38 protein-coding genes and 8 pseudogenes (2 of these 46 cut by a window edge) are annotated in these 57,671 nt (G+C 48.9%); 17 read left to right on the forward strand and 29 right to left on the reverse strand.

The features are described 5' to 3' along the window. A protein-coding gene (locus tag ATN88_RS07650) for a LysR family transcriptional regulator (RefSeq protein ID WP_067413704.1) crosses the window boundary here: on the forward strand, positions 1 to 455 show its final stretch. The gene continues 472 nt to the left of window position 1, outside the view; only the last 455 of its 927 coding nucleotides appear in the window; its start codon lies off the left edge, out of view; its stop codon occupies positions 453 to 455. A gap of 36 nt (positions 456 to 491) precedes the next feature. Here ATN88_RS07650 and ATN88_RS07655 read toward each other — a convergent pair. Then, positions 492 to 1,399: pseudogene (locus tag ATN88_RS07655) on the reverse strand (DMT family transporter). 118 nt (positions 1,400 to 1,517) lie between these two features. Here ATN88_RS07655 and ATN88_RS07660 point away from each other — a divergent pair. Then, a complete protein-coding gene (locus ATN88_RS07660) occupies positions 1,518 to 2,411 on the forward strand; it encodes a LysR substrate-binding domain-containing protein (RefSeq protein ID WP_067413708.1) in 894 nt (297 codons plus the stop codon). Here ATN88_RS07660 and ATN88_RS07665 read toward each other — a convergent pair. Continuing rightward, positions 2,412 to 3,520 (reverse strand): annotated as a pseudogene (locus tag ATN88_RS07665) (agmatine deiminase family protein). 254 nt (positions 3,521 to 3,774) lie between these two features. On the opposite strand from ATN88_RS07665, the gene ATN88_RS07670 reads away from it, so the two are divergent. The 3 genes from ATN88_RS07670 to ATN88_RS26980 are packed head-to-tail and all read left to right on the forward strand — an operon-like array spanning position 3,775 to position 7,260. Then, the gene (locus ATN88_RS07670; protein ID WP_067413711.1) at positions 3,775 to 4,413 is read left to right on the forward strand and encodes a hypothetical protein; all 639 of its coding nucleotides are present in this window, start codon (positions 3,775 to 3,777) and stop codon (positions 4,411 to 4,413) included. After that, positions 4,406 to 6,202 (forward strand): HAMP domain-containing protein, encoded by a 1,797-nt coding sequence (locus tag ATN88_RS26975; RefSeq protein WP_232312937.1) that lies wholly within the window; start codon positions 4,406 to 4,408, stop codon positions 6,200 to 6,202. Before ATN88_RS07670 ends, ATN88_RS26975 begins: the two co-directional genes overlap by 8 nt. A gap of 2 nt (positions 6,203 to 6,204) precedes the next feature. Beyond that, on the forward strand, positions 6,205 to 7,260 hold the full coding sequence (locus ATN88_RS26980) for a methyl-accepting chemotaxis protein (protein ID WP_232312939.1): 1,056 nt from the start codon (positions 6,205 to 6,207) through the stop codon (positions 7,258 to 7,260). 77 nt (positions 7,261 to 7,337) lie between these two features. On the opposite strand, the gene ATN88_RS28840 is transcribed toward ATN88_RS26980, so the two are convergent. The 4 genes and pseudogenes from ATN88_RS28840 to ATN88_RS07690 form a co-directional block, all read right to left on the reverse strand. Then, positions 7,338 to 7,976, reverse strand: coding sequence for a methyl-accepting chemotaxis protein (locus ATN88_RS28840; protein ID WP_232312986.1), 639 nt, complete (start codon positions 7,974 to 7,976; stop codon positions 7,338 to 7,340). Between the two features lie 270 nt (positions 7,977 to 8,246). Further along, positions 8,247 to 9,770 (reverse strand): annotated as a pseudogene (locus ATN88_RS28845) (PAS domain-containing protein); the annotation flags it as partial. 149 nt (positions 9,771 to 9,919) lie between these two features. Continuing rightward, a complete protein-coding gene (locus tag ATN88_RS07685; protein ID WP_067413720.1) occupies positions 9,920 to 10,711 on the reverse strand; it encodes an alpha/beta fold hydrolase in 792 nt (263 codons plus the stop codon). A gap of 39 nt (positions 10,712 to 10,750) precedes the next feature. Continuing rightward, complete coding sequence (locus ATN88_RS07690; RefSeq protein ID WP_067414085.1) at positions 10,751 to 11,317, reverse strand: GNAT family N-acetyltransferase; 567 nt, start codon at positions 11,315 to 11,317, stop codon at positions 10,751 to 10,753. A 259-nt stretch (positions 11,318 to 11,576) separates the two neighbouring features. Between ATN88_RS07690 and ATN88_RS07695 the strand changes: the two genes are divergently transcribed. Then, positions 11,577 to 11,990, forward strand: a complete 414-nt coding sequence (locus ATN88_RS07695; RefSeq protein WP_067414091.1) for a globin family protein — start codon at positions 11,577 to 11,579, stop codon at positions 11,988 to 11,990. A gap of 44 nt (positions 11,991 to 12,034) precedes the next feature. Here ATN88_RS07695 and ATN88_RS07700 read toward each other — a convergent pair whose 3' ends face one another. The 5 genes and pseudogenes from ATN88_RS07700 to ATN88_RS28850 form a co-directional block, all read right to left on the reverse strand. Next, entirely contained in the window at positions 12,035 to 12,724 is a 690-nt protein-coding gene (locus tag ATN88_RS07700) for an SOS response-associated peptidase family protein (protein ID WP_067413724.1), read from the reverse strand. Between the two features lie 108 nt (positions 12,725 to 12,832). After that, positions 12,833 to 15,309, reverse strand: a pseudogene (gene torA, locus ATN88_RS07705) (trimethylamine-N-oxide reductase TorA). 13 nt (positions 15,310 to 15,322) lie between these two features. Beyond that, positions 15,323 to 16,501: a pentaheme c-type cytochrome TorC gene (gene torC / locus ATN88_RS07710; RefSeq protein ID WP_067413727.1), complete on the reverse strand. Its 1,179-nt coding sequence runs from the start codon at positions 16,499 to 16,501 to the stop codon at positions 15,323 to 15,325. A gap of 39 nt (positions 16,502 to 16,540) precedes the next feature. Beyond that, on the reverse strand, positions 16,541 to 16,720 hold the full coding sequence (locus tag ATN88_RS07715; RefSeq protein ID WP_067413730.1) for a periplasmic nitrate reductase, NapE protein: 180 nt from the start codon (positions 16,718 to 16,720) through the stop codon (positions 16,541 to 16,543). Positions 16,721 to 16,930: 210 nt separating this feature from the next. Then, positions 16,931 to 18,645: pseudogene (locus ATN88_RS28850) on the reverse strand (PAS domain S-box protein). A 274-nt stretch (positions 18,646 to 18,919) separates the two neighbouring features. Between ATN88_RS28850 and ATN88_RS07725 the strand changes: the two are divergent. Beyond that, on the forward strand, positions 18,920 to 20,536 hold the full coding sequence (locus tag ATN88_RS07725) for an alpha-amylase family glycosyl hydrolase (protein WP_067413733.1): 1,617 nt from the start codon (positions 18,920 to 18,922) through the stop codon (positions 20,534 to 20,536). Between the two features lie 120 nt (positions 20,537 to 20,656). Continuing rightward, entirely contained in the window at positions 20,657 to 22,195 is a 1,539-nt protein-coding gene (locus tag ATN88_RS07730) for a glutamate synthase-related protein (protein ID WP_067413736.1), read from the forward strand. A 78-nt stretch (positions 22,196 to 22,273) separates the two neighbouring features. Here ATN88_RS07730 and ATN88_RS07735 read toward each other — a convergent pair whose 3' ends face one another. The 7 genes from ATN88_RS07735 to ATN88_RS07765 form a co-directional block, all read right to left on the reverse strand. Next, on the reverse strand, positions 22,274 to 23,404 hold the full coding sequence (locus tag ATN88_RS07735; RefSeq protein ID WP_067413741.1) for an ABC transporter ATP-binding protein: 1,131 nt from the start codon (positions 23,402 to 23,404) through the stop codon (positions 22,274 to 22,276). Between the two features lie 9 nt (positions 23,405 to 23,413). Next, on the reverse strand, positions 23,414 to 25,045 hold the full coding sequence (locus ATN88_RS07740; protein WP_067414094.1) for an alpha-glucosidase: 1,632 nt from the start codon (positions 25,043 to 25,045) through the stop codon (positions 23,414 to 23,416). Positions 25,046 to 25,053: 8 nt separating this feature from the next. Continuing rightward, positions 25,054 to 25,884: a carbohydrate ABC transporter permease gene (locus ATN88_RS07745; protein ID WP_067413745.1), complete on the reverse strand. Its 831-nt coding sequence runs from the start codon at positions 25,882 to 25,884 to the stop codon at positions 25,054 to 25,056. Between the two features lies 1 nt (position 25,885). Continuing rightward, positions 25,886 to 26,806, reverse strand: coding sequence for a carbohydrate ABC transporter permease (locus tag ATN88_RS07750; RefSeq protein ID WP_067413748.1), 921 nt, complete (start codon positions 26,804 to 26,806; stop codon positions 25,886 to 25,888). Between the two features lie 60 nt (positions 26,807 to 26,866). Further along, entirely contained in the window at positions 26,867 to 28,129 is a 1,263-nt protein-coding gene (locus ATN88_RS07755) for an ABC transporter substrate-binding protein (RefSeq protein WP_067413751.1), read from the reverse strand. A 38-nt stretch (positions 28,130 to 28,167) separates the two neighbouring features. Continuing rightward, positions 28,168 to 28,509, reverse strand: a complete 342-nt coding sequence (locus ATN88_RS07760; RefSeq protein ID WP_067413754.1) for a glyoxalase superfamily protein — start codon at positions 28,507 to 28,509, stop codon at positions 28,168 to 28,170. 400 nt (positions 28,510 to 28,909) lie between these two features. Further along, the gene (locus tag ATN88_RS07765) at positions 28,910 to 30,892 is read right to left on the reverse strand and encodes a replication initiator protein RctB domain-containing protein (RefSeq protein ID WP_067413757.1); all 1,983 of its coding nucleotides are present in this window, start codon (positions 30,890 to 30,892) and stop codon (positions 28,910 to 28,912) included. A gap of 1,332 nt (positions 30,893 to 32,224) precedes the next feature. Here ATN88_RS07765 and ATN88_RS07770 point away from each other — a divergent pair. The 6 genes and pseudogenes from ATN88_RS07770 (at position 32,225) to ATN88_RS07795 (ending at position 39,791) form a co-directional block, all read left to right on the forward strand. After that, positions 32,225 to 33,433 carry an AAA family ATPase gene (locus tag ATN88_RS07770; protein ID WP_067413761.1) on the forward strand — a complete coding sequence of 403 codons (1,209 nt, stop codon included), beginning with the start codon at positions 32,225 to 32,227 and terminating at the stop codon, positions 33,431 to 33,433. 3 nt (positions 33,434 to 33,436) lie between these two features. Next, positions 33,437 to 34,404: pseudogene (locus ATN88_RS07775) on the forward strand (ParB/RepB/Spo0J family partition protein). A gap of 117 nt (positions 34,405 to 34,521) precedes the next feature. Then, on the forward strand, positions 34,522 to 36,429 hold the full coding sequence (locus ATN88_RS07780; protein ID WP_232312942.1) for a GNAT family N-acetyltransferase: 1,908 nt from the start codon (positions 34,522 to 34,524) through the stop codon (positions 36,427 to 36,429). Positions 36,430 to 36,558: 129 nt separating this feature from the next. Next, complete coding sequence (locus ATN88_RS07785) at positions 36,559 to 37,305, forward strand: phosphatase (protein WP_067414097.1); 747 nt, start codon at positions 36,559 to 36,561, stop codon at positions 37,303 to 37,305. Between the two features lie 136 nt (positions 37,306 to 37,441). Beyond that, positions 37,442 to 37,837, forward strand: coding sequence for a hypothetical protein (locus tag ATN88_RS07790; RefSeq protein WP_067413766.1), 396 nt, complete (start codon positions 37,442 to 37,444; stop codon positions 37,835 to 37,837). A 292-nt stretch (positions 37,838 to 38,129) separates the two neighbouring features. Beyond that, on the forward strand, positions 38,130 to 39,791 hold the full coding sequence (locus ATN88_RS07795; RefSeq protein ID WP_067413770.1) for a DUF342 domain-containing protein: 1,662 nt from the start codon (positions 38,130 to 38,132) through the stop codon (positions 39,789 to 39,791). Positions 39,792 to 39,877: 86 nt separating this feature from the next. Here the strand turns inward: ATN88_RS07795 and ATN88_RS07800 are convergent, their stop codons facing one another. The 8 genes and pseudogenes from ATN88_RS07800 to ATN88_RS07835 all read right to left on the reverse strand — a co-directional run bounded on the left by ATN88_RS07800 (position 39,878) and on the right by ATN88_RS07835 (position 51,264). Then, a complete protein-coding gene (locus ATN88_RS07800; protein WP_067413774.1) occupies positions 39,878 to 41,995 on the reverse strand; it encodes a type I secretion system permease/ATPase in 2,118 nt (705 codons plus the stop codon). Continuing rightward, positions 41,988 to 43,922 carry a bifunctional diguanylate cyclase/phosphodiesterase gene (locus tag ATN88_RS07805; RefSeq protein WP_067414107.1) on the reverse strand — a complete coding sequence of 645 codons (1,935 nt, stop codon included), beginning with the start codon at positions 43,920 to 43,922 and terminating at the stop codon, positions 41,988 to 41,990. Before ATN88_RS07805 ends, ATN88_RS07800 begins: the two co-directional genes overlap by 8 nt. Before the next feature lie 6 nt (positions 43,923 to 43,928). After that, the gene (locus tag ATN88_RS07810) at positions 43,929 to 44,597 is read right to left on the reverse strand and encodes a transglutaminase-like cysteine peptidase (RefSeq protein ID WP_067413778.1); all 669 of its coding nucleotides are present in this window, start codon (positions 44,595 to 44,597) and stop codon (positions 43,929 to 43,931) included. A 16-nt stretch (positions 44,598 to 44,613) separates the two neighbouring features. Next, positions 44,614 to 45,207: an OmpA family protein gene (locus tag ATN88_RS07815; protein WP_067413781.1), complete on the reverse strand. Its 594-nt coding sequence runs from the start codon at positions 45,205 to 45,207 to the stop codon at positions 44,614 to 44,616. 4 nt (positions 45,208 to 45,211) lie between these two features. Beyond that, positions 45,212 to 46,530 (reverse strand): annotated as a pseudogene (locus tag ATN88_RS07820) (TolC family outer membrane protein). A 49-nt stretch (positions 46,531 to 46,579) separates the two neighbouring features. Beyond that, positions 46,580 to 47,971, reverse strand: a complete 1,392-nt coding sequence (locus tag ATN88_RS07825; RefSeq protein ID WP_067414109.1) for an HlyD family type I secretion periplasmic adaptor subunit — start codon at positions 47,969 to 47,971, stop codon at positions 46,580 to 46,582. Positions 47,972 to 48,152: 181 nt separating this feature from the next. Continuing rightward, entirely contained in the window at positions 48,153 to 49,460 is a 1,308-nt protein-coding gene (locus ATN88_RS07830; protein WP_067413784.1) for a sigma-54-dependent transcriptional regulator, read from the reverse strand. Continuing rightward, the gene (locus ATN88_RS07835; RefSeq protein WP_067413787.1) at positions 49,435 to 51,264 is read right to left on the reverse strand and encodes a sensor histidine kinase; all 1,830 of its coding nucleotides are present in this window, start codon (positions 51,262 to 51,264) and stop codon (positions 49,435 to 49,437) included. Before ATN88_RS07835 ends, ATN88_RS07830 begins: the two co-directional genes overlap by 26 nt. Positions 51,265 to 51,365: 101 nt before the next feature. Between ATN88_RS07835 and pdxH the strand changes: the two genes are divergently transcribed. After that, complete coding sequence (gene pdxH, locus ATN88_RS07840; RefSeq protein WP_067413791.1) at positions 51,366 to 52,004, forward strand: pyridoxamine 5'-phosphate oxidase; 639 nt, start codon at positions 51,366 to 51,368, stop codon at positions 52,002 to 52,004. 39 nt (positions 52,005 to 52,043) lie between these two features. Here pdxH and ATN88_RS07845 read toward each other — a convergent pair whose 3' ends face one another. The 3 genes from ATN88_RS07845 to ATN88_RS27015 form a co-directional block, all read right to left on the reverse strand. After that, on the reverse strand, positions 52,044 to 52,754 hold the full coding sequence (locus ATN88_RS07845; protein WP_067413795.1) for a helix-turn-helix transcriptional regulator: 711 nt from the start codon (positions 52,752 to 52,754) through the stop codon (positions 52,044 to 52,046). A 469-nt stretch (positions 52,755 to 53,223) separates the two neighbouring features. After that, complete coding sequence (locus tag ATN88_RS27010) at positions 53,224 to 54,153, reverse strand: SUMF1/EgtB/PvdO family nonheme iron enzyme (RefSeq protein ID WP_232312946.1); 930 nt, start codon at positions 54,151 to 54,153, stop codon at positions 53,224 to 53,226. Further along, entirely contained in the window at positions 54,150 to 55,061 is a 912-nt protein-coding gene (locus ATN88_RS27015; RefSeq protein ID WP_232312948.1) for a chromosome partitioning protein ParA, read from the reverse strand. Before ATN88_RS27015 ends, ATN88_RS27010 begins: the two co-directional genes overlap by 4 nt. A 650-nt stretch (positions 55,062 to 55,711) precedes the next feature. Between ATN88_RS27015 and ATN88_RS07855 the strand changes: the two genes are divergently transcribed. Next, positions 55,712 to 56,485 (forward strand): helix-turn-helix domain-containing protein, encoded by a 774-nt coding sequence (locus ATN88_RS07855; RefSeq protein ID WP_067413799.1) that lies wholly within the window; start codon positions 55,712 to 55,714, stop codon positions 56,483 to 56,485. A 202-nt stretch (positions 56,486 to 56,687) separates the two neighbouring features. Continuing rightward, positions 56,688 to 57,671: pseudogene (gene putA / locus ATN88_RS07860) on the forward strand (bifunctional proline dehydrogenase/L-glutamate gamma-semialdehyde dehydrogenase PutA); it runs 2,122 nt beyond the window's last position.

Consider the following 57,671-nt stretch of genomic DNA (forward strand, 5'->3'; position numbering starts at 1 on the left):
AAGATTCGCGACTTATAGGCCGTGAGATGGGAGAAATCCTTATTGGCACCTATGCTGCGCCGTCTTACCTCGCCAGGCGCGGTCGACTCACCCACCCTCACCAGCTTCGTGAGCACGACTGTCTCACAGGTTCAGTGACAAAATGGAAGTATGTACCTACTAACAAGAACGAAAAAACAGTTGAAGTGGAGGTATCCGGTAATCTCCAATGCAAAAATGGACATGTGCTGTATCAGTCAGCATTGAAAGGAAATGGAATTTGTCGTTTACCCGATTTGTATTGCCAACAAGCGGTTGTCGACGGCTCGCTGGAGTCAGTGTTTGAGGAATGGAAAGTTGATAAAGTCCCGCTGTATCTTCTTTATCATAGAGACAGGCATCAGCCAGCAAGACTCAAAGCTCTGATTCAATATTTGATGGTGAAAATCCCGCCACAACTGGTCGCAAAGATATAAAAAAACGCCCTCACGTGTGAGGGCGTTTTGTATCTGCTAGGCAGGTTCTGCGACTTCTTCGTTTGCCGCCAATGCCTGTTTTTTGGCTTTGCGCGCTTTATGCTTTTCACGCCCCGCCAACCAAAGCAGCGGCACGACAATGAGGGTTGTCCCTACCACCATCAAGAAATCTGGTACTTCGCCAAACAACACCAATCCTACGCCGACAGCACAAACCAAACCGCTGTATTCGGCACTTGCGATCTTGTTACTTTCCGCCGCGCGATACGCCACCACACAGGTTGCGGCATAAACAAGGATAAAGGCCGTCGAACCACTTGCGCGCAAAAACAGATCCAGACTAAACGGCATACCTTCGTACAGTGCCAGTGCAAACGCGACGGGAATACCTATCAAGTTGTGCAGCAGCAAAGTTTGCGGCACCGTTTGCTCTCTCGGGATTTTTGGGATCAACAAATTGTTCACCGCCAGTGTGACCGCGACGATCATCGCTGACAGTGCCGCCCATGAAAACTCGGTGGGTCTTACCAAGATCAATACACCGACAAAACCCACAACCGCTGCCACGATTGATGGCGCAGACAGTTTTTCACGTAAAAAGATCGCGGCAAGCGGAAGCATGATCAAGGGTGCTGCATAGAAAATCGCGTTAGCCGTTGCGAGTGGCATCGTCGTCAACGCCACGACGGAGAAAAACACACCCACCAGCATACGTGTGCGCGCAAGGCATGCCATTTCAAGCCCATGGTTAAGTTCTTCGCCGGTGCCGTTAAACAGAAAGGAAGCAAAATGAGAACGGCAGAGACTTGGCGAAACAAAGCAAATTGGAAGATGGCCCCGTCCGGTCCGCCTTCCATGGTTTTCACCAAGGCGTCAGAGAAAGTGGCACTAAGGTTTCCAATCACCAATAAGGTCATTGCAAACCCAACAGAGATATTACGCACGATAAAAGCTCCAGTTCGCAGCGAAACGATCAAACATAGATCACAGAACTTGCATAGTAGCCGTTGATTACCATGACGTATAATGATGAATATTCGATTTGTATTAGTTTTTTAGATAATGAAACAGCCACCTCTCAGAGCCGTTCAGTACTTCGATATGGTTGCCCGCTTAAATAGCTTTTCAAAAGCGGCGGAGGCATTGAACGTCACGCAAAGCGCAGTCAGTCATCAGATCAAATTGCTGGAGGATTTTCTGGGTGAATCGCTGTTTAGTCGGCAAGGCCGAAATCTCACACTTACACAAGTTGGTCAGCGCTATCACGATGACATCAGCGACCCTCTTCAATCAATCGCGCGCGCCAGCCATCAGGTGCGAGAAGGCGTATCAGGCGAACTTCGCTTGGCGGTGTTTAGCTCTCTGGCGGTGAAATGGCTGATGCCACAGTTGGCCGAGTTTCGCCGCATGCATCCAGAAATCGACTTATCACTTGAGATGTTTGCCAACAATTCCGAGCTTTCGGACAAAGTCGCGGACTGCTTCATCCTCGATTTTGAACCCGGCAGAAACTATCAATACGATTTGCTCTACACCGAGTATCTCTATCCGGTTTGTAGTCATAAGATTTGGCAACAAATTAAAGACAAACCGTTACCCGATGCCCTATGGGACTTCCCGTTATTGTCGGTCACATCATTGATGGAAAATGACTGGGCCCAATGGTGCAAACTTGGTGGGTTTAGCCTTCCAAAAAACGTAAAAATCCATTCGTTCAGCCACATGCTGCTCGCCACTGAAGCCGCTCGATACGAACATGGAATCACCTTTCTCAATCACTATTTCATGAATGAAATCGACCGCGAACAGTTGGTGCGTATTCCCATGCACGATATGCCAACCGGTGACAGCTTGTATTTTGTCTACAAAAAGCACAGAGCCAAGCAGCCTGATATATTGAAGCTAGGCCGATGGCTACAACAGATTGCCGCACAAGACGATATGTCTGCAGGCTAACTAGTTAATTTCGGTGACAGCAAAAGGCTGCTGCTGAGTGGCGCAGTGAATGCTACCGCCGCCTGCCGCTAGCGCATCAACGTTGAGTGCTTCGACGTTTCTATCTGGAAACAGAGCCTGTACCGTTTCTTGTGCTCGCTTATCTGCTGCCTTGTCACCAAATTGCTGCATGATCACCGCACCATTACAGACATAAAAACCGACATAACCGGCCGCAAAGTCTGGGTCATCGTATTCTTCACGTACATAGTCTGGCGTCGCAATCGGGAACACATTAAGCGGGCGACCCAAGCGTCGGTGGCGTTTTTTAATATGCTTTCATGCTCACGAGTAAGCGCATATTCGTAAGAGTCTGGATCGGAGTCGATGCTCACCACAACATTGCCGGGCGTCGTGAAGCGCGCATAAAAGTCGGTATGGCCGTCTGTGATATCGCGGCCTTTAATGCCCGGCAACCAGATGATCTTTTCCAAGCCAAGAAGTGGCATCAGCAAATCTTCGAATTGGGCTTTGGACATGCCAGGGTTTCGATTTCGGTTCAAAGTGCAGCTTTCAGAAATGATCGCCGTCCCAATGCCATCCTCTTCAATGCAGCCGCCTTCCATCACTAAAGACGTATTGATCACTGGTACCTGCGCCAGCTTCGCGATTTGAGCAGCAACCGTCGCATCTTTCTTGTAAGCCTGTTTCTCACCCCAACCATTGAAGTTGAAATCCACTGCGGCGGTTTGCCCTTTCGCATCAACCACGAAAGTAGGTGCAATGTCCCTTGCCCAAAGATCGTTCATGTCACCGACCACCAACTCGACCTTGTCGCCCATCAAGGACTTGGCAAGCGGCAGATCTTTCTGCCTCACCAACATGGATACTGGCTCATACTTGGCGATGGTTAACGCGATGTTCGCCAAGTCTTTTTGCACTGCAGGCAATAATCGACTGCCCCAGATTTGGCGATTTGCCCCGAAAACCATCCATGTTCGCGTGTGCTTTGCCGCTTCATCGGGCATAAACCATCCCTTCGAAAAATTGGTTGAGCCAAATGCATTGGCAAAAGGCAAAGCCACCGTCAACGCGCCCAATTGCTGTAACAACTGTCGTCTTGAAACCATTGCACTCGTATTCCTTAATGTGTGATTAGGTAATGTTTGCCTCAGTCTTACCTAACAGCAACACGCTCTTCGCTTCATCCAGCCGCCAAGCACCTTATAGACGCCTGCCTATACCTAATACGGGTCAAGCATAGGTGCAAAAAAGCCCTGTATTTCAATGAGGCTGATTCAACGAATCCTAACTAGACTTATTTGTGATACCAGCGTCCGAATATTGAAACGCATAGGACAGGTAAAGGAGCGCATTGGACACAATGAAGTTCGAGAGTAGCACGCCAAAACGCAATTATCTGGCCAAAATGCCAGCAAAATACCGCCTTGTACTGGGCCTTTTCATCATGGTTCAGTTGTTCGTGTTGTCACCGCCAGTCCAAAGCAGCGCGCTCAATGACGCCAACGTTAGGCAATTTGGTCACTCAGACTACTATGGAGAACTATCTCCCACACAAGTCTATGCGCTGATATTAAGCGTCGATGCACTGGTTACCTACTATGCAGAGCAGACGCACCCTGAGCGCGTCACCTACTTACCTACAAAGCTGTTTGAAGTCCAAGGTTACCGTCCCGAAGATGTCTTTGTTGCGCTGGGAAGATTGTCAGATTTAGTTGACCTTCTCGCGGCTAAACATGGTGTGACAAAGACCCAGCGTATTCAACGCGAGAACGAGATCGCCATTCCCGCAGAGGTGTTTCTTCAAGCGGCGGAGTGCCTTGATACCTTGGCCTTAATCCTGCGCCAAACGAATGAAAATGGTAGCTATGGCGATTTTTACGCCGTCAGCCACGGCATCACGCTAACACCCAAAACACCGTCAGATGTTTTTTCACTCGTCGATCTTATCGAACGCAGATTGCGCCTACTGTCACACGAAGAGAGGAACCTTGATGAGTAAGTCGGTTTTCCGCACTTTTCACCTCACCCTTGGGCAGCGATTAGCACTCGGATTTGGGTTGCTTATCGCGATTTTCATTTCTGCAGTGCTCTTTACCAATGCCCGACTGGCTGAGGTTCAGCGTGTTGGATCGTCACTTCTCGGAAATTCGGTTCCAGCGACCATCGCAGGAAAAGAGTTAAACAGTGAGATCAACAAATCACTTGCCGTCCTGCGCGGGTATCTTGTTTTGGGAGACAGACAACTTATCGAGAAGCGTCAACTGATTTGGCAAAACATCGACGAGCAACTCGGCGTTCTCAGAGACAGTTACAGTCGCATGAACATCGACGAGTATGGCTATGTATTAGAAGAGCTTGAGGACAGCTTATATCAATATAGGCTTGCGCAAGATGAAGTGGAAAACCTCGCCCACACGGAAGATGAACAGCCCGCCATGCGGCTTTTTTCAGAACGGGCTGCGCCCTCGATATTTCGGCTCGTCACCAACCTAGAACGCCTGAGTGCGATTGAGCAAGCCTTACCTTCTACCCCTGCCAGAAAAAAAATGTTGGGGCTGATTGCTGACTCCAGTGCCTCTCTGTCACTGAGCCTCGGTGCGGTGCGCTCCTACCTTTTCAGTGGCGATCCGGTTTTCAAAGCCACGTTTTTCCAGCATTGGACAACCAACGGTGTTCGCTTCGATAGCATCGAAGACATTTCCTACTTGCTCACATCAGAGCAAAAAAGCTTGTTTGCCCTTTACGCGAGCGAGCGAGAAACCTTTCCTGAAATCGTCGACAAGATGTTCAAAATCCGAGATTCAGAAAGCTGGAACATGTCGCAGTATTTGCTTGGTGCGAAGGCAGCGCCGTTAGCCGATGAATCACTGGCATTGATCAATGAAATGGTGCGCGCTCAAGCGGATACCTTGAAAACGGACGTACAGCATCTGCAGACGCTCAACAACACCATGGTTTGGGTACTCAAAGTCACGGGAGTGGTCGGTGCCATTCTCGCTTGTCTTATCGCTTATGGCATCACACGTTCCATTGCTCGTCCTATGCGCGGTACCACAAGACGCTTAAAAGATGTCGCTGAAAACGGGGATTACTCGGTGCGGTTAAGTGTGCGTGGCAATGATGAGATCAGTCAATCTGCAGAAGCATTCAATACCTTTATGGATGCAACGCAGGATGCGCTCAGTGAAATGCAAAAAGTCATGGACCGCCTAGCAAGCGGGGATCTGTCTGTCCGTATGCACGGCGATTTTCGCGGCGATTTACTGAAAATCAAAGATGCCACCAACACCTCATTAGACAACGTTGAACGTGCTGAATGCGCCAAACAGGCCGCAGAGCATGCGGCAGAAACCGTCGCAAATGAAAATGCCCGTGTCAGACAAGCCTTGGACAGTGCCTCCAACTGCATTTTGATGGCTGACACTGAGCACAACATCATGTACGTCAATACGGCCACACACAACCTGATGCGAGACGCCCAAAAAGACTTCGCCTCTGAGATAGCCCACTTTAATGCCGACAACGTGATTGGCCTGCCTGTTGCGGTGCTTCATGGCTCATCCAATTTGAACGCGCAGAAGCTGGCAGAACTGGATGGTCCTTTCTATAGCGAGTTTGTCATTGGGAAAAAGGTTTTCTCTGTCAATGCAGTGCCAATGCTGGATAGCAATGGCGAGCGGATCGGCACCGTGCTGGAATGGCGTGACAGAACAGATGAAGTTGCTATTGAGCTAGAAATCGACAGCGTTATCGCAGCGGCAGCGCAAGGCGACTTCACCAAAAACTAGAAATGTCAGGCAAGCAGGGATTCTTCTACAACCTTTCCGAAGGGTTAAACATGCTGATCTCCAACATCGAAAGTACCGTTCGAGATATGCAGCTCCTTCTTGAAGCCATGTCTAAAGGTAACCTCACTCGTCGGATGGAGAAAAACTATGCCGGGCAGTTCGGTCAACTCAAAGAAGATGCCAATCAAACCATCGACACGTTAACCGACGTCATTAGTCGCATCCGTCAGGCCTCAACGGCAGTGTCCAAGTACTCTCAGGAAATCGTGGCGGGCAACCAAGACTTGAGCCAACGCACCGAAGATCAGGCTTCTTCACTGCAATCTACCGCAACCAGCATGGCGAGCATGACATCTTCGGTCAAACACAGTGCGGAGAATGCGTTTGCCACCAAGCTCCTCAGCATGAAGGCACGTGCGAAAGCCAGAGAAGGCGGTGATGCGATTAATCGTACCGTCGATGCCATGGACGACATTAGCTCGGCGAGCCAGGAGATCTCCGAAATAATCGGGGTCATTGATGACATTGCGTTTCAAACCAATTTGCTCGCGCTTAATGCGGCAGTGGAAGCCGCAAGGGCAGGCGAGCAAGGGCGAGGTTTTGCGGTTGTGGCCGGTGAAGTACGCAATCTGGCGCAGCGCTCAGCGAAAGCAGCCAAAGAAATCAAAGATCTCATCGTTGCCAGTAACGACAAGGTGTGTGTCGGTGCCACTTTAGTTAGCGAGTCAGGGCAAACGCTGTCAGAGATCGTGTCGATGGTGGAAGAGATGGGCAGCAAAATGGAAGAGATCAGTGAAGCCGCGCAAGAACAAAGCGGAGGCATTGATATGGTCAACACTGCCATCACACGCATGGACAATATGACACAGCAAAATGCCACGCTGGTAGAGGAAGCAGCAACAGCAAGCGAAGGCATGATGAACATGTCAGAGGAAATGCGTGAAATGGTTGCTTTCTTTACCATTCCTCAAGACACACTCATCCCTGATGTTGAGGCTGAGTATATCGAGTTTATTGACGATGATGACGTTGAAGACGATGAAGAACACATCGCCTGATTGATTCGTCTTGATTGGAACAACGACAGGCACAAAAAAGCCAGCGTCGATACGCTGGCTTTTTTCGTTCTAGCGACCTAAGCGACGCGGGTTTTAAAGAATTTCACCAATTCCAGTAAGTTCTCCGCCTCGCCCAGCATATTCTCGCTGGCTGCTGTTGTTTCTTCTGCCAGTCCTGCGTTTTGCTGCGTCATATTGTCCATTTCAGTGATCGCGCGATTAATTTCGGCGATACCCTGAGACTGCTCTTTGGTCGCCACACTCATTGAATTAATCATGTCGGACACATTCTTAATGGCTTCGACAATCTCAACCAAGTTGTCACCGGACTCGCGCACCAAGTGGGTGCCATCTTTGACTTTCGACACACTGGCATTGATAAGCTCTTTGATCTCCACCGACGCTTTCGCACTTCGCTGTGCAAGGTTTCGTACCTCACCGGCCACAACCGCAAAACCTCGCCCTTGCTCGCCCGCTCTTGCCGCCTCTACCGCGGCGTTTAGCGCAAGCAAGTTGGTTTGGAAGGCAATCTCGTTAATCACACCAATGATGTCTGAAATCTGTTTGCTGGAGTTTTCAATATCGCCCATCGCCGACACCGCCTCCAAGACCACCTTTCCACCACGTTCGGCTTTTTGTGTGGCTTCTGAAGCCAGGCTCACGGCGTTTTGAGACGTATCATCGTTTTGTTGAACGGTCGCGGTAATTTCTTGCATGCTTGCCGCGGTTTCTTCCAAGCTGGTGGCTTGAGTTTCGGTTCTATCACTGAGATCTGTGGTGCCCAAACGTATTTCACGCGCTGCCGTGCTCACCTGCGTCGATGCCCGCGAAATATCGAGGACCAGTTCGTTCAATCGCTCAACAGTCGAGTTCAATGCATGACGAACGGGCTCAAACTCTTCATCAAGCTCCTCTCGAATGCAGAAATTAAGATCGCCTTTGGAAAGGTTCAGCAAACTTTCGCTGATCAAAGCAACAGCGCGCTTTTTCGCGGTAATGTCTGTGGCGTACTTCACGACCTTAATGGGCTTGCCCGCCAGATCGCAGATTGGGTTATATGATGCCTGAATCCAAACCTCGCGCCCGCCTTTGGCAAATCGCTGGAACTCTGCACTCTCAAATTCGCCGCGATTCAGCTTTTCCCAAAATTGTTTGTACTCACGAGAAGCACCGTATTCAGGGTCGACAAAGATAGAATGATGACGTCCTTGTACTTCACTTAAGCTGTATCCCATTGCGTTCAGAAAATTGTCATTGGCATAGAGAATGTTCCCTTTCATATCAAATTCAATCACGGCCTGTGACTTGCTGATTGCTTCAATTTGCCCTTTGTAGTCTGCATTTTTGGTTTTTTGCGCCGTGATATCACTGGCGTATTTCACCACTTTAAATGGCTTACCAGATGCATTGAGGATTGGATTGTATGACGCTTGGATCCAAACCTGACGTCCACCTTTCCCCACACGCTGAAACTCGCCGCTTCTGAACTCGCCTTTTTCTAGGCTTTGCCAAAAAGACTTATAAGCCGAAGAATTTCGAGTCTCCGATGTTACAAACATCGAGTGGTGCTTGCCTTTAACCTCTTCTAATCGGTATCCCATCGCTTTTAAGAAGTTATCGTTCGCATGACAAATTGTGCCGTCCAGATTAAATTCGATAACTGCCTGCGACTTTGAGATGGCATCGATTTGACCAGCATAATCCGCGTTCTTCATTCGTTGCTCGGTCACGTCCGTGGCAAACTTCACTACTTTGAATGGCTTGCCGTCTTCATCAAAAATCGGATTGTACGATGCGCGAATCCACACCTCTTTCCCGCCTTTGCCCAGACGCTTGTATTGCGCAATTTGAAATTCACCGCGGCCTAACGACTCCCAAAACTGCGCATACTCGGAAGACTTGGCAACCTCGGGTTCGACAAACATCGCGTGATGCTTACCCTTTATCTCTTCCAGCGAGTAGCCCATCACCGATAGGAAGTTCTCATTGGCGTGGAGAATATTGCCCTTCAAGTCGAACTCAATCACCGCTTGGCTTCGGTTTATCGCATCTATTTGCCCGGCATGGTCAAGGTTTAACGTTTTCTCACGGGTAATGTCTGACGCAAACTTCACGACCTTTTCTACTTGGCCATTCGCGGCATAAACGGGATTGTATGACGCTTGGATCCACACCTCGCGGCCGTTTTTCCCTAATCGCTTGTATTCGTCACTGAATGATTTGCCGTGGGCAAGCCTAACCCAAAAGTCGCGATACCCTGCCGATTTTGCAAATTCGGGGGACACAAACATCGAATGGTGTTTGCCTTTGATTTCGCTAAGTGAGTAGCCCATGACAGACAAGAAGTTGTCATTGGCATGCAGAATTTTGCCCGCCGTATCAAATTCAATGATGGCGAGCGTTTTATCTAGCGCAGTGATTTTTGCTTCAGCTTCTTTCGTTACAGCAGGTGTGGCACCAAAGATGTTCCCTAACGACCGCAATAGGCTTGATAGTATCGACGTTTTCATTAGTGAGACTCCTGTTTCGATACTAAAAAGGTTAGCCCATATGTCGCATTCTTACTCTCATATTGCGAAAAAATTCAGACAGCTATCCACTGAAATCACAGACTTCAGCGTCCTTTGAATAGCGTTTCTCGCGCTTCTCTTACCAAAGGTTACAACGTTCGACGGGAGGACAACCATGTCGATAGGGTTTCATTAAATAAATCAGGATGTTCCAGAGGAGCCAAATGATGGGAGCCCGCCAGCATTGAAAATTCGCCGTTGGGGTAAATGGCAGCAAGCACTTTTTTCGCAGATGGTGGCGTGTAATCATGTTCGGCACTGATGAGATATAGAGGACAGGTAATCTGCGAGAGTTTATCCAATACTTGCCAATTGACGACAGCATTGAAGGCAGCAATATAGCTTTCTCTGTGGTTCTCACTCCAGCGAGATACGGCTTCTTCCCTCAGGACTTTCATAGACGGATCAGGCAATAGCTTTTTTCCCATCAAGGTGGCGATGTTTTCGACAGACACGAATTTGAGCAAGAAGCGGCGGGACAAAAGCATCCACCACTCAATAGCTTTTCGAGGTCTGCATTCTGCAAGCGCATTAACGACAACTAAACTCGCAACACGAGCAGGTGCACGAATGGATAGCTCCATACCCACCATTCCCCCCATGGAAATACCCACGACAATGGCTTTTTCCACACCGAGCGCATCGAGCAAAGCTTCAATGACCTCGGCGCAATGGGGAAGTGAAAAGGACGAGATGTCACCGCCTGATGCGCCGTGCAGAGGAAAGTCAGGCGCAATAACATCATAGTTTAACGAAAAATGGGCGATTTGAGCCTGCCAATCTGCACTGCTTGAACCTAATCCATGAAGAAAGACTAACGGTGAGCCTTCACCCTTTCTCTCGTAATATATCTGAGTGTTGAAACAGCTGATTGTCAGCATCATCCACCTTTACACTGTAAAACGCTAAATAACAGCCAGTCAGCCAACGCAGCGCAGTGTCTCGATATCCCCACTTTGCATACCCAGCCATTCCTCACGCAACACACCGTAACGCAGCGAGTCGTAATATTCGCCTTTGTAATAGCGCACTTTGCGAATACGCCCTTCTTGCCGCAACCCCAGCGCCTGCGCACACTTCATCATACGGGGATTTCCAGACCAAGTGGTTAGACCAATACGAGCAACATCGGATTTCTCAAACAGATACGAGATCCACAGCGTCAGGGCTTTTCTGCCAAGCTGTTTTCCCCAATGCTGGGAGGTAAAAAGCGTGATACCCACTTCTAACCAACGCGTTGATTGATCTTCCCAGTAACAAGATAGGTAACCTATTGCCAGGTCTTGGTGCTCAATAACCATGGCGGTTTCGCCTTCCTTGAGGCGTTTGAACAGGTTTCGGCGAAACTGAAAACGTGATTGATACTCAAGCGGAAAGTACGGCGCATCATGCTGTTTCCACTCGTTATCAACATAGATAAAGTGCCAAAGGTGGTCTCTTTCGTCTGCTCTGGCGGGGCGCAAGAAAATATCATCTAGCTGTAACATAATCATCCTTGTTTCTAAGCCGCTCCATGCGGTCTTTTTATTCTGATGCCAGTATTCACTGACATTCATATCTAAGCTATCTCAAGCGCGGAATTATCGCGAGAAAAGGTCATAACAACCTCGATGAGATCAGAAATTTCTTCAGCAAAGGAATTTCTGTATCAATCTTTTGTCTCGAAAGTTGGAAAAGCGGCTCCTCTTTCCTACCCTATTGATAGACCTATTACTAAAATGCACATCACTTTTAGGGTAAATGATCATGTCTTTAACGCCGCACCAAGTCACATTGATCACCAAAAGCTTTAAGCAAGTAGAGCCTATCTCTCTGAAAGCTGCTGAGATTTTTTACGATACCTTGTTCTCGTACGATCCAACACTGAAACCTCTGTTCAAAGGCGACATGAAACAGCAAGGAAGAAAACTGATGGCGATGATCCATGCCGCAGTGAGCAGTTTGGATACACCAGACAAACTTGTTCCTATTTTGCAGCAGTTAGCCAAACGCCACGTCAGCTACGGGGTCAAAACCACTCATTTCACGCCAGTGTGTAACGCCTTGCTGCATACCCTGAAAATGGGGCTAGGCAGTGATTTCACACCCGAGGTTCGCGACGCCTGGGCAGCCATGCTGCATTTCGTTGCTGACACCATGAAAGCGGAAATGGCTGCCTAATCGGGTTTGCAGCTTGGCCGGTTTGTGACTGAGCAACCGTAAGATTACGCAGCATCATCTCTGGCAATGTAAACGGGAGAGCCAGTCGGCTCTCTTTCAGATGCGCGCTTTATCGGCGTGACATACACATCAAACGGCAACTGCGGCGTTAAGAGCGGCATCAACACCTCTGTGTTTCTAAGCTCACCATCCAACCACATCTCGCGAATTGCCCTGTCATCAGGCAACATCAAAGGCACTGACTTTGAATGATAAGGCGACAGTGCGGAATGCGGCGGTAGCGTGATGATGGAGCAAGACGTCGCCGTTTCCCCTGTCACAGGGTGCACCCATTCTTTGTATAGTCCGCCGAACGCAATGGCCTCCTCAATTGGGTCTATTGCATACGCCTTACCCTTTACGGTTTCAACAAAGCCAGAAGCAGGAATGATGCAACGCGATTGCCGAAACGGCACATAGCCCGCGCTTCTTTGCACGTTCAGCTTGTCACTTCGGGTGTTAAAACTGGCGTATTTTGATAGCGGTTTGAATCCATCGTCTGTGGGGTCCATCAAGAGCCACCAGATGGCATCTCGAAGCACGTGTCCACCCTTTTCTTTGATGACGATGCTGACACACTGTGTCGGTGCAATGTCATCATAAACCCTCAAAGGGAGCGGTCCTAAATCGACGCCAAGTCCCATCAGAAGCTCATGCATGTAAGGGTCATCTGTCACGTTAAAACGTCCGCACATTGCCGCACCTCAGTTCGAATTTAATATGACACTCTGGTTATATTCTATCCAATAAAAAACGGGAGCTGTACATTCAGCTCCCGTTTTACTAAGGTTATTCCAAGTGCGTTATAGCGTGACCTCAATTGGGCCGCTAAATGCATTCACAGCTGGTGCTTCACCTTTGAACTTCTCGTACTCAACGATGCAGGTATACGCGCTGCACGCTTGCGCCAGTTCAGATGTGCCGACATCAAGGGTGACGGTGTTCGGGTCACCATAGGTATCAATCGCGTTGATTTCAGACCCTGTCGGCCCATACCATGCCCCTTCCTGAATACGAATGACACCACGCGGATATTGGTCAGACACCACCGCACCCGCAATAAGCTGGCCGCGATCGTTGTAAACACGAATCAAGTCGCCATCTTTGATGCCTTTCTCTTTTGCATCTTCAGGGTTGATATAGGCAGCTCTCGCCCTTGAACAGTGTAGGTTTCACGCAATGCCGGCGACTCACACATCTGCGAGTGCAAACGCTTGTCGGGGTGACACGACTGCAACCAGAACGGGTATTTCTCTGACCCTGGGCCACCATGAGATCGCTCTGCTTTTTCAAACCACATTGGGTGCTCTTGGCAATGTTCGTAGCCATAGCTGCCAATCTTACGACTGGTGATCTCTATAAATCCTGATGGTGTTCCCAGAGGGTTAAGCTCGGGATCTTCGCGGAACAATGCATGGCGAACAAAGGTGTTCCCCTTACCGAAGCTCACATACCCGTCTTTCCAGAAGGTCTTGAAGTCTGGCATCTCAAAGTTGCCTTTGTTAGCCGCCACACACTCGTTGTAGAGTTTTTCTACCCACTGCATTTCGCCCATCTCCTGCGCGTACTCTTTGTCTTTGTTCAAGCCAAAGCGCGCCGTCAGGCCTTTGAAGATGTCAAAGTCCGTGCGAGATTGATAGAGCGGATCCACCAGCTTGTGCATGGCAAGTACACCCGTTGCCGAATACGCACCATAGAGGTCGATATCGTTGCGCTCAAACTGGGTACACGCAGGCAACACAATGTCAGAGAAACGGCATGTTGCGGTCCACGCAAAATCAATCGTCACTGCCGTTTCAATGTTGTAGTAGGCCTTCTTCATGCGGTTGTGGTCTTGGTGGTGATGCCATGGGTTATTGCCGCTGACCACCACCATTTTGATTGGCGGTAAGGTAACCTTACTGCCGTTGTAGTTAATGACCTTACCGGGCTCTTCAATCGCTTCAATCCAGCGTGCGACCGGAATGGTGCTCGAAAAGCCTTTGAAATCGCTGTTGTTGTATTTTGGCTCCATACCCGGGTCAAGGTTACGTGGGAAACCGCCAGGGCCAGCAGCCCCCGTGGCAGGCTCGCCAATGCCAGAGTAATGGTGCGCGTATGAAATACCGCCGCCTGGAAGACCAATACCGCCCAACATGCTCGCAATCACGGCCCCCATCCAATAAGGCTGCTCACCGTGTTGCTGACGCTGGATACACCAGCCAAACATCAACTGAGTACGCTGGCTGGCCAACATACGGGAGAATTCACGAATCTTATCTGCTGACACACCACAGATTTTCTCTGCCCACTCCGGCGTTTTCTCGACCTTGTCTTTGGTTTTACCCATGACGTAATCAATAAAGCCTTCAAACCCGAGGCAATACACCTTAATGAAATCTTTGTCGTAAAGATCTTCGGTGTAAAGGGTGTGAGCAATCGCCAACATGAATGGCACATCTGTCTGCGGATTGATGTAGAGATGATCGCAACCCAGATATTTCTGGGTTTTGCTGACGACAGGGTCAACCGAAATCACTTTGATTTCGCCCTTGTCGACTTTCTCTTTAAGTTTGGCAAACTCGTCATACACATCATGGGTTGGGCACTGCCAACCCACCTGCGCATTTTTCACCGGGTCATTTGCCCAGATAACGATCTGCTTGGCGTTTTCCAACACCAGTGACCACGACGTTTGCTGCGCATATACCTCGGTAGAGCCAAGGATATACGGCATGATGGTTTGACCAGCACCCGTGGAGTAGTCACCAATCTTTTTCACAAAGAAACCATGCATGGCCAACGCGCGCTGCATGTGGGTAGTACAACTATGGAACTGGCCGGTCTGACGCCACCCTGTTTGGCCCGCAAGTAAGCCAGATGGGCCATAGGTTTTCTGCACACGTTCCAGTTCGCTATAAAACAAATCCAGTGCTTGGTCCCAAGTGACACGGACAAAACGGTTATCACCGCGTGTGGTGTTCCATCCTTCCGTGCGCTTCAGCCAGTCCAGCCTTACCATGGGATAGCGAACGCGCGACGGGTTATAAATCAGCCCTTTCACTCCCTCAAGCATCTCTGTCGGGTGTTTGTCGTGGCTAAACGGTACAACCTCTACAACCTTGCCACCGACAACCCGCGCGCGAAACGCGCCCCAGTGGGAGCCGGACGTGCGCCAAGCCCCTTCTAAAAGCTCAGAATTCGCTTCTGCGTTTGTTGCGACAAGTAGGCTTGGTCCAATCACGGTAGCCGCACTGACCGACAACATGCCTTTGAGGAACGTTCTACGATTCATGGTCATGAGTCAGTTCTCCTTAATGATCAACAAACGTACTTGAATGCTTCTGTAGGTACTTCAGTACCAGCACTTGCGTGGCTTGGTCGAAGTTAACAAAACCCATCATGCCGTCGAACATGCCCGGCCACGTGTTGGCATCAAAGTGCGCAACATCTGGTTGGGTGTGGCAGAGGCTACAGTTGGTGTCGTACGCTTGTTTTGCTTCTGTCCAGACAGGGTCGATGCTCTCTACGAAGTCTGCTTTTTTCGCCCAAAGATCGACTTCAATGCGCTGCCAAGTCAGGCCTGTGAGGTCATCTTCTTTGGTTTCAAAAGTACGAATATCTGTTTGGCTTTGTGCCACGGCTTTAGACAGTGCCGCCGAAGGGATATTCAAACCGAAATCTTCATAGACAACACGACCAAAGCCTTTCATTTTCCGCCAGCCCGTCAAAGAGACTTTGATAGCTTCATCACTGTCGTCAAGAACAGTCACCATGGTCGCAGGCTCTAACACGCCACCGTCATTTTTGAGGTCTTTGTCTGTGTACATTTCAAGGAAGTTCACACTGTAAAGTGGCTTGTCTTTGTCATAGCTGGTGCTGTGAGACAGAGAGATCAACTTGCCAAGCATGCCGCCCGTTGAGTCCATTTCCGCGGGCAGTTCGTGGGCAATCCCTTTATGACAATCAATACAACTTTGGTCCGTTTGGGCTGCATGGGTCATTTGAATACGTGCCGCAGGGCGAAGGTTTTCAAGCTGCATACTCTCGTACTTGTGGCATGCCTTACATTCGGCAGACCCATTGGCGGAAAACCTCGCCCATTCGTGTTGAGCAAGTTCTAGCCGCTTATCGAGGAATTTCTCGCGGGTGCCGATGACACCGAATATCTGTGCAAACACCTCTTTACTGGCCTGCATTTTCCGCGCGATTTTATCGGTCCAATTATGCGGAACATGACAGTCAGGACAGGTGGCTCTCACCCCTGACGTGTTTGACCAGTGAACCGTTTTTTGCAGCTCTGGATAAACGTTGTCTCTCATTGAGTGGCACGAAATACAGAATTGCTCAGTGTTGGTTAGCTCCAGCGCAGTGTTAAAGCCACCCCAGAAGATGACCCCAGCAATAAAGCCCCCAAGAGTAAGTGTACCAAGACTGATTTTGGTGGCCGGGCGTCTTAACGTCGCCCAGAGTTTACGAAGAAATTCTTTCATGATGGTCTACTCGTTGTCGAAGTTAGGCGGGTTTGTTGCTCAGCCGTGGCCTGGAGGCCCAAAAATAAATACCTGACTCATCCACACGAGAAAGCCATAACCACCGATCAAAACAACGCTCAAGACCGGGAAAAGAAATACGGTGATAAGGAAGAAAGCACGCCACTCGAATGTCCCTTTTTCGGGTTCTTTGACGATATCGGTTTCGTTGTTGTCCATGACATTGTCCCTCACTATCTCCAGCGAAGATCTTCTTGCTTCGACTGGATTACAATTATGCTCATGACAAGTCTAGGTGAGAGATGCACACTTCGTGTCTCTTTATTGATGCATTTATTAACACATTTGCTTTGTTTACAGTACGGTAGGCGATTTTTTGGCGGGCAAGAAAAAGGGAGACCAAGTACAACTTGTCTCCCTCTCTACATTTTATTGACCGGTTGCTACTTTCAGGACGTCAGAAAGCTCTGTCAGTAATTTTTGCGTATCGTCAGACAGGCGGTTAATTTCGTTGGTGGATTCGGAAGAGCGTGAGGCCAATTGACGCACCTCATCCGCAACCACAGCGAAACCTCGACCATGCTCACCCGCACGTGCTGCCTCGATCGCGGCATTAAGTGCCAACAAGTTGGTTTGCTCTGAAATACCATCGATGACTTTGGCGATGTTAGAGATTTCTGAACTCGATTTCGCCACGCCATCCATGATCTCACCCATGCCATCGCGCTGCTGCACTTGCGCAGTGACGTCTTTCACAAACGCCGTGTACATGGTTTTTCCATCCAATTTGACTCTGGACAGAGACAGCAAACCGTAATAAATCTGGCCGTCTTTGCGGTGAATCGGCACTTCTCGACTTGAGCCGACGATCTTGTCGTGGCCAGTTTTACGATTCGCATTCACATAGCTGTCGTGGTTGCCCTGAATTTCAGGCGGAACCAACATTTTGATGTTTTGGCCAATCACTTCGTCGGACGAGTAGCCCCACAGTGTTTCAGCCGCAGGGTTAAAGAAGGTCACGATGTTGTCATCATCAATCGTCACCACAGCATCCAAGGCTGAGACAAGGTTTGGTTGATGGCTTCTTGCGCCATGCGCTGTGCCGTAATGTCACGGACAAACGCGGTATAGCCAATGCTGCCACCCACATCAACCTTAGACAGAGAAAAATTCACCCAGATACGGCTTCCATCTTTTTTCTCTAGCTCCAACTCTCGCGCCGAGCCAACGATTTTGTTGTTTCCTGTACGGCGGTTGTTGTTGACGTAGTTGTCGTGGTTGGCTTGAAACTCCTTCGGCACCAACATTTTCACGTTTTCGCCAATCACTTCATCTGAGTTATAGCCCCAAAGCTCTTCTGCCGCAGGATTGAAGAAGGTCACCAGGTTGTTTTGGTCGATACTGATCACTGCATCGATCGCCTGTCGCAACACTTGCTCATTTTCTTCTCGCGCCAACTTCTCTTTGGTAATGTCCCTTGCAAAGGCGGTATAGCCGACTTCACCCGCGACCTCCGTGCGAGACAAAGACAGATTGGCCCAGATTTTAGTGCCATCTCGGCGTTCAAGTTCCACATCTCGGCTGGTACCGACAATGATGTCAACCTTGGTCTGGCGGTTGGTGTTGACATAAGTATCATGGAAGCTGCGTATCTCTTTTGGCACCAGCATCTTGACGTTATTGCCAATCACTTCTTCTGCTTTGTAGCCCCAAAGTGCTTCTGCCGCAGCATTCATGTACGTGACGTTATTATTCCCGTCTATCGACACAACACTGTTCACGGACTGCGACAACATTTGCTCTACGCGCTGTTGTTCTTGAAGGGCTGCCGAAACATCTTTTACGAAGACAGACCAGCCATCACCGCCCGAGGTTTTAATTCGAGAAATCGACATCTCGACCCAGATTGTCGCACCGTCAGAGCCTCGCATTTCTTGGCGAGAGATCCCCTCTTGCATTGCCCCCAGTTGCAATTCGCCGATGTCTTTTCCCATCAGTGAACTCGCTTGCTTGTTAAAGAGGCGTTCTGCTGCTGCGTTGAGGTAGCTAATACGGTTCTTTTTATCGGTGTAAACAATGGCATCAGTTGCTTTATCAAGCACTTGCTTCATCACACCGTCTTGGCTATTTCCAAACAATCCCATAGCACGTGTCCCACTTTGCTCGTCATTGTAATAATTAGTCGCGCTTTTGCGTCACCTGTTCAAATAGTAGACAGCAAAACAAAGTCCAACAAATTCTTACTGAAAGTATGTGCCAACCACACATTTCCACTCACTTCATATGGTTATTATGCTCAACCTAACGGTTTACAGTGTAAAAGTCGTCGCAAATTCATACTCGAGAACGTGTGAACTCAACTAGGATGAAAGTTAAACCACTAACAGCCTCTAACTGATTGGAAAAGATAGTAAAAGCATGACACATCCCACTCTGCCTGTTCTCTACTATGTCTACGTTCGGAGCTTTTACGACAGCAACGGCGATGGGATTGGTGATATCAATGGCATACGAGAGAAGCTGGATTACTTTGCTTGGTTGGGTGTCGACGGCATTCTTCTCTCCCCTATTTTCGACTCGCCCTTAAGTGATTTTGGTTATGACATTACCAACTTGAGAGGGATCAACCCTGAATACGGCACGCTCGAACAGTTCCGCCTCCTCATCAAAGAAGCCAGCGAAAAGGGCATTGACGTATACATGGATGTGGTTGCAAACCATACCTCAAGCCAGCATCCTTGGTTTAAAGAAAGCAGCAGCAACTCGGACAACGCGAAAAAAGATTGGTATGTATGGGCACCAGCACGGTCAGACGGCACACCGCCAAACAACTGGCTGACCATCTTTGGTGAGTCGGCGTGGCGCTGGCACCCCACGCGCGGAGAGTACTATTTACATAACACGCTGAGTAATCAGCCCGACCTGAATTATCGTCATCCTGACGTCATTCGCGAGCTGCTCGGCAGTGTGCGATTTTGGTTTGAGACTGGCGTGAAAGGGCTACGGCTCGATTCGGTAAACTTGTTTCTGCATGACGATAAACTCAGAAATAACCCGCCCAAACATCTTGGCTGGCAAGATCCCGCGCGCGCTGACCCTTATAAGTATCAAAGCCAGCGCTACAACATTAGCCGCCCTGAAAACATCCATTTGCTCAAACAACTTCGGGTTATCGCCGACGGCTATGACGAAAAGAAATGGTTGCTGGGTTCGTTAAGCGATCCATCGCCCTACCCGATTATCGATCGCTACACCAGCGAAGGTGATGCACTGGATGCCGCAAATGTGTTTGAATCGCTCAGCCTTTGTCAGGATTTTCAACAGGTCGGCGAGCAGCTCCAGCAATTTTACGGTGCCGTGCATCCAGGACAAGCTTGTTGGAGCACAGGCAATCATGACATTGCGCGTGTTGCTTCACGTTGGCAAGACGCCAATGCGCACCCACAAGCAGCAAAATTGTTACTGTTGCTTTTGGCGGTGTTGCCCGGTGCCATTTCGATTTATCAAGGAGAAGAGTTAGGGCTGCCAGAAGCCAACGTCCCGGCGGACAAGCGTCGTGACTTTTTTGGCAAACAAGTCATTGCCAATTACATTGGTCGCGACGGTTGCCGTACACCAATACCTTGGGCGGCCAACGCACCTCATTTGGGATTCAGCAATGGCGAGAGCTGGCTGCCGCCAGATCCCAATCACGCACCATACTCAGTGGATGAGCAGACACACCAAGAAGATTCTGTACTTACATTTACCCGCGCATTGCTTCAATGGCGAAAGACACTGGCCGTGCTGCAAAAGGGCAGTTGCCGTGTACTTGCTTACAATCAAGCCTTGATCGTGCTTGAACGCCATTTCAAAGAGCATACGATGATTATTGCGCTCAATGGCTCACCGCAAGATGCAACCATACGTCTTAATTTGCCCTCGCCCGCACAGACCTTTGCCATACCGCACATGGCTCACAACGAAGACATCATTCAACACGCCCTGCAGCTTTCTCCTTGGCAAGCTTGGGTAGGTTTTATGTCGAATGGCTAATGTTAGCAATGCCTCATAAATGTTAGAAAATACTTTCAAACTCCTTGCCATACTGAAAGAGCCGATGCACTGACGGAGACACGTCAGGCGTTACTTCAATGTCGTGGAAAGGAGCAAACAATGACAGATCCTGTTGTGGCTGGAAATCAGCCAATTAAGGTGACACTTGAAAAGGACAAAGAATATTATTACTGCCGTTGTGGACGGTCCAAATCGCAACCCTACTGTGATGGCTCTCATGCCGGCACTTCGTTTACCCCAATGGCATACAAAGCAGATAAAGACGGCGAAGCGTGGTTTTGCGCCTGTAAACATACCGGAAATGCCCCCTTCTGTGATGGCACCCATGCCCGATACACAGCAGAAGATATAGGGAAAGAAAAACCCGAAGTGCAACGCTCAGACAGCGCACCTGAGGCCAAAGCAACCAAGGAAGAGCCGCACGTCGAGCTTATCCACCAGCTTGCCAAAGATGGGTTGAGTAAATTTGGTCACCACGGCCCTATGACGTCGATGGGCGTGCCGCGTTACAAGCTGCCGGAATGGGAACAAATCCAAATCATGGTGGCACAAATGGCCACCAAGCCCCTGCTTGATGATGCGCCTGTTGGTACTGAACTTGTCATCGGTCCGAATGCCAAAAAGCCACTGACCTTGTCTACCCCCTTGTTTGTCTCTGACATGAGCTTTGGTGCCTTGTCTGAAGAGGCCAAGGTTGCACTTGCCAAGGGCGCAGAAAAAGCAGGAACAGGTATTTGCTCGGGCGAAGGCGGTATGCTGCCGGAAGAGCACGAGGCCAATTGCCATTACTTCTATGAGCTTGCCAGTGCCAAATTTGGCTTTGAGCTATCCAAGGTGAAAGACGTTCAGGCGTTTCATTTCAAAGGTGGGCAAGGCGCCAAAACGGGCACAGGTGGACATTTGCCCGGCATTAAAAACCACGGCAAGATTTCTCAAGTTCGCGGTATTCCAGAAGGTAAAGATGCGATCTCACCTGCTACCTTTACTGATCTGAAAACGGCAGCGGATTTTGCTCAACTCGCCAACGAAGTGAGACAAGTCAGTGGTGGCATTCCCATTGGCTTCAAACTCAGTGCCAACCATATCGAAGCGGACATCGCCTTTGCACTTGATGCCGGTGCAGATTACATCATCCTCGATGGACGAGGTGGCGGCACAGGGGCGGCACCTGTGTTATTTCGAGACCACATCAGTGTGCCGACCATTCCTGCACTGGCGCGTGCACGTCACTTCTTGGATGCGCAAGGGGTTAACGACGTGACTCTGATTGTGACGGGCGGTCTGCGCGTACCCAGTGATTTCATTAAAGCGTTGGCTCTGGGGGCTGACGGTATCGCGCTTTCAAACAGTGCCATGCAAGCCATTGGTTGTGTCGGTGCCAGAATGTGTAATACCAACATGTGTCCATCTGGCATCGCCACCCAAGACCCTGAGTTGAGAAAACGACTGGATGTGGAAAAAGCGGCCGAGCGGCTTTATAACTTCTTTACCGCTTCCACGCATTTGATGCAGGTGATGGCGCGCGCTTGTGGCCACGACCATCTTTCTCAGTTCAACATTGATGACATTGCCACCTTCCACAAAGACATGGCAGAGCTGGCTGGGATCCCATACGCAGGCGTGGGTTCCCATAAGTAACCGACGTTGAGCATTGAGTGATAGAAGCACATCATTGAACGAAAAAAGGGGCTAAACAGCCCCTTTTGTTTGGTGCATTTAAGAGACCACCAGCGAGGGCGTCGTTTCTCCAACGACAGAACGCGGGAACGCTTTTCCATCGCGGTCGAACAGATGGCAGTAGTCGCTAGGAAATTCAATACAACGCTTGTCTCCTGCGCGAATCCCCGTCTGTCCTTCCACACGAATAACCACAGGATCGTTGCTTTGAGGCGTAGTGAAGTACATCAGACATTCATTGCCTAATTGCTCGACCACGCTGAGCTCCACACCGCCTTCTTGAATCGCATCTTTTTCACCAAAGCGAATATGCTCAGGACGAATGCCCACCACACATGGGTCGCCGACATTGGCCATGGTCGTGTTCGCTGATACGGAGATCTCTTGCCCACGGTGAATTTGCACCTTGGTTGTCACCGGCCCAGTTTCCACAATGTCTGCCGTCAGGAAGTTCATTTTTGGCGAACCAATGAAACCAGCTACAAAAGTGTTTGCTGGATGGTTATAAAGCTCAAGCGGGGATCCTACTTGCTCTACCCGGCCTTGATCCAACACCACGATCTTGGTCGCGAGTGTCATCGCTTCCACTTGATCATGGGTCACATAGATCATGGTCGCGCCCAAGCGTTCGTGCAGCCTTGCGATCTCCATGCGCATCTGCACGCGAAGCGATGCATCCAAATTCGATAACGGCTCATCAAACAAGAACACTTTCGGCTCTCGCACAATGGCACGACCAATGGCGACGCGTTGTCGCTGGCCACCAGACAATGCTCTGGGCTTGCGTTCTAAAAGCGGCTCTAGCTGCAATGCTTTCGCCACTTCCATTACTTTCTGCTCTACCGTTTTCTCTTCGGTTTTCGCCAACTTCAAGCCAAACGCCATGTTCTCGTAGACCGACATGTGCGGATACAATGCATACGATTGAAACACCATCCCAATACCGCGATCCGGCGGGGGAAGATCGTTGCATACTTCACCATCAATCAAGAGTTCACCACTGGTGATGTCCTCTAACCCTGCGATCAATCGAAGCAAGGTCGATTTGCCGCAACCAGACGGGCCAACAAACACCACAAAATCGCCTTTACCGATATTCAAATCCACGTCTTTGGTGACATGCACTTTGCCAAATCGCTTGTTTACTTTCTTTAAAATAACCTCAGCCATCATGCATCCTTACTGTTCTGAAGCCTTTGCAAACGCCGCCTGATAAGGCGGTAACGTCACAACATTGTCCTTGAGGTTGAATTCAAACCCGTGGCCCGTCACAGGCAACCAGGTGCCCGCAGGGAGGGAAATCGCCATTTCGGTGTCGGACAGATTGATTGCAACCAGTAATGTTTCTTCATCACTTCGACGAACAAAACGTAGCCCTTGCGCATTGGACATCACCTGATCGATATCGCCATCAATGAGTGCCGGGTGTTGCTTTCGCCACCTCAAGTAAGTTCGATAATGCGCCAGCATGCTGTCCGCCCCTTTCTCTTGCGCGTCAACCGCGAGCACGGCGTGATTGTCATTGACGGGCAGCCAAGGCTCTTGATGACTGAATCCGGCATGCAAGTCTCCAGAAATCCAAGGCATCGGCGTACGACAACCATCGCGTCCCTTATATTCAGGCCAAAATGGAATGCCATAAGGATCCTGAATTTTCTCAAACGGGATGTCAGCTTCCGGTAACCCAAGTTCCTCACCTTGATACAAACACACACTGCCACGCAACGAGGTTAAGAGCGCGAGTAACACTTTCCCGTACGCAAACGGGCTGGTTTCTGTCTCTCCCCAACGAGAGATACAGCGCACGACATCGTGGTTAGACAAGGCCCAGCAAGGCCAACCGTCACCTATCGCTTTCTCGATTTTTTCTATCACAGATTCGATGTACTCAGGTGAGCGATGTACGTTCAACAGATCGAAGGTGTAGGCCATGTGCAGTTTGTCATTGCCGCTGGTGTATTGCGCCATGATGGAGAGCGGATCATCATCACCAATCTCCCCGACCGTGGTGATCCCGTCATATTGATCGAGTAACGCGCGAAGCTTGACCAAAAAACCGAGGTTTTCTGGCTGGGAAATATCGAATTTATGCTTTTGCATCGAATACGGGTTCGTCCCCGGCACACCCAATGACTTACTGTCACCAGCCTGCAACGGCGGATTATCCCTAAGTAGTTTGTCGTGGACATAGAAATTCACCGTATCCAAACGGAACCCATCCACGCCCAAATCCAGCCAAAACTTGACCGTATCGAGGATGTTCTCAACGACCTCTGGGTTGTGGAAATTTAAGTCCGGCTGGCTGGTAAGGAAGTTGTGCAGGTAATACTGCTGCCTGCGACTTTCCCATTGCCAAGCACAACCGCCAAAAATCGACAACCAGTTGTTTGGCGGTGTGCCATCTGGCTTGGGATCGGCCCACACGTACCAGTCTGCTTTTGGGTTGTCACGACTGAATCGGCTTTGTTCAAACCAAGGGTGTTCATCCGAGGTGTGGCTGAGCACCTGATCGATCATGACTTTCAATCCAAGATCGTGCGCTACCTTGATCAGCGTTTCGAAATCCGCCAATGTGCCGAACAAAGGATCCACATCTCGATAGTCCGACACATCGTAGCCGAAGTCTTTCATGGGCGATTTAAAAAACGGCGATAACCACACCGCATCTACCCCTAACGCGGCGACATACGGTAATTGCTGGGTGATACCCGGCAGATCGCCAATACCATCGCCATTGGCATCGTAAAAACTGCGTGGGTAGATTTGGTAGATCACTGCCCCACGCCACCAAAGTGGTTCTTTGTTGTTCATGTCCTCGATCATCCCTTAACAGCTCCGGCGGTAAGACCGGACACAATGCGACGCTGAAACACCAACACCATGACAATCAAAGGAATTGTCACAATGACAGAAGCCGCCATGATGGTGCCCCAAGGCAACTCGTACTGACCCGCACCAGAAATCAGTGCTATCGCCACTGGCACAGTGCGCTGTTCATTGGTCAGGGTGAAGGTCAGGGCGAACAAAAACTCATTCCACGCCGCGATAAACGCCAACAACCCGGTTGTCACCAATGCCGGCCAAAGCAGCGGCATCAACACCTTAGTGATGATTTGCCACGGCGTGGCCCCGTCGACAATCGCTGCCTCTTCAAGCTCTAGCGGCAGTTGCTGCATGAAGGTCGTGAGTACCCATACCGTGAATGGCAAGGTGAAAATCATGTAAGCAAGTGCCAAACCCGGCATGGAGTTATAAAGTCCAAACGCACGGATAAGCTCAAACAAGCCAGAAAGTACGGCCACTTGTGGGAACATGGACACGCCCAGTATGGTCAGCAGCACAATGTTACGGCCTTTGAATCGGATGCGTCCCAAGGCATAAGACGCCGTGACACCAAGCAAAAGCGATATTCCCACCACCACGGTCGACACCAACACAGAGTTAAAAAGATTGCGTCCAAACGTGCCGCCCGAGAAGACTGATGCATAGTTGCTCCAATCAAACACGGACGGTAAATACTCGACTTCAAACAGCGCAGAGCCGGATTTGAACGAGGTCAAAATCGCGTAGTAAAACGGGAAAACGGAAAACAGGACGATCACGGTCACCAACAGGTAGAACCCTACACGCCAATACCATTTTTTCGACATGTTAAGCCCCCTCATTCATGTTTCTGCGCCCTATGTACAGGTAGGCGATGGTGCACAACGCCACGATCAGGAACAGCAGTGTGGACGCCGCTGAGCCATATCCAACATCCTGGAAATCAACCAGATTTTGTCTGGCGTAGACAGACATCGACATGGTGGCTTCGTTGGACGGTGTCAGCACATAGATAAGATCGAAAACCCTCAGCGCATCCAGTGCGCGGAACACCACGGCAACCATGATGGCCGGCATGATCAAGGGAAGCGTCACTTTGAAGAAGACTTTGACGGGATGAATACCGTCGATTTTCGCCGCTTCGTAACAGTCTGACGGCAACATTTGAAGCGCAGCCAGAATCAAAAGGGCCATGAATGGCGTGGTCTTCCAAACATCTACCGCGATGACCACGTTAAGGGAAAGATCTGAATCTGCCGTCCATGCAAGGGGGGCTGCGATCAAGCCAAGCGTCATCAAAAAATCATTGATGATCCCGAACTGATCATGAAGCATCCATCCCCACATTTTCGCCGACACGATCGTCGGAATCGCCCAAGGCACCAAAACAGCGGCACGCACCAGCCCCTGCCCTTTAAATTTGGTGTTAAGCACCAAAGCAACTATAACCCCGAAGATTGTCTCAAGACTCACCGAGACGATGGTGAAATACAGGGTATTCCAGACAGCTTGCCACCATGTTGGGTCGAACAAGATGCCGTAGTATTCGCCATCCTCAAAGATGAAGTAGTTATCAAACCCAATGAATTCTGCCACCCCACTGCCGTCGAGCGTTGCGTTGGTCATGCTGAACCAGAATGTACGCAGCAGTGGCCAGCCCGCTACCATGGCGAGCGTGATCAGCATAGGCGTCAGAAACCACCAGGCGGCGCGTACGCGCCTGCGCGTCAATGCACTGGTATGTTCCATATAATTTCCTTCTAAATGCAACAGTCAGGCGCACAGCGCGCCTGAGAGGGTGTTTTAGATTTACCAGCGGCCGCCGCGGCTAATGCGCTTGAGATCTTTGTTGAGCTTGGTCAACGCAGCATCGGCAGTCACATTGCCTGACAGCACGCTATGTGTTGCATTCCAGAAAGCATTAGAAACTTGGTTGTATTTGGCGCCCGTGGCCGTGGACGGTCTTGGTGTGCCATTGGCGAAGGTATTGTAAAGGCTGCCAAAGAAGGGGACGGCAGTGAGCACTTCCTCGTCTTCGTACAAAGATTCAATCGTCGGGTTGTAAGAGCCGACGATCGCTCGGCGTTTCTGCTCTTCCAGTGACGTCAGGTACATCACTAGGCTTGCGGCAACCTCAGGGTTTTCAGAGTATTTGGAAACGGCAAGCTGCCAGCCACCCAGTGTCCCCGCGTGGCTTCCATCTTCACCGCCTTTAGGCAGCGCGACCACGCCAATTTTGTCTTTCACGGGAGAGTCTTCACTGTTACCGAGCGACCAAGCGTACGGCCAGTTACGCATGAAGACGGCATTGCCGGTCTGGAATACGCCTCTCGCCTCCTCCTCGCCGTAGTTCAGCACGCCTGGTGGTGAAATGGTATTGATCCAGCCTGCAGCCGTGGTCAGTGCCTGCTTGGCATTGTCGTTATTGATGGTGATTTTGCCGTTCTCATCGACAATGGTACCGCCGTTGTAGGACGCCACCCACTCGAGTGCATCGCAGGTCAAGCCTTCATAGGCACGCCCTTGCCACACAAAGCCCCACATCTTGTCGTTACCAGCTTCTCGCTCAGCATCCATGATTTTTTGTGCGGCTTCTGTCAGTTGCTCCCATGTTTCCGGCGGTTGCTCATCGTATTTTTCCAGCAAATCTTTGCGGTAATACAAAACGCCCGCATCGGTAAACCATGGCATGGCCACCAAACGATCTTTTACCGTGTTGTTGGCAACGATCGACGGGAAATGTTGATCTTGTGCGCCATTGGAGTATTCGGCGAGATCGATGAAGTGATTCCCCAAGATCCCTGGCCAAATCACATCAATTTGGAATACGTCAATGTCTTTGGCACCCGCCGCCAGAAGCTGTTGGTACAGTGCCAAACGTTCTGTGGTGGAATTAGGGGTGGTGACAATTTTCGCCGTATGCCCGGTTTCTTTTTCCCACGCAGCCACACCTTCCTGACAAAGCTCTAGCTCCTGCCCTACCGCACCACATGAGATTGAAATGGTTTCGGCGTATACGTTTGCACTTAGCAAGGTTGAAGCGACAACCGCTCCGAAGATAGCACGTTTCATGGATCACTCCCTGTCGTGTCATCCCGGTCAATCTTCTGTCACCGCTCTCCCCAACACGACATAGGCACTTCAAGCTCATTGCTCTCTTTCTTGCCTCGTCCATAGGAGTATTGAACAGCGATAGAATAGGTATTTCTGCCGATCAGCCACCCAACAGGCACGGACGAATACATGGGCACTTCCAGTGCCACTTGTTGCTTATTCGCCACATCCTTGCTTAACAGACTGTGTTTTAGGGCATCTTCTGCGAACCGCAGTAACGTATGCCAATTGTCAAAGCCTTGCTCACGCGCAACCAACTCCAACGCCTGCATGTGAGAACACTGCTTTTGGCGTTTGAGGAGTTTTGCCTGATGTTTTAACGCTTTGATATCGAACATAGTTTGGTCTTGGTGTCACTTAGGTTTCGCATAACCGACAAAAAACGCATACGACGGCCCACTCGCTGCATACATCCCTTCCGGGTGACAACCAATTCGTTTGAGTTATGTAGAAGGTAGATATTGCAATGCTTTGCCAGCGTGGGCGGCGGGCCGATATCTGCGACCCAATTCCAACGCTAGCATTCAATTAACATACATGCAACATCAGCAATGGGGGTTTGACGGCGAGAGTGCAAATTAGAGACAAAAAAAACGAGCCAAAAGGCCCGTTGAAATGGTTAGCAAAAGTGCATCTGGGAGCCCGGATGCCAATAGGACAAAGGTATCTATTCGCCTTCAATCCTAGACCTCCCTGCCGACTCCCATGTCAGTGTTCTGTCAGCACTCGGTGAGAGTTTTATCCACCGGAAGCCACTTCATCCAGTACTTGCAGCACCGTTGAGTCTAAATGGCCATCATAAACTTGGCGGCACACTTTACGACGTACAGCCAGTCCAGAAATCAAGCGTTCGATAGACAAATGCTTCTCATCTTGATGGCCGTTGTAAAATTCAATGGTCTTGCTGAGCGTCTCATACGGCATGATCTCACCGTCTACGCGCAGCCAGTCCAGTTTGTCCATGTACGCCTGACACTCTTCCGTGATCGTGGCCGCAGGGTGGCCTGTCATCGCCGACAACGCCGTAATACTGCGTTGCAGTGCCTCTGGTGAGGTGTATTTGGACAAGGTGATGGTTAACTCGTCGGCATTGATTTCCACCAAATGCTTACGCTGCTTCACGCGACGCCCCAAACGGCCACCGCGCTTTTCTTTACGCTGAATAGGTTCGAACTCGCCGTCGATGATCTCGGAAAGCTGATCAAGGTCTTGCTTAGGCAAGATCTCATTGCGAAGCGGGTTTGGCATGGTCGGTGCCAAGGATCGTTTACCTTCGTTGTAAGTTTTCGCGCGCGAGTAGCGGATCACTTCATCAACATTACATTTGATGTCAATGCGATAGTCCGGGTGCTTCTTGTCATCGTCCATGCGATACACCGTCAGGTGATAACCATAGAGATTGACCGCGAATACGTCTTCCGCCTGCGTCTCTTTCTTCGCCATCTTGCGCAACTCACGCACCAGATCACTTGAAAAACGTCGCCATTCGATGTTTCTCGCCATTTTCTGGTTAAGATCGCTCAATGTTATCGAATCTTCAAGACGACGCGACATACGGCTCCTGAACAAGCTATACAGCTGGAAAACCAGCGTATGCTGACGCAGAATTTCTGGTGGGAACAGGAAAAAGTAATCGCGAGTCATCAGCTCTTCGAAAAATGAGGGCTCCCACACCATGATGTAAAGATTTGGCTTAATGCGGATCTCGCCATCTTCACCTTCTCTTGGCGCCTCTTCGGATGCCGTGATCGTGCGTGCAATGAAGCGGAAACGATCACTCTTAAAGCCTTCAGGCATGTTCTCACTTAGCCAGCGGCCTGTAAGTTCATGCAATTGGAAGTCGGTAAATTCGATACGATCGATACTTTCACGAATTGAATCCCTCGCAGGACCACTGTCCTTCTTCCCTCGAAGAGAGAGGATATCCGTGATGTAAACCGGCGTTTTGTTGCCGATCTTCTGTGTTTGCAGCTCATAGCTTGGCAAGTGATGATCATGGTATTGCACGGTTAAGGTGAACAAGGCAAACAGGGTCATCAGATCATCGACCGTCATGATCGACTTCGAAGATCGTGTTTCAATGATCGCCTTGGACCCACTGATCGCTACCATCGATTTCTGGTAACTTTTCTTGGTTCTTGGTGGCGCCAATGCCTGGTCAATGATCCCTGCCCAGCTGGTGGGTGAGATAAGGATTTGGTCCTTCTCATCCGGCATCATTGGTGGTGTACCTAGGCCATGTTCCGTCAGCAATTGCTTGTTAACATGGTTCTGTGCAAGTGCTTTAGAACGCTTTTGCTTCGCAATGACCTTAGTCTTTTCTGATTGCAAACCCGCGGCACCCAACACAGAGATCAACTGGCTTGGGTTGACGAATCGATGGAGCATCGTTTTGCCGGCCAGTCCTTCCTCAAATCGCACGCCTTGTTGAGTAAACAAACCAATTTGAACAGCAGCACGCAAACGTTGTTGGATTGCAGCGCGCGTTAAATGTCCATCAGTGGCTTCAACCAACTCTGTGGTAGAGACGAGACCGTCTTTTGATGCAAAGCCTCGCAAAGAAATGAGGTTCAGCAGTTCCAGAATACTTTTGGTTACGCCTCTGAAGTGCTCATACTGAGGCAACCAATCGACGAGTTGTCCGTGTACTTCAAAGAGGTGCCCATCTTTGTGAGATCGAGGGGCGGTGATCAGAATTTTTTCCGAAGGACTAGAGGCCATTCGCCACAGCTCCTTGTATGCATAAGTGTAATCAAAATACAAGAGGCCGTAATTGAGCCATCTTTCCGAAAAGATTAATCAAAAATGAAAAAGAAAGAAAGATCTTTTTTGTTGGCTCTTTTTAACTGATCTTTATGATTTATATAGATCTATATGATTACTTGATCTTATGATCTGGCTGTGGATTCCATCGTAACACATTGTTTTTAATAATGGTTTATTTTGCACGATCCGAAAGAATGATCATGATAACGCCAGAAGCATGATCATTAAGTCTTTGAAAGCATGATCATTAGAAGCCCGAAAACATGATCATCATCATTTCGAAAGCGTGATCATCAACACCACTAAAGCATGATCAAGGCTCTCACACACGTTATCCACAAGGCTTGGCATTGGCATATTGGATAACCGCCATTCTGACCGATTGAATGACACCAAAAACACCGGAAAAATGATCAGGGTTGTGTTGTTTGGAGCTGTTTTGGGCATAAATTGGTCAATATTCAAAAGTGGATTATCTTGATAATGCTGTTTTCGTCCGATATTGAAATGACATCAAGCGTATTTTAGTCGGGGCAATGTATGTGTCCGTATATCGAAACGATGATCAAGTATTTCTCCGTGTATTTCAATTCACGCACACCTACGCGTTCGTATCCGTCTTTCAGCTCCCGCTATCGCATTGATTCGATATGAATTCAGTGTTGAAAAGGCATCAACCGTAATTTCGACGGGCATCACCATCGTTCCGGTGGCATTGCGGGGTAACCAAACCGCGAATTCACGTCTTGATCATCGTTTCGAATAAAAAGGATCTTCGATCTGTCATTTTGTCGATGTATTGACCGTGTACCGCGTCTTGATCATCGTTCCTTTATGGTCAATATCTCTTTGGAAAGATGATCAAGGTGTATCGCTATTCTCATCACCAATTTACAGGATGTTTTAAGAACACCTTGATCATGTTTTCGAAAGCATGATCAAGATGCTTCCTTAGCTAAGCAAAAACAAGGAACAATATCTCGATGTTGACGGAAAAGAGTGCGAAAGATTTGAAATGCAACACACCGTAATTTAGACACGTGTTTATAGCGTTCCGGTGAAATTACTACAATTTACAGTTTACAATGTAAAAAGGTGACGCTGTAACAGTTTAAATCTGAGTGATTTTCTTCATCATTTGTCGTGAAAAATAATCGACTATTTTTCATATCTTTGCCTTAAAGTGACCGCCATCTTAATTAATTAGTCGCATGTTCAGCTTTTTATTGTGCATTCCGTAAAGTGCTGTACAATTCGTTTTAATTCTCTTTTATGGCGAAAAGAAAAATGAATAGGGAAAAGACGATAGAAAACCTGCTAACAATAGCAGAGCAAACAAAACAGGTTCAGGCTGATCGTATTGAGATAGTCATGGAAGAGCGTCACGACCAGCTTTTCCCACCTATGTCAAAAGCATTGATGGAGACCCGTTCTGGGTTGACGCGTCGTAAGCTTGATGAAGCCATTTCCCGAATGGAAGAGGCGGGTCATCAGTTCACGAAGAACAATGCGAACCACTACTCCATCACGCTTGATGAAGCGCATCAGATCATGGAAGCGGCAAAGATGCCGGCTTTCCATGAAGGGAAGGGTGCGGGCTACAAGCCTTGGGTGATCAATATCCAGAACCAAAAAGGTGGAACGGGTAAGTCAATGAGTGCAGTGCACCTGGCGGCTTGTATGGCACTGAATCTGGAAAAGCGTTACCGAATTTGTTTGATTGACTTGGATCCACAGGGCTCACTGCGTCTTTTCCTCAACCCACAAATTAGCGTGACGGAGCAAGAGGGTATTTACTCTGCAGTAGACGTCATGCTGGAAAATACCCCGCAGGTACCAGACAAAGACTTCATGATGAAGAATGTTCTGCTACCGACGCAATATCCGAACCTGAAGACCATCGCAGCGTTCCCAGAAGATGCGATGTTTAACGCGGAAGCATGGCAAAATCTTGCGACAAACGGTTCTTTGGATATCGTACAATTGCTTCAAGAGAAGGTGATTGACGTGATTGCGGACGAGTTTGATATCATCATGATTGATACGGGTCCACACATCGATCCATTGGTATGGAACGCGATGTATGCATCAAACGCCCTGTTGATCCCGTGTGCGGCAAAACGTTTGGACTGGGCGTCGACAGTGAACTTCTTCCAGCACTTGCCAACGGTTTACGAAATGTTCCCAGAGAACTGGCCTGGCCTTGAGTTTGTTCGTCTGGTGCCTACCATGTTTGAAGACGACAATAAGAAGCAGGTGTCTGTATTGACAGAGATGAACTATCTGCTGGGTGATCAGGTCATGATGGCAACGATTCCTCGTAGCCGTGCATTTGAGACCTGTGCCGATACCTACAGCACGGTATTCGACCTGACGTCGCAAGATTTTGAAGGCGGTAAAAAGACGCTTTCTACGGCACAAGAAGCCGTTCATCGTGCAGGCTTAGAATTAGAGCGTGTGCTTCACAGCCACTGGTCGCAGCGCAATCAGGAGTGATAAATGGCCATTAAAACATCTGAACTAAATGCGCGCCTGTTTGGCAAAGTCGATAAGCGTCGCGCAACCACCGCGCAAGAAGCACAGAAAGCCGCGTCAGAGAAAGCTGCAGTTATCGAGCTTTCTATTGCTGGCGAAACAACGGCAGAGTTTGAGCTGGTAAAAATTCCAGCGGCTGACGTAAGTAAACGCACGTCGGTTTTCTCAGAAAACGCGCGTGAGCAGTCATTCCTGAACGAGTTAGCTCTGTCAGACATTCTGGTTACGTTGAAAGAACGCGGTCAGCAATATCCTGCTGTTGGCCGTTGGCTTGATGGTGACAAGATTGAAGTGCTTGACGGTAGTCGCCGTCGCATGTCTTGTATTATCGCCGAGCAAGACTTCTTTGTTTATGTTGCGAAAGACATCAACAGCAAGCACGCGAAGTTCCTTTCTGATGTCGCCAATGCGCACAAGCCGTTGTCGCTGTTTGAACGTGGTAAAGAAATGCAAGCCATGCTGGAACGTGGTGATGTGACCGACCAAAAAGAGCTGGCTAAAGTGTGTCAGTGCAGTGAGGCGTTGGTCAGTGGTGCATTGAAAGCTGCGGCCTTGCCGTTGGCACTGTTGCAGGCCTACCCAAGCGTGGGTGAACTTGGCCGCCCAACCATCGTGAAGCTGCATAAACTGTATTTCTCGATGGATGACAGTCAGCAAGCTGCACTGCTTGAGAAATTGAATGATACACCAGTATGGCAATCTGTTGATGCAGTAGCGTTAGCCGTATCACCCGCGAAGTGTCTCTGATCCTCGAAAAATGGTGTGATGAGCTCAAGCCAACTAGCCCTCAGCAGGAAGCGCCTTCGGTCGATCTGGTAAAAGGTCGCGCGAGCTATCGCCGCAAAGGGGATTCGCTGGCTATCAATTTGAAAAAACTTAACGCGGAAGACTCGGACGCTATTCTGGCGTTTATCAAAGCGCGTCTCGGTTAAGTTGCTCCATCGCCAAAGAGAATAAACGTGTCCATCGGACACGTTTTTTTTTGGTTCCAATTTGATTCCGGTATGATGTTGACTTAATGAAACCTTCACTCATTCATAGAAGACATCGTGCATACAGATCCCGTTTCTGCGCTCTTGGCGCTTAAAGAGCAAGCCATTCAATACAAAGTTAGGTTCCCGGTTTTTATTGAAGGGGATGAGGCTTTTTGCCAGCAGATTTTGATTGCCTTGCCTGAATCAACGAAGGTGAGTGACAAGGTTGAAGACGACACAACCCTGCCATGGTCAAAGGCCAAGCAGTTACTTGGTCAGGAGCTTGGCACCTTAGTGCTCGATATTCGCGAAACTACAGATGTTGATAAAATCTGTGCGTTCAGCGGATGTGTGAAAGGTGGTGAGTTATTGCTGCTGCTTGTTGCAAAGTCAGAGCTCCCTTTTTCTCAACGCTTATCGCGCTTTTGGAAACACACCAATGCCGCATGTATTTCTCAATACAGCGGTATATCAATGCCTCAAAGCGCTATCAAAGCACATGATATGGCGCACTTTTGTGAGGGTGTAACGACAGATCAGCACGCCGCGCTTGAAGCAATACACAAGGTGCTTTCTGGACACAGACGTCGACCGCTGTTGCTTGTTGCTGACCGCGGACGGGGAAAGTCTTCTGCATTAGGGCTTGCTGCCGGCAGCATCATCCAATCAAGCAAAAAGCGAATACTGGTATGTTCGCCTTCCATCGCCAATGCCGAGACTGTATTTACCCATGCAGCGACCAAAGACGGCATTGAACGGTTGAGTAAATATCATCTCTCTTCTCCAGTGGGCGGCGAGATTCGTTTTGTTGCACCCGATGCCTTGCTTCGAGATGCACCAGACTGCGATTTGCTGTTGGTCGACGAAGCGGCAGCCATTCCTATGCCGATGTTAGAGCGGATGATTGAGCAATACAGCCGCGTCGTTTTCTCCTCGACAGAACACGGTTATGAAGGCACCGGGCGCGCATTCAGTGCACGCTTCCGACATTTGTTATCTGACAAAGCAAACGGCTGGAAAGAATGCCGTTTGGAGATGCCTGTCCGTTGGGCGACCAATGACCCTCTGGAAGCTTGGCTTTTTGACACCTTTTTGTTTGATGCTGAACCAGTCTTACCACCTGAAGAGGGGGCGTTGTCATACCAACAGATTTCTTCAGACCAATTGTTGCAAGATGAAGCCTTGCTGCGCCAATTGTTTGCTTTGTTGGTGACGGCGCACTATCAAACATCACCCAATGATTTGGTACAGCTTCTCAATGCAAAAGAGCAGCTAATTATTGGAGCGTTCAAAGGCGAGGTGTTGGTTGGGGCGACGCTTGGGCTTAAAGAGGGCGGATTTGATACTTCGTTGGCCACTGATGTGGTGTTGGGGAAGCGACGTTTAAAAGGCCATTTGTTGGCACAAAGCTTGGCGTCCCATTCTGGCGTTATCGACGCATTAGTTGCACCGCTTTTACGCATCGTCAGAATTGCGGTGCATCCTGAACTTCGTCGTCAGGGTGTTGGTCGCGAGATGATTTCGGCGATAGAGGTCTTGGCGAAGAACTGCAACATCAATGTTATCGGCACCAGCTTTGGGTGTACATTGCCCTTGTTGGATTTCTGGTTATCACAAGCTTATTTACCCGCGCGATTAGGTGTGCAGCGAGATGCCGCGAGTGGCAGTTATTCTCTACAAATGGTGAAGCCGCTTACTCGCTCTGCTAAGTGGATAAATGATCTTTCTGCATTATTTTCTGTGAATTTTCTGCACCAGTTATCTGAACAGTTTGCAGATATGGATACAATGCTTCTCAATAAGCTGGTTTCTGTTTCTTGCCAAACCCCAAATCCCAATACTTTAGTGGTTCTCAAGTCGCGCTTTTTGCCGATGGTGCGTTGGGTTATGACTTGGTCGTGGGAAGTCTTTGGCAATGGTTTGTTAATTGGCTTGAAAGAAATCAGAGTCACAATGACACAGACAATAAAGGCTGCGCACTAGTGTCTGCAAAACTCCTGCAGCGAAAAGAGTGGGCCGCTGTTGCCAAACTATATGATTACAACGGTCGTAAGGATACAGAGCAGGCCATGCGACGATGGGTGGCGCAAGCTAATCAGGATTAAGGATATGATGGAAATTATTGCCGATACGCACACGCATACCATTTCAAGTGGACACGCTTACAGCACGGTAATTGAAAACGCAAAAGCTGCGAAGGCAGCAGGTCTGCAATATTTGTGTGTCACGGATCATGCGTCGACAATGCCAGGGTCTCCGCATCATTGGCATTTCGTAAACCAGCGAGTGATCCCTGATACGTTGGAAGGCGTTCGCATTGTCCGGGGTGTGGAAGCCAATATCATGGATGAAGCAGGCAACCTTGATATGCCTCCCTACGTTTACCTTCATTTGGAGTGGGTTAACGCCAGTTTGCACGAACCAGTGTTTAGGCCGTCATCCGTCGCGGCGCATACTGACGCGATTGTAAACACCATCAAGAGAGGGATTGCTGACGCCATTGGCCACCCAGGCAACCCTTCATTCCCAATTGATATTGAAAAAGTGGTTAAAGCGGCTGCTGAACATGGTATCGCGTTAGAACTTAATAATTCGTCATTTAATGGTTCTCGCTCTGGTAGCGAGCCTATTTGCACTGAGATTGCAGCGATGGCGAAGCACTACGGTGCGTGGGTTACGACGGGCTCTGATGCGCACTTTGCAGCGGATATCGGACGATTTGATAGCGTGCAGGCTTTGATCAAGAAGGTGGGTCTATCCGCCGATCAAATCGTGACGAGCAGTGAGGCTCAGTTCCTAGAATTCACTCAACGTCGACGGGAACAACGACACGCAGCGTTGAAATCTCTGCTGGATTAGGTGTTGAATTTACACTGTAAACAGCGTGTGGTTTCAATGTCTTCATCCAAGTTTCAATACAGTAACTGTAATGAAACACTCATATACTTGTAGCGTTGCTGCTTTGACAGCTGTAAAGCGGACCAAAGGAGGCAGTATGGCTAGGAATATTGATAGTTCCGATAACGACGTTTTAGAACATAAAAATCAACCCACTGAAAGTAAGCGTTTTCAGGAAAGGCTGATCGTTGGACAGCCAGGACTTCACGCGCGCATCCACCAGCCATCTGTGGCTGAACATGTCGAAATGGATAGCGAAGACTTTGGCTTTCGAGTGAGCATAAAAGATGTGAGTCGTAGTGGCTTGGGGCTGACGACGACTTACGATCTGGAATTGGACACAAGCTGCACGATTCAGATTGTGGGGATGGCGCCGATCAAAGGGTCTCTTATCTACCAAAATATCATTAAAGATGGCGAGTTTCGCTATGGATTTAGTCTGGATGAGTGGCTCTCAGAAGAGGTTCATCAGGATTTATCACTGTATCGTTGATTATTTTCATCTCGTCCAACCTAACTCGATGATTTAAAAAGAATAGAAACGAACGACACAAACAATATGGCGAACGATTCCCAATTATCCTTCCAAGAAGGCGGCAGATTGAGAAAAACTCTCTATAATTCATTTATATGACACTTGCGCCATAATTAAGTCATTAATCAATAATTAAATGAGATCTAATTCTAACTTGAGCCTAGTGGTGTTTTAGTCTGAGTGTGTCATCTAGGTAGAATGCGAGTGTGATGTTCGTTCGTAATTTTAATGTTCTATTTTAGGGGATTACATGCTGCAACAGCTTTTGCGGCTTTCTAACGATGGCCGCAGGGTATACATGTCGGTAGTACCAAAGGCAGACGAAAACGCGCCCCGCATTGAGAAAAAACATATCGTTGAGTGGCTGACGAAGCACAGCGTCGCCAATTTTTTCCGATTTGAAGAGACCATCGAATCGGTTCTGATCAAAATCAACGCGTCGAATGACGACTGGAAAGGGGAGCCTGATGACGTCGTGGTAGCTGAGCGCCGCGATGCATCTGTGACTGCGCGTCTTGATGACCAAAAGATGACGGCATTTTTGCGTGTTGATGGCGCATGTGGTGGCAACCCGATCAAAGGCAATGACCTTCTTACCGCCCTAAAGAAAGGGCAAATTGTCCGTGGTGTAAAAAAACAAACGCTGCAGAAACTGCTCACTGCATCAGCCCGCCTAAAGCCGGGTGAATATCTCGAAGTTCCCATTGCGGCTGGAAAATGGCCGGTTGCAGGCGATGACTCTAAAATTGCCTATCTCGTCCAAGACAGTAAAGCGCGTGTCCTTCGCCCTCAGGAACGAGAAGATGGCACGGTCGATATGCGTGACCTTGGCAAAATGATCACGGTTCAAGAAGGACAACCCCTCGCCAAGCGTATTCCTCCCACCAAAGGCATAGAAGGCTTTAAGGTGACTGGCGAAATCATTTCGACGGCACCAGGCAAAGACCTTCCTTTACGTCTGTTCCCTGGCAGTGCTTTCAGTGCCAACGATGAAAACGTGATTATTGCGCAGGTCTCTGGGATGCCAATTCTTCATCCTGATGGTGTTGAAGTAGATAACGCCTTGTGTATGAAGGCGGTGACCGTCGCTACAGGACACGTCAATTTTGAAGGCAGCGTGGTCATCAATGGTGACGTTGCCGCGGGTATGCGTGTGCAAGCAACAGGTTCTATCACCGTAGGTGGTGTTGTGGAATCCGCAGTTCTGGAAGCTGGCGGCGATATTGTTATTCACAACGGTATCCTCGGCCGGCAGGTGCAGTCTGATCAGGAAATAAACACCCAGCTTAGGGCGAAAGGCTCTGTTGTTGCGAAGTTTGCCCAGTACGCAAAGATTGTCGCAGACGGAGACATCACGATTAGCCAGCATGCTATGCACTGCTTTACCCAAACTAACAACAATTTGATTATCTGCGATCAGGCTAAACGAAACGGTACTCTGACGGGCGGTAAGCACATTGCGCGCTGCGGCATTCAGGTGGTCAACTTGGGGGCGGCATCAGGCGTACACACGCGCATAGCTGCATTTACAGGGCTAAGTGACATCATTGAGAAAACCTTGGGGATTACCCAAGAGCTTGAACACGAGCACGAGCAGTTGATGAAGGTGAAAGACGCTGAAATGAAACTGCTTCAGCAACCTGCCAATAAACGTCCTGACCAGCTGATTGAGCGCTTGGCGTGGACTAAAACTCACCATTTCGAGCGTATCGCTGCGCTTAAAGCGAAGATGGACAGCAGCTCCTCTGAATTAAGTACCTTGTACCGGACCCATTCTATCGAAGTGTTTAAAACCTGTTTTGGTGGCGTACATTGCCAAATCGGGGATACGCAGCTTGTCGTGAACAATGAATACGGTGCTTGTCGCTTTGTGACTGACGGTAAAGAAATACAAATCGAGAAGCTTCAGTAGTGCACTGTTTTACAGTGTAAATGACGGTAAAAAAGCAGGCCATCAAGCCTGCTTTTTCTTTTGGTATCTATCCTGCTGTTTTCGCGTTAGCCGACCTTCTGCACCTTACCTTCTTTAAGGGCTTGTAGAACGACATGCTTAGGCCCATCGGCAACAATGCTGCCTTGCTCGACAACGATAATTCGGTCAACCACATCTAACATGCCCGTTTTGTGGGTGTTGATAATGAGTGTCTCGTCGCGGCGAAGGGTCGACAGCTGTTGTTTGATGTATTGCTCTGAGCGGTTATCCATGGCACTAGTTGGCTCATCCATCAACAAAACAGGTGGACGTCCTAACATTGCACGCGCAATGGCGATCGCTTGACGTTGGCCGCCTGAAAGCTGGTTGCCGCCTTCACCAACCTGACGCTCTAGACCTGCTGGGTCGCGTTGCGTAAACGTGGTGACGCCAGAGCGATTGGCTGCATCCAAAATATCCCTATCATCCGCCAAAGGGCGACCGAGAGTAATGTTGTCGCGAATCGAGCCAAAGAAGAGAGTGGGATCCTGCGGTACGCAGCCTATATTGCGTCGTATATCGATGCCATGGATTTGACTGATGTCGGTCTCATCTATGCGTACAGAACCCGCTGTAGGGCGATATAGACCCATTAGCAGACGACTCATGGTTGTCTTACCTGACCCGATTCGGCCAATGATCGCGACTTTTTCGCCCGGCAAAATGGTGAAGGACACATCACGAAGCGACGCCACTTCACTATTCGGGTAATTGAAATTCACACGGTCGAATTCGATTTTTCCGCGAATGATAGGGCGGTGAATATAGCGTTGCCCTTCTTCTTGCTCAGACGGCATGTTCATCAATTGGTCGATGATTTCCATTGCTGACTTCGCTTGGTTATAGCGTGTAGACAACAACGAAAGCTGTACCATAGGGCCAACCGCGCGAGAGCTCAGCATGCTTGCGGCAATCAAGCCACCCATGGTGAGGTCACCGTTTGCGATAAGGTAGACACCAAATACAATCATGGCGACAGAAACAAACTGTTGGATGAAGCCGGCGGCATTTTGTACCGAGTCTGTCAGACGGCGGGTTTTAATGCCCCAGTTTGCCATGTGCGCAACCGCTTCTTCCCAGCGATATTGAAACTGGCTCTCAGCACCAAAGAGTTTGATGGTTTCTAAACCGGCCAAGCTTTCAATCAAATTGGCGTTCTTTTGAGAGGAAAGGCGTGAGCCTTCTTCAATTGTGGTTCTTAGCGGCTTTTGGATCAGCATGGCGTGGATCATCAAAAACGCCACGGCGGCGATTGGCACGATGACCAAGGGACCCGCCACAATCCAAATGATGAACAAGAAGAAGAACGCGAACGGCAAATCAATCAAGGCGGACACGGATGCCGAGGTGAAGAAATCTCGTATCGATTCGAACTCCTGCATGTGCCGCGCAAACGCACCCACCGATGGCGGCTTGGCTTCCATTCGTATTCCCATCACTTTTTGGAAAATACGCGCGGAGATCAGAAGGTCTGATTTTTTACCGGAAATGTCGATGAAGTAACTTCGAAGTAGCTTCAACACCAAATCAAAAATGAAGATAACAAACACACCGCTTGCCAACACCCAAAGGGAATCGAACGCCAGATTGGGCACGATTTTGTCGTAAACGATGCGGGAGAAAAGGGGCGTTGCGATGGCAAACGCATTGATAAAAATCGACGCAATCAGTACGTCACGATAGATGGAGCGTGATTCCCAGAGTGTGCTCCAAAACCAGTGGCCAGTTCGCTCTTTGAGAATCTCTGGTGAACGTTCGTCGTAGCGAAACTGTTTCTTTAACAGAAACAGCTTACCTTTGTAGTCAAGATCAAGGTCAGACAGTGTAACGATATCAGACGTCGTCGCATCTTGTGGCCTGACAATCTCGGCCTCACCACGTTCGTGGTTGATATCAAGCAGGACACACGCTTGGCTGTCTTTCAGTTGAAGAATACAAGGGCAAAGAAGCAAGGAGATTTCCGAAAGCTCCATCTTGGCTTCTTTGGCATCGATACTCGCGCGCTCTGCAGCGCGCGGGAACAAGAATGGCGATAGATAGCCATCTGAAATAGGCAAGCCGGATACAAGGGCATCAGGGGAATTCGCCTGGCCAAAGTACCGGCTAACATAGACCAAAGACTGCAGTAGCGGATCTTTAACCATGATTCTCCAATTTCTTCTCGAAGATAAAGCCTTGGAAGCCGTTTACGAACAGCTCGGACAGTTTGTTTAACTGCGCTTCCGTTTCAACCCGAGTAGCAATGGTTGTGATGTTCAGGTTATGCGCCGTCCGGCATATTGAGGCTAGCACATGGCTTTGCGCTTCGTCGTCAAGATTGCTGGTATAGGCAAAATCTATCTTCACGTATGACGGTTTGAATTTGTTGAGATAATCGAGGGACTGGAAGTTACGTCCATAGTTATCGACACCAAATCCGAAGTTAAACCTGTGCGCTTGCTCAGTCAGTAAGCTGACATGATCCGGATAGCGAACAAATACGCTCTCTGGGATTTCGAAGAACAATCTGCCTGCTAGGTCACGATGTTTTTGCATCACGCTAGTCAGCCAACGGATGAAAGATGCATTCGTGACACTGTTCTGGGTCAAGTTGATAGCAAGTGGCCCCAACTTAGGGTCATCTGACAAACGCTCGATCATATGTGCAACGACATAGCGGTCAAACGACTCACCCAGTTCCAACTGTTCCACAGCACCTAGGAAATGGCCAGCACCATAGTAGTCCTCGCCACGCTCAATGGCGGTAAACACCTCTTGATGGAGTACGCTTTGGTCACTGTTAGATGCTGGTTGATATTTAAACTTGAACCAGTCGTGCGCAATGGCGTCGAGGATAAGAGTTTTCCATTGCTGTTTGCCCATCGACGAGTCGTTCGCCGTTTGGTCAATCATAGAAATAGGATGGTTTGGATTATTCCTCGCTTGGGTCAACGCATTATCGACCTGCGCCAACAACTGGCTGGCGTCTCGGTTTTCTGAGCTGTTCACCGCCAAGCCAATAGCGACTTTTGGCGGGCTGATACCCATTGGGTCGTGCTGCATGTCCGTTACAATTGACAACAGGCTCTCGCCCATCACTTGTAAGTCCTCAGCACTGCAATTCGGTGCCAGAATAACGAACTCGTCTTTTGAAATGCGCGATGCGGTAAAGTCAGCGTCGCTGATAGTGGTATTGAGTTTTTTGGAGAATTGACTCACCAGCGAATCGCCTTGCTCAAAACCTTGGTTTTGGTAGGTGTCAGTGATCAAATCCACTTTTGCCATCACAAGGCCACCAATCGCAGATTCTGCCAACCAAGATTTGAGCTGACCGACGAAGAAGCTTCGATTACCCAATCCAGATACGGTATCGCGATAAGCATGCTCGCGAAGTCTGTCAGCCTCTTTCGCTTGCTGCTCAAAGTAAGCTTCAAGCTGATTGCTCATTTGGTTGATCGCCTTAACAACGGTTTTAAGCTCCGTTGTTGGCGGAAGAGGGATAGGCTCGCTATTAAACTTGTTCCGTGCGATATCCTGCGCCCGATCGGTAATGGTTTTCAACGGACGGAGTGAGCGGCTAAGTTGTATCGCAATCACGAGCATGGCGATGATAAAGAGCACGCCAATCCAAATACCCAATTGAATGGTTGCGCGCCACATTTCCCGATAGGCGTAACCTGGGTGAGAAACGACTTTTACCTCAGCAAGTTGTAGCCAACCGCTGGTGAATGTTCGTTCTTCTGTGATAACCGGGAAGAGGTCGAGTGCAATGTACCAATTTGGAACACCTTCAACAGTGACGGGATATTGTCGGACGATTTCACTGCCGTCAGACAACATTTTCAGGCGCACTTCTTGATAGAATCCGCCATCAAATAGGGCATTGATAACAGATTCCGTCGCGACTTTATCGTCATCTTCTAGGTAGGGTGCAAGCGCAAGCCCCATTGAGTTGATGGTGTTGTTCACTTCAGCAGTTTGCTGCGTGAGCAGGAAGTTTCGTGTGGTGCTAAGTTCTATCCCGGTGACCGCAAGGATCAGCAGGAAGAAGATTGCCAACATCCATGTAAATAGTTGTCGGTATAAAGTCATAGACATTTACCCATCATAGTTTTTGATCGGTCTGTTGAGTTTTACTGACCCCATCCTTTGTCGGAGATCGTTCCACAATCCCAACCGCGAAGATTTGCCCGCCAGTTCACCTTTACCGCGTTCTTTCATTAACCAAAGTCGGCTACCGTTGAAACTGTATACAGGTAGCAGATCTCGTCTTTTCGATGCTTTCAAGATCCTCGGATCGATATTGTCCAAAAGCACAGGTTCAGAGGAAGCTGTTGGGTAGTACGCAACGACCATGTGAAACTGATTAAGTTTTATTGCTTTAACGTAAACCAGTCTCAGCTTTTTATCGTCAATCCCTAACTCTCTGAGTGTGAAGTATTTAGCGATACTAAAGTCTTCACAGTCACCAGCCGCACTGCCCAAAAACTCAAGCGGTGTGGCCCAGTAGTCTTTTTTACCCCATAGATCGATATCATCAACGAAGTACAGTTGATTAAAAAAATCATTTACTGCTTCGAGCTTTTCTTGTTCGGAAAGGTTCGCAGAGTTGGCGACCACATCACGCCAAGCTGCGACTCGCTTTCCTGCTCGTTCGCCGTAAAACCCTGCCACTTTGCTGACCCAGCGCTGGTCTGTGTCGCTCGTTGCAAAAGTACTGATCGTTGGCAAAAGGAACAATAAAAACAGGGCGACCCGTTTTCGCATCAGTCTTCCTTAGTGGTTATTGTTCCCGTCGGGTAAAAATCGTCCATGCTTCTTCGATATCTCCTTTAAATCCTTTTACGCGGCCAACAACACGTCGATTGACGAGCTGGGATGTCTCTGTGGTGTCGGCCAAAACCAAATCGTCTTCACCCAGTCCAATAATGGCAAGACGGTTGGTTTCAATTCCTCTATCAACTAGCTGTGCTTTTACTGCGTTGGCACGTTGGACAGACAGTTCACTGTTGTACGAATTTGTGCCCAATGAACTTGTATGTCCTTGAAGTTCAAGAGAGGTTTCAGGATAAAGGTGAAGGAATTCAGCCATTTTGTCCAGTTCTTCACGGTAGGCAGGCTCTACAATTGCCGAGTCGTTTGCAAACTGAATCCTGAGTGAACTGTCGTTTTCAAACAAAACATAGGTAGGACACCCATCGTTATCTATCACGACAGTTTCAGGCGTGCCATCACACAAGTCTCTCGCATTGATAACGCCATCAGAGTCAGCGTCGAGTAAGTCAGAGTGCTGTTCCGCGAGCGGAGGCTCATGCGCGGAAATGGTACATCCAGAGGCGACGACGAGCAGCCCTGACAAGAGAAATACGTGTTTCATACTACTAACCTTCGTTATTAACTACAGGCTCGAGCCACTCCTGAGGCACATCAATACGTAAGGCATCGAGAAGCATGCCAGTGCTGTTTAGCACGCGGTATTTCGCATTGATGTTGGCGTAGTGAGCATCGAGATACGAGCGACGTGCTCGAACAGTTCATTCTCGGTATTCAGCAAATCAAGGAGGGTTCGACGACCGATCTTGAATTGCTTTTCATAGGCAATGACGGTTTCAGAGGCGGCATCTACATGGTCCGCGAGGTATTTTTTCTGCTCCTCTGTCAATTCATATGCACTCCACGCCAAACGGGTACTCTCGCGAAGTAAGCGGGAGGCATTGTCGAAGATGTCTTTTGATTTGTTGAGCTGATACGCACTGCGCTTGGTATTGGCCTGATCGCTTCCGCCGTTGTAGAGGTTCCATCTCACGCGCAGCATGGCACTGAACTCATCAACACTCTCCTCCACACCGTTTGCATCATCCGTCCAGCTTTGGCTCGCCTCAATGGTGAAGGTAGGGTAGAAGTTACCTTTGTTTTGACGGTATTGCGCACGCGCTGCGTCGATGTCATGGGTTGCGAGTTTGATGACAGGGTTGAGTTCATACGCGACATCTATCGCTTCTTTGAGCGAGGCAGGCAAGAACAGCGCATCCACTTCTGGATCCACTGGCGCATTGATTTCTACGCCAGCTAATCGGAAAAACTCGGTTTCCGCATCAATCACATTGCTGCGAGCAGCCAGCATATTGGTGATAGCACGAGCAACACGCGCTTCTACCTGAGACAAATCAGCCGTAGACCCAATACCTGACTCAGCACGTCGCTCTATGTCAGACTTAATCTTTTCATGCACAGCCACATTATCTTCAGATAACGCGAGCAATTGCTGAGAGAGCAAGACAGCAACGTAGGCCTCTGCAACGGTCAGCGACTTATCTTGCGCATCAGAAAGCAGTTGGAAGCGCTGTGCTTCGGCTTCGTATTCCGTCCTTTCGATATTGTTAACCGTGGTGCCGTCCCAAATCAGTTGGGTAAGGCTGAGGCTGGCATCCTTGGCGTTGAAGCTTTTGTCGCCGCTGGCTTTGGTGGTGCTGTTGTTAATGTATTCGTAGCCGTAACCCGCACTAAAATCGAGGTCAGGGTAATAGTCGCCTTGCGCGGCATCGATGTCTTGTCGGCTGCTCATAAAGTCATTGAACGCGCTTTTCAGCTCCGGATCTGTCGCGATAGTAACGGCGACAGCTTCTTCCAATGACATTGACCATGCAGGACTGCAGGCCATACCCAAGGCTGTGGCGAGAAAAAGCTTTTTCATTTTCAACATGCGACCTCCCTCAAGTGGGCAATAAGGCGACCCACAAATAATATTGTTATTCCCGCAGTGCGGATTTTTGCGCTTGTAATATCGGTTTTAGTAGGTAATCCAACACGCTTCGTTTGCCGGTAATAATGTCAGCAGAAGCGGTCATACCGGGAATGATGGGTAATTCTTCACCATCCCCAAGGTTGTTAGAAGCGGTGCGAATTTTCACCAAATAGAAGCTGTTCCCTTCCTCGTCCTGAATGGTGTCTGCACTGATGGTTTCTAAAATGCCGTCTAAACCGCCGTAAACGGTAAAGTCATAGGCACTGAATTTAACGATAGCGGCAAGGCCTGGACGTAAGAAGGCTATGTCTTGCGGTGCAATTTTGGCTTCGATAAGAAGGTTGTCTTCGCTCGGAACGATTTCTACCAAATCCATGCCCGGCTGGATAACACCGCCTACTGTGTTGACGTGCAATTTCTTGATGGTGCCGTCTACAGGGCTTACCACTACGGTACGCTCTACACGGTCTTGAAGCGTAACGCGGGTTTCAGTCATGGCGAGTAACTTGTCTTCCACGTCGTTTAATCGTTCTTGTTGCTCGGCGCGGAATTTCAGCGCGACATCTATGTGCTTGAACACCACTTCGCGCAAAGCGGAGTTGATCGAAGGGAGAGAAAGCTCTGCCGAGGACAGTTCGCGCTTGGTGTCGTTCACTTGTCGTTGCAATTTAAGCAAGTCAATTTGAGGGACGACGCCTTCATCGGCTAATGGTTTGGTAATGCTGAACTCTTCACGTGCAAAGTTGTAGCTTTGTCTGAGGTTTTGCACTCGCGCCTGCACTTCGACAAGTTCTTGTTCTTTTTGACGTATTTGTTGTGCAGTAACCGAGAGTTGGTTATCGAGGTTGTTGAGTTTTTCTCGGTATTCCGCTCGCTGACGGGAGACAGTGGCACGATGTTCATTCACGAATTCTTCTTCAAACACTAAGTCACTTCGACGGATCACCACGGCATCTTGCCAGTCGGCTTCAGGGCTCACGACAACTGAATCAACCAGTGCATGCAGTTTGACGGCGTCACCTTGTAAGCTTGTCAGTTCCTGAAGCCTCTCACGAAAGTCAGAACGGAACATGGTGTCATCGATAAGCAATAACTGCTGACCCTTCTCGACAATATCACCTTCGCGTATCAGTAATTCTTTCACCAATCCGCCTTCAAGGTTTTGTACCACTTGAAGTTGCGAGGAAGGGATCACCTTTCCCTGACCGACGGTCACTTTGTCGAGCTCAGCAAATGCCGCCCACACTGCGCTTGCCGTGATAAACGCAGCAATCACCCACAACAAAACCCGCGCACTTTTTGGTGTTGAAAGCAAAAGTGCTGCGGTTTTATCGTCGATGTAATCTAAATGTTCGCTGGCAGGAAGCCTGTCTGCTGACTTATCGCCTTTTCTCATTAATGGGCCAACCATAAAAGCAATGAAACTCGCTTACTTAAGCGTAGTTTAAGTCTGTGATTCTCACTAATTTCAGACAGTGTATAGACATTGGTTTGTCTCAACTTTCTCTAGCGTGAGAAAGTTGAGAAACTTGTATTAGTCAATTAATACGCGGGTTGGCGGGGCGTAAAGGAGGAATTTAGCCTTTAAAACTTTCTTTATCGAGATGGTGTTTTTTTAGCTTTTCATAGAGTGTTTTTCTCGCAAGTCCCAGTTCTTGCTGTACTTCTTTAAGACGACCGTTGTGGCGGTTCAGTGCATCAAACAAGATCGAACGCTCAACTTTTTGCAACCTTTCTGCAAGGGATGTGTGATCGTTTTCTTCTGTGGTGACTGAGTCTGCCAATGCTTGCTCTTCACCCATCAACACCCAACGTTCAGCAAAGTTACGAAGCTCGGTGACATTGCCCGGCCAAGTGTATTGCCCGAGCTTTTCTTTGTGCTGATTGCCAAGGTGTGGTGGTGCGATGCCAAAGCGGGATGCCGTCGTTCGCAAAAAGTTCTGACAAATAAGGTAGATATCATCAACCCTTTCTCTGAGTGGCGGAAAGTGTAGGGTGATGCTGGATAAGGTTTCGTAGAGGTTTTGATCGAAGGTTTGTAGCCTGACGCATTGCTGTAAATCGACGCGTGTTGAGACGATGACTCTGGGAAAGGAATGACCATCGCGCAGTTTCTTTGCAAGTTTTCGTTGAACCGTCATCGGCAAGGCTTCTATCCCGTCGATAAACAAGGTGCCGCCTCCTGCCGCTTTAAACTTGCCTTGTTTACCGCTGCTCGAAACGGCGGCCTCGCTGCTCGAACCGAAAAGCTCATGTTCAACACTGGTGTCAGGCACGAGTCGGCATTTTAGGCTGACAAAGGGTTCATCCTGCTTGTCACTTTGGTCGTGCATCCACCTTGCGGCTAGCTCCTTACCTGTGCCGCGCTCACCGTGCATGAGTAAGCAACTGTCTTTGTCTTTGAGGTAGGACAGCGTGCGCCTGAGTTGTTTGATTTCTTCGCAATTCCCCAAAATTCGCGGGCCGGGGGCACTTTGCTGCTCCAACTCTCGGCGAAGTTCGCGGTTTTCGATAACAAGGTTTCGCTTATCCAAGCCTCGCCGAATCACGTCTAACAGATGATCGGTCGAAAACGGTTTTTCCAAAAAGTCGTACGCGCCGCCACGCATGGCGGAAACGGCCGTCGAGATATCGCCATGGCCAGTCAGCATGACAATCGACAGCTCCTTATCGATGGAAAGGGCATGGTGAAGAAACGCAATGCCGTCCATCTGGGGCATGTTGATATCAGAGATGATGACACCTTCAAAGGTGTTATCTAGTTGCGCCAATGCATCACGGGCTGTAGAGAAGGCTCTTGGAATAAAGCCTTCGATGTCGAGCGTTTGACTCAAAGAGTCTCGGATTGACCGCTCGTCATCAATGATCCAAATCTCTTTCGTCATGGTCTGAAGTCCCTTCAATAAAACGTGGAATGGTGACGACAAAGTCAGCACCACCCGTGGCATGATCCTGCGCTTGCAGGTCGCCATCAAAGCTTTCAATAATTCGACGACTGATGGTTAATCCCAATCCGAGTCCATCTGTCTTTGTTGTAAAGAATGGCGAGAAGATACGCTTTTTGGTGTCGTTATCCATGCCGGGGCCGTTGTCCCAAACGTGAATGGCGATACGATCTTTCATCACTTCGGCGTGAATGCCTATTCTTGGATCGTCAATGTGAGAAAGTGCCTGCGCGGCATTGCTCATCAAATTCAGGATCACTTGCTCAAGCTGAACCGGATCCGCTTTTACGATCAGATCTTCCGTTGGCAGTGCACACTGAATGTGGATCCCTTTCTTAATGAAACTGGCTTCTGACAGCGCGAGCGACGCTGAAATCACAGCACCAACATCAGCGCGGTTTCGCGTGCTTTCATCCTGTTTTCTCGCAAACACTTTAAACCGAGCAATGATGTCCGCAATCAATCCAATCAATTCGTTTATCGTGGTTAGATTGTTTTCAACATCCTGATACCGCGCTTTTTCCATCAGTTTTAGGCTGTTTTCGGTGTACGTTCTCATGGCAGCAAGGGGCTGATTTATCTCGTGATTAATGCTGGCCGACATTTCTCCCAACATGGCGAGTTTTGCCGCTTGAATCAGCTCAGACTCCGTTTGTCTTAGTGCCGCTTGCGCCTTCTCATATTGCTCGATGCTGGCTCGTAGGGCAGTGTTGGTTTCCTCCAACGAGGCTGTCCGAGTAGCGACTTTGATCTCCAGTTGGTCATTGAGCTTTGCTAGTTGCCTGCGTGTGCGCACGTTTTGAAGCCAGGCCGCAATCACCAGTACTAAAAGCGCATAGAAGAGGACGAAAATGCCGCTTGCCTGAATGACGACCGGGAAAGAGGCGGAAACGGGCGTAAAGCCAAAAATTTGCCAACCTTCTGTCCCCAAGGGGGTGGTCGACACCAACATCATTTCCCGCTCTTGCGCGCTGTTTGAAATAGATAACTTGTTCTTCTCTGACAATACGTCAGCGTTACGGTATGTGGTGAGGCTACGAAGCTTGGTATCACCATAGCGTCGAGAATCGCGAATCGCTTTCTTTTGGGGTTCAGTAAGCAGGGTGAGTGACTGATACAGCCAATCATCACGCGAGCTATAAAAAATGACGCCAAGGGGATCTGCAATCAAATAGTCGAACTGCTGTTGATTCCAGATACGGTCGATTATCGACAAATCCACTTTAAGGGTGAGTACACCCGTCACCGTCTCGCCGTCGATGACAGGGTAGGAGAAGTAGTATCCACGCTTATCAGACACCACGCCCAGCGCATAGTATTGGCCTTTTTGGCCTTGTATGGCTTGCTGGAAATACGGGCGGTAGTGATAGCTATGGCCGACAAAGCTTCGCTCTGAGTGAACATTGCTCGACGCGACCGTCATTCCGTTGCGGTTCATCAAATAGAGGACATCACTGTTGAGGCGCGCGTTCCAATCGCTCAACAACGCATTGGTTTCATCAAAGAGTCGCTCGCTTTCTGGTGCCCGCAATAGCCGTTTTAGTCTGGGGTCAGCGGATAAGACAACGGGAATTTCACTGTAACGCGCCAGCTCTGCGGCGAGCTTTTCTTGCAGTTGATAAACATCCGTTTCGATTTTTTGTACGTAGCGTTTTTCAATGGAGAAATAGGTAAATGAAGCGACAAAGGCGGTGAGAACGAGCCCGACAAGGGCAACCGTAAAGATAATGAGGCGCTTCTGCATAATATCCTTCGTTGGCTAAGGCTGAGTCCAGATGGGCTTTTCACTTGAGAAAACCGTCAGTGCGCAGCAAAATGGAGAAAAATCGTTACTCGGAGCTCCAGATGGATTTGTTTGATATTCGAAGAGAATATAACCAAGGCGGATTAAGACGCAAAGACCTGCCTGAAAACCCTGTTGAATTCTTTGAGCATTGGCTCAAACAGGCCATCGACGCCGGGTTGCCTGACCCGACAGCCATGACCGTGGCAACCGTTGATGAGGATGGTCAGCCGTTCCAGCGTATTGTTTTGCTTAAGCACGTCGATAACGATGGCTTTGTGTTCTACACCAACCTCGGCAGCCGCAAAGCCAAGCAGTTGGCGCACAATGCAAAAATTAGCCTTCATTTCCCTTGGCATACATTAGAGCGTCAAGTACACATTACAGGTACGGCCGAAAAACTTGGCAAACTGGAAGTGATGAAGTACTTCCTCTCTCGTCCCAAAGAAAGCCAACTTGCAGCGTGGGCAAGCCACCAAAGTGAGCGTCTGTCTGCGCGCTCTGCGTTGGAGGGCAAGTACATGGAGTTGAAAAAGCAGTTCGAAAAAGGCGAAGTGCCAGTTCCAACTTTCTGGGGCGGTTTTCGTGTGAAGATCTCTTCAATGGAATTTTGGCAAGGTGGCGAACACCGACTGCATGACCGCTTCATTTACCAAGATGAAGACCACGGCAAATGGGAAATCGAGCGCTTGGCTCCTTGATATCCGCACAAAAGAAAAAAGCAGCGTAAGCTGCTTTTTTTATTCCTCGATAATAAGGCTAAATTGCTGCTTTAAAAGTGATTTTGGAATTCTAGAGCCAATGCCGAGTTCCAATGCCTTATCCACGAGTTCTGTTTTACTCTCCGCACCCAATTTAATACGAAGGTTGGCGAAGTGGTTTTCGATGGTCTTTACCGACACACCAAGCATTTGTGCAATAAACTGGGGTTTTTTACCGTAGAGGTGAAGGAAGAGTACCTCTGACTCACGTTTTGACAGCAGGCCTTTTGCTGCAACGTCTCGCGAGCGGTCTTTTGCTTTGACGTTGGTCCCTGCCAATTTGCAGATCCAAGCACCGATATCCAATAACGCACTCTCGTCTATCGATTCCCAATTAAAGATAACGCCTAAGACATTACCCGCCTCATCATACCAAGGCACTTTCGTGACGATGTGCGCCTGCCAACTGCCATCGGCATAAGGGTGAACGTTAAGGATGCGAATTTGACGTTTGGTTTTGATCACCCGCTCGTCTTGATAGTTGAAGTTCTCAGCGTATCTAGCGAGCTCGGGAGAAAGTTCACAAATGGTTTTTCCTATCAAGGCATCTTGAGAGTCAATACCAATGAGATCGGCGTAATTCTTATTTACATAGACAAATTTGGAGTCTTTATCTTTACAGCCCCAACAACCGGGGAGCTGCTCAAACAGCGAAATTTGTGTCGAGGGTATAGGGGTTGCGATGTCCATAGGGAAGGCTGAATAACTCGGTTAAGTGACAGTGTATTGTAAAAGTGGGGCGTGTTACATGGCTTGTATCACAAATTGGATGTCGTCGAATAAAAAAACCGGCTCGTAGGGAGCCGGTAAAAACAAGAGTTTACTCCGAAGAGTGAAATCCTGTACGACGTGTAGAAGAGGCCATCTATCGTAACGCTCGAGGGTATTCACGAGACGATAAGATGGATCACCGAGGTAAATTTCAGTGATGAAACAGATGGATACTGCAATATCCGCTGTTCGATGTTTAATATACTCAGTCGCCAGAAATTCGGGCAGGGGGGAAATGTACTATTTCGTAGTTTATTAATAGGCAATGCCTTTCCTGTCGGGGTTAATGCCCCTAAAGGCCTTGAATTTACTGGTCATAAGCATTGAGTCATAAACAAAAAAAGCCCACTTTCGTGGGCTTTTTTCGGGACGAGGTTATTAAGAAACGCTAAATTTGGCGTACAACGCGGAAACCGAGGTAGTTAGCACTGAGGTCAGATTTCAGCTCAAGGCGCTCTGATACGCGAGCACTGCTCGGTGAGAAGCTCCATGCGCCGCCTCTTGCTACAGGAGCTTGGCTTTCCGCCCACTCCCAAACATTCCCTGCGGTGTCATAAATACCAAATGGGTTTGCAGGGAAGCTGCCAACAGGGGAGGTACTTTTGTTCGACCACTCTGAGCCGCTCCACCCTGTGTTTGCATTACCCACACCAATGTCGTTGCCCCACCAGTAATCGGATTCGCGACCTGCTCGTGCTGCAACTTCCCACTGCACTTCTGAAGGCAAGGTATAGTTAAAGCCCGTTTGGGTGCTCAGCCATTTAGAGTATGCCATGGCATCTTCGTGTGTGATGCAAACGACTGGTGAGTTGTCGGTTTGAGAAAAACCCGGTTTACGCCAGTGATGGTTCAGAAGCTGTTTAGGCTCACCATTTTCCAGCGTTGTACAACCTTGGCCTTCTTCAGCACCCGTCACATAACCGGTTGCTTTGACAAACTCGCCAAACTGCTTCACCGTGACAGGCGTTGCTGCAATAGAGAATGGCTGATCGACCACCACTGATTGCTTGGCGTCAAACCCGACACGATATTGCCCTGCGCCGACAACAACCATTTGAGGTGCTTGTCGATTATTAGTGAGTTTGTCAGCGAATTGCTTTCCCGGCTGAGGCTGGTTCTCCTGCTCTTTGAGGTTTGCCCAAATCACCGAGTCTTTGTTCATGTACATCTGGCGGCTGTACGATTCAAACCCTGGCTTATCAACTGATAGCTGGTGTTGACCTGCTGGCAGCATGATTTCCACTGGTGTAGAACCGTAGGTGACGCCGTTGATGGTCACGTTGTCTTCATAACGGTTAGAGCGGATCTTCACATTCACCCAACGCTTAGCCTGCTGCTTAGGAGCGGCTTTCGCGTGGTAAAAGGCTTTTCCACGCAGTACCGCTCCGCGAAGTCGAGCAGCTTACAGGCCGCATCCTCATCCGGTTGGCTGCGCATCTCTGCTTGCATACGGGTGATGTAACGGTTTGAGCCGCTAAAGCCACTGTCTACAACATTGTTGTTCATCACATGAATATTGAAAGACACGCGGTTTGCGTTGAGTTTCGCTGTGGTGGATTCAGTGACGTTTTCAAGAACTTGAGATTGGAAAGTGTTTACCGCTTTTTGCATGGTCAAGGTTTTACCTTGATTTGCACAAGCTGCAAGCGTCAAAGATTCACTACAAGTAATGGTATGAACGACTTCAATGGTGTCTGCAAAGGTCAGCTCTTGGCGAAGACGTTTAACGCGCGCTTCTTTTTTCGCTTCTTGCAGATTTTCCATTGCGCTCATCAGCAATTGTTTCTGGCGGTTCTCGCCTTCAACAATACGCTGTTGCTCAGACACGGCTTGATCATTGGTCAGTGTGTCACTTTGGTTTTGTTTAACCGCGTTCCACGCAACCTGATAGTCGTCTCTGTATTGTGTTAAGTCAGTATCTGGATTTTCAATTAAACGGCGGAATTGCTCGTCCAGTCGTTCTTGAGCCAGCGTACGTTTCTTTTCGAGTTCGATAGCACTTTTTGCCAGTGTTTCGCGCTCGGCTAACAAGGCATCCAGCTTATCTCTCTGTGTTTGCAGGTTTTGTGCGTGTGAGCTAATTTCACTTCTTTTATCCGCTAGCTTCTGTTCCAACGCAACAACGGGATCGTCAGTCGCGACTGTGGCTTCATTGGCAAGCGATTGACTGCTAAGAAGTATTGGCGTTAACGCAAGAACCAGAGCGGTGATGCGATTACTTTTCATAAGTCCCTTGCTTATTTTCAGAATTTCTTAAGAAAACCTTTGTCCCAAATTGCTACATTAACATGGTTATGTTAATTCGCTTCGTCATGATACTAATTATTTGACGCTTATCGTTATTATTCAAATTCTTTATTTTGACTGGCGACTCAATAATTAATGCAAGCATTCGCGCTCACGGGTAAATGATAATTTGTAAAATAAAAAATAACGTTTTAATTGACGCTTTATTTTAATTTAACGTCATTTATTTGGCGTAATTCGTACGCTGTTTGTTTGCGATATCCCACGTTTAGATGAAACACCAAGGATCACTTTTCACCGGAACGATGATCATGAAAAGATCGTTGATGAAATATCACGAAAGCATGATCAAGCGATGTAATTCATGTTTTTGCACTGATTAAAATGCCTTTAAATCCTTTTATTACAAACGGATAGTGTGGTTTTTGTATGTTGTGCATTCAATTTGTAAGAGCTGAAAGCATGGGAACACAGCGTAAGAATGGAGAGATCCTCCTCAGTTTTTCAATCAAAATGACGTTCGCCGTAGTTTGTACACCACTTGATCATGTTTCCGGGATGATTTTGCTTCTCGATTCTCCCCTAGCCATGGCAAAATAGCCCCGTCTTTTCTTTCTAACGTTTTTGTCATGGCATCAGAACTCAAGCACTCTCAGGTTATTGCTTTGCCCAGTGATACGTCGCTTCATGCGCACGATTACCGGCAGGTTGTGATCGGTTTGCAAGGGCAAACAGAGTTCGAGCTATCGGGCCGCGGCAACCTTGTGGGTCCCGGGCAGGGCTGCTTGGTGTCTGAGTCCGAACTGCACGCATTTTCCGGTATCGGGCAAAATGAGATTTTGGTGATCAATTTGCCAGAGTCGGTGCTGCATGGCGAAATCACCATGAAACAGAAAGTCGAAACCTTGTTTCGACGCGATGCGTACTTCCAACTCGACAATCAAGCGCAGACGCTTGTTCGCGCCTTATCCGCCGAGATGGTCGCGAACCCTGAAGATCAACTACTTGGCCGAGCGTGTGCCGATACCTTACTTTGCGTGATGGAAAGGCATTTACGCGATCAACTACCGACTATCCGTCAACATCACCGTCTAAATATGGACGTGCTTGATCTTTACATCCGACAGCACATCAACCGCAAAATCAGTGTTGCTCAGATGGCGGGATCCGTCTTCTTGGCTGAGAGTCAATTTCATCACCTGTTCAAGTCTCAAATGGGCATGACACCGCACCAATATGTCTTGCGTAAGCGTTTTGAGCTGGCACAAGAGCTTCTGTGCAACAGTGACATGAGCCTTTCTCAAATTTCTGATAGCTGTGGCTTTGCTTCTCAAAGCGGTTTTACCTCAGCGTTCTCCCGATTTTTTGGTGTTTCGCCAGCGCGATACCGCCAGCAACACTGATCTGCATCATTAAACCCTAAAAAAATTGTTACTAATCGCAACAGGCGAGGGTTCTCTGTTTGTTAATCAACGGAGTTTTTTGCAATAATGCCGCAGAATTTTGAAAGACTCCCAGCCGTGTCCTACCTAGAATCGGTCGTTATTCTAACATATATGTAACATATGCCACTGCCTCGTGGTTGAAGGAGAGAGGATCCTGCTTATGTTAAAAGCGACCGATGTGTTGGACCCAAGCCATGTCGGGCAATCGCCGATGGCATTGTGGCCAGACGTGTCTGCACATTATTGTGTGGATGAAGCTGCTTTGCTTGAACACTTGTTGTTGTTGGCGACACCGTCTGATGAAGAGCGTGCTGCGACCGAACAGTCTGCGACTGCGCTTATCGAAAAAGTCCGATCGGACAAAAATGCCATTCAAATGATTGATGCGCTTTTGCTGGAATACAGCTTGGATACCCGTGAAGGATCTTGCTGATGTGTCTGGCAGAGGCGTTAATGCGCGTTCCTGACGCAAAAACCGCTGATGCGCTTATTCGCGATAAGCTGGGTGTGGCGGATTGGAAAGCGCACCTTAAAAACTCTGATTCTCTCTTCGTCAACGCGTCTACCTGGGGGCTGATGCTTACGGGCAAGGTCGTCAATGTGGACGAACGTGAAGAAGGCGGTGCGTCCAAAGTGCTTAACCGTCTGGTGAACAAGATGAGTGAGCCTGTGATTCGTCAGGCCATGCATCAAGCCATGAAGATCATGGGGCATCAATTCGTCCTTGGGCGCGACATTGATGAAGCGCTGGATAACGGCCGATCACCGCGTCAGCAAGGCTTTACCTATTCTTTCGACATGTTGGGTGAAGCGGCACTCACCACATCCGATGCCAAAAAGTACTTTGATGATTACATGTTGGCGATTGAAACGGTGGCTCGCCACCTTGATGAGGCAAGGGGCCTGCACCTTCGGTTTCTATCAAGCTCTCTGCATTGCACCCGCGTTATGATGTGGCAAACAAAGACCGTGTGATGACCGAGCTGTTCGACACTGTGCTGACGCTGCTTGTGAAAGCCAAAACACTGGGCGTCGCCATTACAATCGATGCCGAAGAGGCCGACAGGCTTGAACTTTCGCTGTCGCTTTTCGAAAAGCTGTTCACCCATGCAGACATTAAAGGCTGGGGTCAGTTTGGGCTAGT

This window comes from Enterovibrio coralii, assembly GCF_001559595.1.
Classification (GTDB): domain Bacteria; phylum Pseudomonadota; class Gammaproteobacteria; order Enterobacterales; family Vibrionaceae; genus Enterovibrio; species Enterovibrio coralii.

Excerpts from the sequence above, each read along its gene's own strand:
- ATN88_RS07745 (WP_067413745.1), bottom strand. The coding sequence starts at position 25,884 with ATGTCGAAAAAATGGTATTGGCGTGTAGGGTTCTACCTGTTGGTGACC.
- ATN88_RS07805 (WP_067414107.1), bottom strand. The coding sequence starts at position 43,922 with ATGACTTTATACCGACAACTATTTACATGGATGTTGGCAATCTTCTTC.
- ATN88_RS07815 (WP_067413781.1), bottom strand. The coding sequence starts at position 45,207 with ATGAAACACGTATTTCTCTTGTCAGGGCTGCTCGTCGTCGCCTCTGGA.
- ATN88_RS28840 (WP_232312986.1), bottom strand. The coding sequence starts at position 7,976 with ATGCAAGAAATTACCGCGACCGTTCAACAAAACGATGATACGTCTCAA.
- ATN88_RS07785 (WP_067414097.1), top strand. The coding sequence starts at position 36,559 with ATGGAAATTATTGCCGATACGCACACGCATACCATTTCAAGTGGACAC.
- ATN88_RS07740 (WP_067414094.1), bottom strand. The coding sequence starts at position 25,045 with ATGAACAACAAAGAACCACTTTGGTGGCGTGGGGCAGTGATCTACCAA.
- ATN88_RS07660 (WP_067413708.1), top strand. The coding sequence starts at position 1,518 with ATGAAACAGCCACCTCTCAGAGCCGTTCAGTACTTCGATATGGTTGCC.
- ATN88_RS07770 (WP_067413761.1), top strand. The coding sequence starts at position 32,225 with ATGAATAGGGAAAAGACGATAGAAAACCTGCTAACAATAGCAGAGCAA.
- ATN88_RS07830 (WP_067413784.1), bottom strand. The coding sequence starts at position 49,460 with ATGACGAAAGAGATTTGGATCATTGATGACGAGCGGTCAATCCGAGAC.
- ATN88_RS07810 (WP_067413778.1), bottom strand. The coding sequence starts at position 44,597 with ATGCGAAAACGGGTCGCCCTGTTTTTATTGTTCCTTTTGCCAACGATC.
- ATN88_RS07765 (WP_067413757.1), bottom strand. The coding sequence starts at position 30,892 with ATGGCCTCTAGTCCTTCGGAAAAAATTCTGATCACCGCCCCTCGATCT.
- ATN88_RS07825 (WP_067414109.1), bottom strand. The coding sequence starts at position 47,971 with ATGAGAAAAGGCGATAAGTCAGCAGACAGGCTTCCTGCCAGCGAACAT.
- ATN88_RS07845 (WP_067413795.1), bottom strand. The coding sequence starts at position 52,754 with ATGGACATCGCAACCCCTATACCCTCGACACAAATTTCGCTGTTTGAG.
- ATN88_RS07730 (WP_067413736.1), top strand. The coding sequence starts at position 20,657 with ATGACAGATCCTGTTGTGGCTGGAAATCAGCCAATTAAGGTGACACTT.
- ATN88_RS07790 (WP_067413766.1), top strand. The coding sequence starts at position 37,442 with ATGGCTAGGAATATTGATAGTTCCGATAACGACGTTTTAGAACATAAA.
- ATN88_RS07750 (WP_067413748.1), bottom strand. The coding sequence starts at position 26,806 with ATGGAACATACCAGTGCATTGACGCGCAGGCGCGTACGCGCCGCCTGG.
- ATN88_RS07760 (WP_067413754.1), bottom strand. The coding sequence starts at position 28,509 with ATGTTCGATATCAAAGCGTTAAAACATCAGGCAAAACTCCTCAAACGC.
- ATN88_RS07685 (WP_067413720.1), bottom strand. The coding sequence starts at position 10,711 with ATGCTGACAATCAGCTGTTTCAACACTCAGATATATTACGAGAGAAAG.
- ATN88_RS07855 (WP_067413799.1), top strand. The coding sequence starts at position 55,712 with ATGGCATCAGAACTCAAGCACTCTCAGGTTATTGCTTTGCCCAGTGAT.
- ATN88_RS07795 (WP_067413770.1), top strand. The coding sequence starts at position 38,130 with ATGCTGCAACAGCTTTTGCGGCTTTCTAACGATGGCCGCAGGGTATAC.
- ATN88_RS07695 (WP_067414091.1), top strand. The coding sequence starts at position 11,577 with ATGTCTTTAACGCCGCACCAAGTCACATTGATCACCAAAAGCTTTAAG.
- ATN88_RS07735 (WP_067413741.1), bottom strand. The coding sequence starts at position 23,404 with ATGGCTGAGGTTATTTTAAAGAAAGTAAACAAGCGATTTGGCAAAGTG.
- ATN88_RS07670 (WP_067413711.1), top strand. The coding sequence starts at position 3,775 with ATGAAGTTCGAGAGTAGCACGCCAAAACGCAATTATCTGGCCAAAATG.
- ATN88_RS27015 (WP_232312948.1), bottom strand. The coding sequence starts at position 55,061 with ATGAAAAGTAATCGCATCACCGCTCTGGTTCTTGCGTTAACGCCAATA.
- ATN88_RS07835 (WP_067413787.1), bottom strand. The coding sequence starts at position 51,264 with ATGCAGAAGCGCCTCATTATCTTTACGGTTGCCCTTGTCGGGCTCGTT.
- ATN88_RS07715 (WP_067413730.1), bottom strand. The coding sequence starts at position 16,720 with ATGGACAACAACGAAACCGATATCGTCAAAGAACCCGAAAAAGGGACA.
- ATN88_RS26975 (WP_232312937.1), top strand. The coding sequence starts at position 4,406 with ATGAGTAAGTCGGTTTTCCGCACTTTTCACCTCACCCTTGGGCAGCGA.
- ATN88_RS07700 (WP_067413724.1), bottom strand. The coding sequence starts at position 12,724 with ATGTGCGGACGTTTTAACGTGACAGATGACCCTTACATGCATGAGCTT.
- torC (WP_067413727.1), bottom strand. The coding sequence starts at position 16,501 with ATGAAAGAATTTCTTCGTAAACTCTGGGCGACGTTAAGACGCCCGGCC.
- ATN88_RS26980 (WP_232312939.1), top strand. The coding sequence starts at position 6,205 with ATGTCAGGCAAGCAGGGATTCTTCTACAACCTTTCCGAAGGGTTAAAC.
- ATN88_RS07725 (WP_067413733.1), top strand. The coding sequence starts at position 18,920 with ATGACACATCCCACTCTGCCTGTTCTCTACTATGTCTACGTTCGGAGC.
- ATN88_RS07800 (WP_067413774.1), bottom strand. The coding sequence starts at position 41,995 with ATGGTTAAAGATCCGCTACTGCAGTCTTTGGTCTATGTTAGCCGGTAC.
- ATN88_RS07755 (WP_067413751.1), bottom strand. The coding sequence starts at position 28,129 with ATGAAACGTGCTATCTTCGGAGCGGTTGTCGCTTCAACCTTGCTAAGT.
- ATN88_RS07690 (WP_067414085.1), bottom strand. The coding sequence starts at position 11,317 with ATGTTACAGCTAGATGATATTTTCTTGCGCCCCGCCAGAGCAGACGAA.
- pdxH (WP_067413791.1), top strand. The coding sequence starts at position 51,366 with ATGGATTTGTTTGATATTCGAAGAGAATATAACCAAGGCGGATTAAGA.